Annotated in this window: 55 protein-coding genes (2 of these 55 cut by a window edge); 31 read left to right on the top strand and 24 right to left on the bottom strand. The window is 74.0% G+C overall.

The features are described 5' to 3' along the window. The 9 genes from ACZ3IG_RS25135 to ACZ3IG_RS25175 all read left to right on the top strand — a co-directional run. Nucleotides 1-347: the final stretch of an LLM class flavin-dependent oxidoreductase gene (locus ACZ3IG_RS25135; protein WP_467434813.1), read on the top strand. 796 nt of this gene lie to the left of the window's left edge; 347 of the gene's 1143 nt are visible here — the last part of the coding sequence; its start codon lies beyond the left edge, outside the window; its stop codon occupies nucleotides 345-347. Continuing rightward, the gene (locus ACZ3IG_RS25140) at nucleotides 344-919 is read left to right on the top strand and encodes a GNAT family N-acetyltransferase (RefSeq protein WP_467434814.1); all 576 of its coding nucleotides are present in this window, start codon (nucleotides 344-346) and stop codon (nucleotides 917-919) included. The genes ACZ3IG_RS25135 and ACZ3IG_RS25140 overlap by 4 nt, the downstream gene beginning before the upstream one ends. Continuing rightward, nucleotides 916-1869, top strand: coding sequence for an ABC transporter substrate-binding protein (locus tag ACZ3IG_RS25145; RefSeq protein WP_467434815.1), 954 nt, complete (start codon nucleotides 916-918; stop codon nucleotides 1867-1869). The genes ACZ3IG_RS25140 and ACZ3IG_RS25145 overlap by 4 nt, the downstream gene beginning before the upstream one ends. Nucleotides 1870-1889: 20 nt before the next feature. After that, entirely contained in the window at nucleotides 1890-2930 is a 1041-nt protein-coding gene (locus ACZ3IG_RS25150) for an amino acid ABC transporter permease (protein WP_467434816.1), read from the top strand. Then, the gene (locus ACZ3IG_RS25155; protein ID WP_467434817.1) at nucleotides 2927-3691 is read left to right on the top strand and encodes an amino acid ABC transporter ATP-binding protein; all 765 of its coding nucleotides are present in this window, start codon (nucleotides 2927-2929) and stop codon (nucleotides 3689-3691) included. The genes ACZ3IG_RS25150 and ACZ3IG_RS25155 overlap by 4 nt, the downstream gene beginning before the upstream one ends. Before the next feature lie 32 nt (nucleotides 3692-3723). Further along, complete coding sequence (locus ACZ3IG_RS25160; protein ID WP_467434818.1) at nucleotides 3724-4704, top strand: ABC transporter substrate-binding protein; 981 nt, start codon at nucleotides 3724-3726, stop codon at nucleotides 4702-4704. A 99-nt stretch (nucleotides 4705-4803) separates the two neighbouring features. After that, nucleotides 4804-4899, top strand: a complete 96-nt coding sequence (locus ACZ3IG_RS25165) for a putative leader peptide (RefSeq protein ID WP_374198357.1) — start codon at nucleotides 4804-4806, stop codon at nucleotides 4897-4899. A gap of 108 nt (nucleotides 4900-5007) precedes the next feature. Continuing rightward, nucleotides 5008-5574, top strand: coding sequence for a winged helix-turn-helix domain-containing protein (locus ACZ3IG_RS25170; RefSeq protein ID WP_467434819.1), 567 nt, complete (start codon nucleotides 5008-5010; stop codon nucleotides 5572-5574). 86 nt (nucleotides 5575-5660) lie between these two features. After that, nucleotides 5661-6956 carry an acyl-CoA dehydrogenase family protein gene (locus ACZ3IG_RS25175; protein WP_467434821.1) on the top strand — a complete coding sequence of 432 codons (1296 nt, stop codon included), beginning with the start codon at nucleotides 5661-5663 and terminating at the stop codon, nucleotides 6954-6956. 167 nt (nucleotides 6957-7123) lie between these two features. On the opposite strand, the gene ACZ3IG_RS25180 is transcribed toward ACZ3IG_RS25175, so the two are convergent. From ACZ3IG_RS25180 to ACZ3IG_RS25215, 8 genes are all read right to left on the bottom strand, one after another. Next, a complete protein-coding gene (locus ACZ3IG_RS25180) occupies nucleotides 7124-8026 on the bottom strand; it encodes an ABC transporter permease (RefSeq protein ID WP_467434822.1) in 903 nt (300 codons plus the stop codon). After that, complete coding sequence (locus ACZ3IG_RS25185) at nucleotides 8013-8810, bottom strand: ABC transporter ATP-binding protein (RefSeq protein ID WP_467434823.1); 798 nt, start codon at nucleotides 8808-8810, stop codon at nucleotides 8013-8015. The genes ACZ3IG_RS25180 and ACZ3IG_RS25185 overlap by 14 nt, the downstream gene beginning before the upstream one ends. Nucleotides 8811-8858: 48 nt before the next feature. After that, on the bottom strand, nucleotides 8859-9965 hold the full coding sequence (locus ACZ3IG_RS25190; protein WP_467434825.1) for an ABC transporter substrate-binding protein: 1107 nt from the start codon (nucleotides 9963-9965) through the stop codon (nucleotides 8859-8861). A gap of 142 nt (nucleotides 9966-10107) precedes the next feature. Then, complete coding sequence (locus ACZ3IG_RS25195) at nucleotides 10108-10293, bottom strand: putative leader peptide (RefSeq protein ID WP_467434826.1); 186 nt, start codon at nucleotides 10291-10293, stop codon at nucleotides 10108-10110. Between the two features lie 70 nt (nucleotides 10294-10363). Next, entirely contained in the window at nucleotides 10364-10822 is a 459-nt protein-coding gene (locus tag ACZ3IG_RS25200) for an RrF2 family transcriptional regulator (RefSeq protein ID WP_215165448.1), read from the bottom strand. A 513-nt stretch (nucleotides 10823-11335) separates the two neighbouring features. Beyond that, a complete protein-coding gene (locus ACZ3IG_RS25205; protein WP_467434827.1) occupies nucleotides 11336-11887 on the bottom strand; it encodes a DUF3618 domain-containing protein in 552 nt (183 codons plus the stop codon). Beyond that, nucleotides 11884-12324: a phage holin family protein gene (locus ACZ3IG_RS25210; RefSeq protein WP_467434828.1), complete on the bottom strand. Its 441-nt coding sequence runs from the start codon at nucleotides 12322-12324 to the stop codon at nucleotides 11884-11886. The genes ACZ3IG_RS25205 and ACZ3IG_RS25210 overlap by 4 nt, the downstream gene beginning before the upstream one ends. Before the next feature lie 115 nt (nucleotides 12325-12439). Next, on the bottom strand, nucleotides 12440-12670 hold the full coding sequence (locus ACZ3IG_RS25215) for a hypothetical protein (RefSeq protein WP_467434830.1): 231 nt from the start codon (nucleotides 12668-12670) through the stop codon (nucleotides 12440-12442). 262 nt (nucleotides 12671-12932) lie between these two features. On the opposite strand from ACZ3IG_RS25215, the gene ACZ3IG_RS25220 reads away from it, so the two are divergent. Then, nucleotides 12933-15062, top strand: a complete 2130-nt coding sequence (locus tag ACZ3IG_RS25220; protein WP_467434831.1) for a SpoIIE family protein phosphatase — start codon at nucleotides 12933-12935, stop codon at nucleotides 15060-15062. A gap of 9 nt (nucleotides 15063-15071) precedes the next feature. Here the strand turns inward: ACZ3IG_RS25220 and ACZ3IG_RS25225 are convergent, their stop codons facing one another. Then, entirely contained in the window at nucleotides 15072-15398 is a 327-nt protein-coding gene (locus ACZ3IG_RS25225; RefSeq protein WP_467434832.1) for a helix-turn-helix transcriptional regulator, read from the bottom strand. Between the two features lie 129 nt (nucleotides 15399-15527). On the opposite strand from ACZ3IG_RS25225, the gene ACZ3IG_RS25230 reads away from it, so the two are divergent. Beyond that, complete coding sequence (locus ACZ3IG_RS25230) at nucleotides 15528-15872, top strand: STAS domain-containing protein (RefSeq protein WP_467434834.1); 345 nt, start codon at nucleotides 15528-15530, stop codon at nucleotides 15870-15872. A 4-nt stretch (nucleotides 15873-15876) separates the two neighbouring features. Here ACZ3IG_RS25230 and ACZ3IG_RS25235 read toward each other — a convergent pair whose 3' ends face one another. Continuing rightward, nucleotides 15877-16533 (bottom strand): maleylpyruvate isomerase N-terminal domain-containing protein, encoded by a 657-nt coding sequence (locus tag ACZ3IG_RS25235; RefSeq protein ID WP_467434835.1) that lies wholly within the window; start codon nucleotides 16531-16533, stop codon nucleotides 15877-15879. 410 nt (nucleotides 16534-16943) lie between these two features. Between ACZ3IG_RS25235 and ACZ3IG_RS25240 the strand changes: the two genes are divergently transcribed. The 5 genes from ACZ3IG_RS25240 to ACZ3IG_RS25260 all read left to right on the top strand — a co-directional run bounded on the left by ACZ3IG_RS25240 (nucleotide 16944) and on the right by ACZ3IG_RS25260 (nucleotide 22439). Next, nucleotides 16944-17726, top strand: coding sequence for a class I SAM-dependent methyltransferase (locus ACZ3IG_RS25240; RefSeq protein WP_467434836.1), 783 nt, complete (start codon nucleotides 16944-16946; stop codon nucleotides 17724-17726). Between the two features lie 170 nt (nucleotides 17727-17896). Continuing rightward, a complete protein-coding gene (gene abc-f, locus ACZ3IG_RS25245; RefSeq protein WP_467434837.1) occupies nucleotides 17897-19519 on the top strand; it encodes a ribosomal protection-like ABC-F family protein in 1623 nt (540 codons plus the stop codon). Between the two features lie 45 nt (nucleotides 19520-19564). Continuing rightward, entirely contained in the window at nucleotides 19565-19813 is a 249-nt protein-coding gene (locus tag ACZ3IG_RS25250; RefSeq protein ID WP_467434838.1) for a DUF5302 domain-containing protein, read from the top strand. A 151-nt stretch (nucleotides 19814-19964) separates the two neighbouring features. After that, nucleotides 19965-20171 carry a hypothetical protein gene (locus tag ACZ3IG_RS25255; protein WP_467434839.1) on the top strand — a complete coding sequence of 69 codons (207 nt, stop codon included), beginning with the start codon at nucleotides 19965-19967 and terminating at the stop codon, nucleotides 20169-20171. Nucleotides 20172-20303: 132 nt separating this feature from the next. Continuing rightward, nucleotides 20304-22439 carry a S28 family serine protease gene (locus ACZ3IG_RS25260; protein WP_467434840.1) on the top strand — a complete coding sequence of 712 codons (2136 nt, stop codon included), beginning with the start codon at nucleotides 20304-20306 and terminating at the stop codon, nucleotides 22437-22439. Here ACZ3IG_RS25260 and ACZ3IG_RS25265 read toward each other — a convergent pair. Together ACZ3IG_RS25265 and ACZ3IG_RS25270 are read right to left on the bottom strand one after the other, a co-directional pair. Next, a complete protein-coding gene (locus tag ACZ3IG_RS25265; RefSeq protein WP_467434842.1) occupies nucleotides 22426-22953 on the bottom strand; it encodes a DinB family protein in 528 nt (175 codons plus the stop codon). The genes ACZ3IG_RS25260 and ACZ3IG_RS25265 overlap by 14 nt on opposite strands. A gap of 54 nt (nucleotides 22954-23007) precedes the next feature. After that, on the bottom strand, nucleotides 23008-23970 hold the full coding sequence (locus ACZ3IG_RS25270; protein WP_467434843.1) for a zinc-binding dehydrogenase: 963 nt from the start codon (nucleotides 23968-23970) through the stop codon (nucleotides 23008-23010). An 87-nt stretch (nucleotides 23971-24057) separates the two neighbouring features. Between ACZ3IG_RS25270 and ACZ3IG_RS25275 the strand changes: the two genes are divergently transcribed. The 4 genes from ACZ3IG_RS25275 to ACZ3IG_RS25290 all read left to right on the top strand — a co-directional run bounded on the left by ACZ3IG_RS25275 (nucleotide 24058) and on the right by ACZ3IG_RS25290 (nucleotide 27416). Then, entirely contained in the window at nucleotides 24058-24669 is a 612-nt protein-coding gene (locus ACZ3IG_RS25275) for a TetR/AcrR family transcriptional regulator (protein WP_467434844.1), read from the top strand. 285 nt (nucleotides 24670-24954) lie between these two features. Continuing rightward, entirely contained in the window at nucleotides 24955-25329 is a 375-nt protein-coding gene (locus tag ACZ3IG_RS25280) for a DUF485 domain-containing protein (RefSeq protein WP_467434845.1), read from the top strand. Beyond that, nucleotides 25326-26954, top strand: coding sequence for a sodium/solute symporter (locus tag ACZ3IG_RS25285; RefSeq protein ID WP_467434846.1), 1629 nt, complete (start codon nucleotides 25326-25328; stop codon nucleotides 26952-26954). The genes ACZ3IG_RS25280 and ACZ3IG_RS25285 overlap by 4 nt, the downstream gene beginning before the upstream one ends. Nucleotides 26955-27032: 78 nt before the next feature. Beyond that, nucleotides 27033-27416, top strand: a complete 384-nt coding sequence (locus ACZ3IG_RS25290; protein ID WP_467434848.1) for a VOC family protein — start codon at nucleotides 27033-27035, stop codon at nucleotides 27414-27416. Between the two features lie 15 nt (nucleotides 27417-27431). Here the strand turns inward: ACZ3IG_RS25290 and ACZ3IG_RS25295 are convergent, their stop codons facing one another. Then, nucleotides 27432-28172 carry an alpha/beta fold hydrolase gene (locus tag ACZ3IG_RS25295; RefSeq protein ID WP_467434849.1) on the bottom strand — a complete coding sequence of 247 codons (741 nt, stop codon included), beginning with the start codon at nucleotides 28170-28172 and terminating at the stop codon, nucleotides 27432-27434. Between the two features lie 149 nt (nucleotides 28173-28321). Between ACZ3IG_RS25295 and ACZ3IG_RS25300 the strand changes: the two genes are divergently transcribed. Continuing rightward, the gene (locus ACZ3IG_RS25300; protein ID WP_467434851.1) at nucleotides 28322-29218 is read left to right on the top strand and encodes a helix-turn-helix domain-containing protein; all 897 of its coding nucleotides are present in this window, start codon (nucleotides 28322-28324) and stop codon (nucleotides 29216-29218) included. On the opposite strand, the gene ACZ3IG_RS25305 is transcribed toward ACZ3IG_RS25300, so the two are convergent. Then, nucleotides 29154-30371 carry a wax ester/triacylglycerol synthase domain-containing protein gene (locus ACZ3IG_RS25305; RefSeq protein WP_467434853.1) on the bottom strand — a complete coding sequence of 406 codons (1218 nt, stop codon included), beginning with the start codon at nucleotides 30369-30371 and terminating at the stop codon, nucleotides 29154-29156. The genes ACZ3IG_RS25300 and ACZ3IG_RS25305 overlap by 65 nt on opposite strands. Before the next feature lie 689 nt (nucleotides 30372-31060). Further along, nucleotides 31061-31216, bottom strand: coding sequence for a tautomerase family protein (locus tag ACZ3IG_RS25310; RefSeq protein ID WP_467434933.1), 156 nt, complete (start codon nucleotides 31214-31216; stop codon nucleotides 31061-31063). 202 nt (nucleotides 31217-31418) lie between these two features. Between ACZ3IG_RS25310 and ACZ3IG_RS25315 the strand changes: the two genes are divergently transcribed. Next, nucleotides 31419-32306, top strand: coding sequence for a helix-turn-helix domain-containing protein (locus ACZ3IG_RS25315; RefSeq protein ID WP_467434855.1), 888 nt, complete (start codon nucleotides 31419-31421; stop codon nucleotides 32304-32306). A gap of 11 nt (nucleotides 32307-32317) precedes the next feature. Here ACZ3IG_RS25315 and ACZ3IG_RS25320 read toward each other — a convergent pair whose 3' ends face one another. Further along, nucleotides 32318-33925, bottom strand: coding sequence for an MFS transporter (locus ACZ3IG_RS25320; RefSeq protein WP_467434857.1), 1608 nt, complete (start codon nucleotides 33923-33925; stop codon nucleotides 32318-32320). 228 nt (nucleotides 33926-34153) lie between these two features. Here ACZ3IG_RS25320 and ACZ3IG_RS25325 point away from each other — a divergent pair, with 228 nt between their 5' ends. From ACZ3IG_RS25325 to ACZ3IG_RS25335, 3 genes are read left to right on the top strand one after another with little or no spacing between them, the layout of a single operon-like run. After that, a complete protein-coding gene (locus ACZ3IG_RS25325) occupies nucleotides 34154-35116 on the top strand; it encodes a helix-turn-helix domain-containing protein (RefSeq protein WP_467434859.1) in 963 nt (320 codons plus the stop codon). A gap of 10 nt (nucleotides 35117-35126) precedes the next feature. Beyond that, entirely contained in the window at nucleotides 35127-36671 is a 1545-nt protein-coding gene (locus ACZ3IG_RS25330; protein WP_467434861.1) for an FAD-dependent oxidoreductase, read from the top strand. Beyond that, on the top strand, nucleotides 36664-38106 hold the full coding sequence (locus ACZ3IG_RS25335) for a class I adenylate-forming enzyme family protein (RefSeq protein WP_467434863.1): 1443 nt from the start codon (nucleotides 36664-36666) through the stop codon (nucleotides 38104-38106). Before ACZ3IG_RS25330 ends, ACZ3IG_RS25335 begins: the two co-directional genes overlap by 8 nt. Nucleotides 38107-38157: 51 nt before the next feature. Here the strand turns inward: ACZ3IG_RS25335 and ACZ3IG_RS25340 are convergent, their stop codons facing one another. From ACZ3IG_RS25340 to ACZ3IG_RS25355, 4 genes are read right to left on the bottom strand one after another with little or no spacing between them, the layout of a single operon-like run. After that, nucleotides 38158-39447 carry a cation:proton antiporter gene (locus ACZ3IG_RS25340; RefSeq protein WP_467434865.1) on the bottom strand — a complete coding sequence of 430 codons (1290 nt, stop codon included), beginning with the start codon at nucleotides 39445-39447 and terminating at the stop codon, nucleotides 38158-38160. Then, nucleotides 39444-40820, bottom strand: a complete 1377-nt coding sequence (locus tag ACZ3IG_RS25345) for a cytochrome P450 (protein WP_467434866.1) — start codon at nucleotides 40818-40820, stop codon at nucleotides 39444-39446. Before ACZ3IG_RS25345 ends, ACZ3IG_RS25340 begins: the two co-directional genes overlap by 4 nt. After that, nucleotides 40814-41872: an alpha-hydroxy acid oxidase gene (locus ACZ3IG_RS25350; protein ID WP_467434867.1), complete on the bottom strand. Its 1059-nt coding sequence runs from the start codon at nucleotides 41870-41872 to the stop codon at nucleotides 40814-40816. The genes ACZ3IG_RS25345 and ACZ3IG_RS25350 overlap by 7 nt, the downstream gene beginning before the upstream one ends. Continuing rightward, nucleotides 41869-43443, bottom strand: coding sequence for an FAD-dependent oxidoreductase (locus tag ACZ3IG_RS25355; RefSeq protein ID WP_467434868.1), 1575 nt, complete (start codon nucleotides 43441-43443; stop codon nucleotides 41869-41871). Before ACZ3IG_RS25355 ends, ACZ3IG_RS25350 begins: the two co-directional genes overlap by 4 nt. Before the next feature lie 62 nt (nucleotides 43444-43505). On the opposite strand from ACZ3IG_RS25355, the gene ACZ3IG_RS25360 reads away from it, so the two are divergent. Next, on the top strand, nucleotides 43506-45026 hold the full coding sequence (locus ACZ3IG_RS25360; protein ID WP_467434869.1) for an HAL/PAL/TAL family ammonia-lyase: 1521 nt from the start codon (nucleotides 43506-43508) through the stop codon (nucleotides 45024-45026). Here ACZ3IG_RS25360 and ACZ3IG_RS25365 read toward each other — a convergent pair. The 3 genes from ACZ3IG_RS25365 to ACZ3IG_RS25375 all read right to left on the bottom strand — a co-directional run bounded on the left by ACZ3IG_RS25365 (nucleotide 45007) and on the right by ACZ3IG_RS25375 (nucleotide 49339). After that, nucleotides 45007-46263: a sensor histidine kinase gene (locus tag ACZ3IG_RS25365; RefSeq protein WP_467434871.1), complete on the bottom strand. Its 1257-nt coding sequence runs from the start codon at nucleotides 46261-46263 to the stop codon at nucleotides 45007-45009. The genes ACZ3IG_RS25360 and ACZ3IG_RS25365 overlap by 20 nt on opposite strands. Next, complete coding sequence (locus ACZ3IG_RS25370) at nucleotides 46260-46946, bottom strand: response regulator transcription factor (protein WP_467434872.1); 687 nt, start codon at nucleotides 46944-46946, stop codon at nucleotides 46260-46262. Before ACZ3IG_RS25370 ends, ACZ3IG_RS25365 begins: the two co-directional genes overlap by 4 nt. 296 nt (nucleotides 46947-47242) lie before the next feature. Further along, the gene (locus ACZ3IG_RS25375; protein ID WP_467434873.1) at nucleotides 47243-49339 is read right to left on the bottom strand and encodes an alpha-galactosidase; all 2097 of its coding nucleotides are present in this window, start codon (nucleotides 49337-49339) and stop codon (nucleotides 47243-47245) included. A gap of 143 nt (nucleotides 49340-49482) precedes the next feature. Between ACZ3IG_RS25375 and ACZ3IG_RS25380 the strand changes: the two genes are divergently transcribed. The 4 genes from ACZ3IG_RS25380 to ACZ3IG_RS25395 all read left to right on the top strand — a co-directional run bounded on the left by ACZ3IG_RS25380 (nucleotide 49483) and on the right by ACZ3IG_RS25395 (nucleotide 53203). After that, nucleotides 49483-50196 carry a restriction endonuclease gene (locus ACZ3IG_RS25380; RefSeq protein WP_467434875.1) on the top strand — a complete coding sequence of 238 codons (714 nt, stop codon included), beginning with the start codon at nucleotides 49483-49485 and terminating at the stop codon, nucleotides 50194-50196. Between the two features lie 204 nt (nucleotides 50197-50400). Further along, the gene (locus ACZ3IG_RS25385) at nucleotides 50401-50964 is read left to right on the top strand and encodes a hypothetical protein (protein ID WP_467434876.1); all 564 of its coding nucleotides are present in this window, start codon (nucleotides 50401-50403) and stop codon (nucleotides 50962-50964) included. Continuing rightward, nucleotides 50961-52181: an FAD-dependent monooxygenase gene (locus tag ACZ3IG_RS25390; protein ID WP_467434877.1), complete on the top strand. Its 1221-nt coding sequence runs from the start codon at nucleotides 50961-50963 to the stop codon at nucleotides 52179-52181. Before ACZ3IG_RS25385 ends, ACZ3IG_RS25390 begins: the two co-directional genes overlap by 4 nt. 269 nt (nucleotides 52182-52450) lie before the next feature. Next, on the top strand, nucleotides 52451-53203 hold the full coding sequence (locus ACZ3IG_RS25395) for a histidine phosphatase family protein (protein ID WP_467434878.1): 753 nt from the start codon (nucleotides 52451-52453) through the stop codon (nucleotides 53201-53203). A gap of 37 nt (nucleotides 53204-53240) precedes the next feature. Here the strand turns inward: ACZ3IG_RS25395 and ACZ3IG_RS25400 are convergent, their stop codons facing one another. Continuing rightward, nucleotides 53241-54125 (bottom strand): SGNH/GDSL hydrolase family protein, encoded by an 885-nt coding sequence (locus ACZ3IG_RS25400; protein WP_467434879.1) that lies wholly within the window; start codon nucleotides 54123-54125, stop codon nucleotides 53241-53243. A 212-nt stretch (nucleotides 54126-54337) separates the two neighbouring features. Here ACZ3IG_RS25400 and ACZ3IG_RS25405 point away from each other — a divergent pair, with 212 nt between their 5' ends. Next, nucleotides 54338-55822: the start of a phosphodiester glycosidase family protein gene (locus ACZ3IG_RS25405; RefSeq protein WP_467434880.1), read on the top strand. 1980 nt of this gene lie beyond the right edge of the window; the window shows 1485 of its 3465 coding nt (coding positions 1-1485); the start codon lies at nucleotides 54338-54340; the stop codon falls past the right edge of the window.

Consider the following 55822-nt stretch of genomic DNA (forward strand, 5'->3'; position numbering starts at 1 on the left):
ACACCCCGCAGGCCGCGGCACCTCAGAACACCGGCTCCCAGCGGCTGATCGCCATCGCCGAGGCGGGCGAGCGCTACGACCGCGCCCTGTGGACCCCCACCGCCGCCGCCACCGGTGGCGCGGGCAACTCCAACGCCCTGGTCGGCACCCCGGAGACGGTCGCCCAGGCCCTCCTCGACTACTACGACCTCGGCGTGGACATCCTCTCCGCCCGCGGCTACGACCTGCTCGGCGACGCGATCGACTTCGGCCGGTACGTCATCCCGATCGTCCGCGAAGAGGTCGCCAAGCGCGACGCCGAGCGGGCGGACCGCGCCCCCCAGTCCCTGGCGGCGGTGCGCGGATGACGTCCGTGGTCCGGCCCGTCACCGGACTGACGGTGACCCGGGCAGCGGTGTCCGACCCCAGGGTCCGCCCCCTGCTGCGCGAACTCGGCGACGAGTACTCCGCGCGCTACGGAAAGGACGCGCACGCCGAACTGGCCCGCTACCCCGACGAGGAGTTCACCGCGGCGTACGGAGGCGTCCTGCTGCTCCTGCTGGAGGACGGGACGTCCGTGGCGGGCGGTGCCTTCCGCCGGTACGACGACGACACCGCCGAACTGAAACGCATCTGGACCCACTCCGCGCACCGCCGGCGTGGGCTGGCCCGCCGGGTCGTCGCCGAACTGGAACGCGAGGCGCGGGCCCGCGGTTACCGGCGGATCTACCTGACCACCGGCCCGCGCCAGCCAGAGGCCCGCGCCCTGTACCTGGCCACCGGCTACACACCGCTGTTCGACACCGCGGCCGACCCGGAGACCATCGGGCCGCTGCCGTTCGAGAAGCACCTGGGCGGCAGACGGCCGGAGAACCACCTGAGCACGGCGCGGACGCGCTCCGCGCGGCCCGGGAACCACCCGAAGGAGACCGACCAGTGAACCCCACCGTGGCCAGGGCGCGCCCGCGCCACCTCGTCGCCGTCACCCTGCTGCCCCTGCTGGCGCTGACCGCCTGCGGCTCCGGCGACACCGGTGCCACCGCTCCGGCGGGCGCCCAGTCCCCCGCGCCGACCGACGACCCGGTCGCCGCCGTCCGCAAGGTGGAGTCGGCGGCCGCCCTGCTGCCCGCCGAGGTCCGCGAGGCGGGCACGCTACGGGTGGGCAGTTCGGTCGGAGCGCCGCCCTCCGCCTACTACCCGAACGGTTCCGACAAGGCACCCGAGGGCCAGGACATCGACCTCACCGACGCCGTCGCCAAGGTCCTCGGCATCGAGGTGCGGCGCCAGGACGCCTCGTTCGAAACGATCCTGCCCGCCCTCGAAAGCGGCAAGTACGACGTGGGCACCGGCAACTTCGGCGTCACCAGCGAGCGCCTGAAGACCATCGACTTCGTCACGTACATCGACGACGGCCAGGGCTTCGCGGTGAAGAAGGGCAGCACCGCCCTGAAGAAGAAGGTCACCGACCTCACCCAGCTGTGCGGCCTGACCATCGGCACCAACGCCGGCACCACGTTCGAGTCCACCCTCACCGCGCGCGAGAGCGTGTGCGCCGACGCCGGGAAGGAGCCCTACGACGTCAAGGTGTACTCGGAGAACGGCGCCACCCTCACCGCGCTCCAGCAGGGCCGGATCGACGTGGTCATGTCGACCATCAACGGCCTGCGCCACCAGGCCGCGCAGCCCGCCGCGCAGACCGTCTTCGTCGGGGAGTACCACCGCCTCGACGTCGGCTTCGCCTTCAAGAAGGGCTCCCCGCTCACCAAGGCGTTCCAGGCCGCCGTCGACGAACTGATCGACGACGGCACGTATGCCCGCATCCTCGAAAAGTGGGGCACCTCCGCCTCCGCGATCGACGCGTCGCGGATCAACCCGCCCGAGCACACCTGAAGCCGAGCAGGAACCCCGTCATGAGACTCACCACCGACTCCGCCACCGATCCCACCGCCGCCCCGCCCGGCGCGGCCGTCCCCGGCGGCGGTCCCGAGGCCCCGCCGGCCCCCGACGACCCGGCGTCCCTCAAGGTCGTCCCCGCCCGCCATTACGCCCGGTGGGCGGCGGCCGCCGTCGTGGCCGTGCTGGCGGCCCAGTTCGGGCACGGCCTGGCCACCAACCCCGTATGGGAATGGCAGGTCTTCGGCGACTACGTGCTGTCCGAGACCATCGTCCGGGCAGTGTGGGTCACCCTCCAGCTCACCGCGTACGCCACCGTGCTCGGCTTCCTGCTGGGCACCGTCCTGGCGTTCATGCGGCTGTCGCGCAGCCCGCTGCTGCAGACCGTCGCCTGGACCTACATCTGGGTCTTCCGGTCCATCCCGATGATCGTCCAGCTCGTGTTCTGGTTCAACCTCAGCGCTTTGTACGAGAGCCTGGGTATCGGGGTTCCCTTCGGACCGGTGTTCTGGTCGGTCGACAGCGACAGCCTCATCGGCACGATCGGGGCCGCGGTCATCGGACTCTCCCTGCACCAGGCCGCCTACGCCGCCGAGATCGTCCGCGGCGGCGTCATCTCGGTCGACCCGGGGCAGTCCGAGGCCGCCGCCGCCCTGGGCATCCCGCGGCTGCGGCAGATCCGCCGGATCGTCCTGCCCCAGGCCATGCGCGCCATCCTGCCCACGGCCGGCAACGAGATCATCGGACTGCTCAAGGGCACCTCGGTGGTCTACGTGATGGCCATCGGCGAGCTGTTCTACCAGGTCCAGGTCGTCTACGGCCGCAACGGCCGGGTGATCCCGCTGCTGCTGGTGGCCACCGCCTGGTACGTGGTGCTGACCTCCCTGCTGTCGGTCCTCCAGTACTACGTCGAACGCCGCTTCGCCCGCGGCGCCGACCGCACCCCGCCGCCCACACCGCTCCAGCGCCTGCGGCACACCGCCCGCTCCCTGCGCGCGGCGGCGGCCCGGCGCGAACTGCCCGTCGTACCGCTGAAGACCCCGGGAGGGAACCGATGAGCGACTTCATGGTGGACGTCCGCGGCGTCCACAAGAGTTTCGGCCCCCTTCACGTACTGCGCGGCGTCGACCTCCAGGTGCCCGCCGGGCAGGTCACCGTGATCCTGGGGCCCTCCGGCTCCGGCAAGTCCACGCTGCTGCGGACCATCAACCACCTGGAGAAGGTCGACCGCGGCTGGATCGGCATCGACGGCGAACTCATCGGCTACCGCCGCTCCGGCGGCACGCTGCACGAACTGAAGGAGAAGGACGTCCTCAAGCAGCGCACCCACATCGGGTTCGTCTTCCAGGACTTCAACCTCTTCCCGCACCTGACCGTCCTGGAGAACCTGGTCGAGGCCCCCGTCTCCGCGCTGCGCCGCCCGCGCGCGGTGGCGGAGGAGACGGCACACCGGCTGCTGGACCGCGTGGGACTCGCCGACAAGGCCGGCGCCTATCCACGCCAGCTCTCCGGCGGCCAGCAGCAGCGCGTCGCCATCGCCCGCGCGCTCGCCCTGGAGCCGAAGGTGCTGCTCTTCGACGAACCCACCTCCGCGCTCGACCCCGAACTGGTCGGTGAGGTCCTCGACGTCATCAAGGACCTGGCCGGCACCGGCACCACCATGATCGTCGTCACCCATGAGATCGGCTTCGCCCGCGAGGTCGCCGACACCGTGGTGTTCATGGACGGCGGTGTGGTCGTCGAACAGGGCCCGCCCGCGGCCGTCCTGGACGCCCCGCGTCACGAACGCACCCGTGCCTTCCTCGCCAAAGTCCTCTGACCGCCTTCCCCTTCCCCGCCAGGAGAACCACCGTGCCCGTCCTCGCCCGCACCACCGCCGCCGTCACGATCACACTCGCCTCGGCCCTCGTCCTCGCCGGCTGCTCCGACCCCTCCGACGGCTCCACGGCCGAGGTCGCCGGTACGTCGGGCGCCAAGACGAAGATCAATCTGAGTGCCGATCAGCAACGCGTCACCACGGCGAAGGTCGACTCCATAGCCGCCCGGCTCCCCGCCGAGGTGCGCGAGAGAGGCACCCTGGAGGCCGTCGCCTCCTCCACCTCCGCCGCCCCGCTGAACTTCTACGCCACCGACAACAAGACCGTCATCGGCGTCGAGACCGACCTCGTCCACCTGGTCGCCGACGTCCTCGGCCTGAAGGTCCGCATCACCCCGGTCTCCTGGGAGAACATCTTCGTCGGCCTCGACAGCGCCAAGTACGACGTGGGCTTCAGCAACATCACCGTCACCGAGGAACGCAAGGAGAAGTACGACTTCGCCACCTACCGCGAGGACAACCTCGGCTTCGAGGCGAAGAAGGGCAGCGGCCTGAAGGTCGACGGGCCCGAGGACGTGGCCGGGCTGACGGTCGCCGTGAGCAGCGGCACCAACCAGGAGAAGCTGCTCGTCGAGTGGTCGAAGGAGAACGAGAAGGCCGGCCGGAAGCCGGTCGACATCAAGTACTACCAGAGTGACAGCGACACCTACCTCGCGCTGCGCTCCGGCCGCATCGACCTCTACCTCGGCCCCAACCCGACCGCCGCCTACCACGCGGCCACCGGTGGGCAGACGGAGGTCGTCGGCACGTACTCCGGAGCCGGTGACACCTTGCAGGGCCTCATCGCGGCCACCACGAAGAAGGACAGCGGCCTCGTCGAACCGCTCGCCGACGCGCTGAACGAGGTCATCCGCAACGGCACCTACGGCAAGGTGCTCGCCCGCTGGGGCCTGTCCGACGAGGCCGTCGAGAAGTCGGAGATCAACCCGCCCGGCCTGCCGAAGACCGGCGAGTAGCCCGCGGCACGGCACCGCCGGCGTCATTTCTCTATTATCCCTACCGGATTTATAGGAAACTGTTGACCGGGGGTGGTCGGGGTGCGCAGGATGGAACACATGTGCAGCACGCAGCAGCCGCTCGTTCGCCGTCGGCATGTCGACTTCTGTCGCGTCGCCAGCGCGGTCTGCCGCCTTCCGCAGGACGACCTCTGACGCGCCGACACCCGCCGTCACGCCACCCCGCTTGCCCCCCCCTGTTCTCGACTCGCCTCCTCCCGGCCGCCTGCCCGGCCGCCCGGCGCCCCTGTCAAGGAGCCCGTCATGACCACCCCCCTGCCGTCCGACACCCCGCCACCCGGACCCGCCGACCCCGGCCCGCGCCATCTGCGGCTCGTGCCCGGGCAACCGCCCGGCGACCCGGGGGCGGGGACCGCCGGGCCGCTCGTCGGCTACGTCGTGTTCGTCCCGGAGGGCACCGACCCGGCCCGCCTGTTCGTCCCGGACGGGCCGCGGCCGGTCATCCACGCCCTCGCCCCCGCGCCGGCGGCCTCCGCCGAGCGGAGCACGGCCGAGGAGGAGAACGGCATCCGGATCGACGCCGTACGACGTGTCGCGCGGATCGGCGGACGCGTACTGGACCTGACCTACCTGGAGTTCGAACTGCTCGCCCACCTCGTCGCCCACCCCGACCAGGTGCTTTCCCGCGAGTCGCTCATCGGCAGCGTATGGGGGTACGGCCACATCGGCGACGGCCGCACCGTCGACGTGCACATCGCCCGGGTGCGGGCCAAGCTCGGCCGCGCCCACCGGCACCGGATCGTCACCGTCAGGCGGGTGGGCTACAAGTACACCCCCGCCCGGCCGCGGTGTTCCGGCTCCGCGTCGTGAGGACAGCCCCGAGGAGGAACGGCAGTGGCACCGCCCCAGCCCGGCCCGACGTCCGACCGCCGGTCACCGAGGGGCCGGGAGCGGACATGACGACGACCACCCCCGCCCCGGAACCGACCGCCTCCGCCCCGGAACCGACCGCCCCCGCCCCGGCCGGGGCGCCGGGCCGTGCCCACTGGCTGCGTGTCGCCCGCGAGGTGGCCGAGGACCTGGCCACGGACGCCATCACCCGCGACCAGGCCTGCAAGCCCCCGTTCGACGAGGTCGCCCGGCTCCGTGAGGCCGGACTGCTGACCCTGCTGATCGCCGGCGAGCACGGCGGGGGAGGCGCGGACTGGGGCACGGCCCACGCCGTCGTCCGGGAGGTCGCCGCGGCCGACGGAGCCATCGGCCAGCTCCTCGGCGGGCACTACGTCCTGTCCTGGACGGCCCGCTTCTTCGCCGGTCCCGACCTGGCCGAACGGGTCGCCCGCCGGTCCGCGGCGGGCCAGTGGTGCTGGGGCGGCGGCTTCGCCGCCCACGAGCCCCCGCTGCGGCTCACCCCGGACTCCTCCGACGGCTACCTTCTGAACGGCCGTCAGGGCACCGTCGGCGGCGCCCGCGTCGCCGACCGGCTGGCCGTCCGCGCCGCCCGGGCCGACACCGGCGAACCACTGGCCGTCCTCGTCGACCCCGCCCATCCCGGCGTGACGAGCGGGGACGACGGTGACGCGTTCGGACAGCGGCTGTCGGGCGGCGGCAGCGTGGAGTTCGACGCCGTACCCGTCGCGGGTGACGCGGTGCTGGGGTCGCTCTCCGCCGACGAGGGCGCGCTGCCGCCGTTCGCCGGCCTGGCCGCCGCCACCGGCCGCCTGGTCTCCGCCCAGCTCTGCCTGGGCATCGCCGAAGGTGTGCTCGCGGAGGCCCGTGAGTACACCAGGACCCGCGAGTACACCCGGGCCGGCGACCGCTCCCTGCTCGGCGACCACCCCGGGGCCGGCCTCCCGTCCTGGCAGGACGGCCTGGCACGGGACCCGTACGTGCTGGTCACCTACGGTGAACTCACCGTCGACGCGCGCGCGGCGTCCGCCCTCGCCGACCAGGCGGTGGCCGCACTCGACGGCGGGCTGGCCCGCGGCGAGGAGCTCACCGACGACGAGTGCGCCGAGATCTCCGTACTCGCCGCCGCCGCCGAAGCCGCCGCCGCGCGCGCCGTCCACGACATCACCACCCGCACCCTGGACGTCATCGGCCCGGGTGCCGCCTCCTCACGTCACGGGTTCGACCGCTTCTGGCGCAACGCCCGCACCCACACCCTCTACCACCCCGTGGCCCACGGACTGCGCGAGGTGGGGGACTACTTCCTCAGCGGGGCGCACCCCCCGTTCGCCCTCCCCGCCTGACGGGCACGGCGCGCCCCGCCCCGGAGCGGCGGCCGGTGGCGGGGGAGAGGGCCGCCTTCGTGCATCGCCGCGGACCGTAGGCGGCCGAAGCCGGGCACACGTGGAAGCACCGGCCGTACGGAGGCGGTGGCGCCCCGCACGGCCGGTGCCCGGCGTGCCGTGCCCGGTCAGCGGGCGACCAGCAGCCCCCGGCCGCGCAGCACCCGGCGCTCCAGCGGACTGAAGACCAGCAGGTCGACGGCGATGCCCACCACCAGGATCAGCAGGATGGCGAGGAACACCTGCGCCATGCTGGAGTTGTTGCGGCCGTTCTCCAGCAACTGGCCCAGCCCGATGCCCAGATCCGGCGAGGACGCGATGATCTCGGCCGCCATCAGCGACCGCCAGGAGAACGCCCAGCCCTGCTTGAGCCCCGCGAGATAGCCCGGCAGCGCGGCCGGCATCACGATGTGCCACGCGCCGCGCAGCCCCGTGGCGCCCAGCGTGCGGCCGGCCCGCAGGTACAGCGGCGGGATCTGGTCCACCCCCGCCACCAGACCGTTGGCGATCGACGGCACGGCACCGAGCAGGATCACCGCGTACATCATCTTGTCGTTGAGCCCCAGCCAGATCACGGCGGGCGGCACCCACGCCACGGACGGCAGGGACTGCAGCCCGGACAGGATCGGCCCGATCGCGGCCCGGACGAACCTCACCCTGGAGACCAGCAGACCGAGCGGTGTGCCGATGACCAGCGCCAGCAGGAAGCCCAGCAGACCACGGGAGACGGAGGTCCAGATGTAGTCCAGCAAGGTGCCCTGGAGCCACGCGTCGGACACCTCGCCCCACACCGCGGACGGCGAGGGCAGCTTGTACGCGGGCGCGACCCGTGCCCACACCAGTACCTGCCAGACGACCAGGACGAGGGCGACGGCGGTGACGGGTGGCAGAACCTTGCGCAGCAGGACCTCGCGCAGCGGCGGACGGTCCACCTGCACGGTGTCCAGCGCGTCCAGCCCGGCCTCCAGGCCCGCCAGATCCTGCGTCGCCGTGTCGTGCCGGTGCCCAGGATCGGTGTCAGTGCCGGCCATGGCGGCGGATCTCCCCTCGCAGTTCCTCGGTGATCTCGGCGGACAGCTCGGCGACCGCGCCGTCCTCCAGGCGGCGCGGCTGCGGGATGCCGACCGTCCAGGACCGGGCGATCCGCCCCGGCCGCGACGACAGCAGCACCACCCGCTGGGCCAGCCGCACCGCCTCGCGCACGTTGTGCGTGACGAACAGCACGGAGAGGCCGGTCTCCCGCCAGATCCGGGTCAGTTCGTCGTGCAGGACGTCCCGGGTGATGGCGTCGAGCGCGGCGAACGGCTCGTCCATCAGCAACAGCCGGCTGTCCTGGGCCAGCGCCCGGGCCAGCGCCACGCGCTGCCGCATCCCGCCGGACAGCTCGTGCACCCGCTTGCCGTACGCCCCGTGCAGCCGGACCAGTTCGAGCAGCCGCTCCGCCTCAGGCCGGCGCTCGGGTTTGGCCACGCCCCGCATCTTCAGGGCCAGTTCGATGTTCTTGCCCGCCGTCAGCCACGGGAACAGCGCGTGTTCCTGGAACATCAGGGCGGGCCTGCCGTCCGTGCTGATCGCACCCGCGGACGGCCGGTCCAGGCCGGCCACGAGGTTCAGCAGCGTCGACTTCCCGCACCCGGAGGCCCCGAGGAGGGTGACGAACTCACCGGGTGCGACATCGAGCGTGATGTCGTCCAGGACGAGCTGCTGTCCGCCGGGCGACCCCGGCGCGGGAAAGGACTTCGAGACGTGCTCGACACGGGCGGCGTGCGTCGCGGCCCCGGTGCCCTCAGCGGCCTTGGCTGTCGCGGTGGCCATGGTCGTCACCTCCAGGGATCTTCATGGGATCGGTGCGTCCGGTCGCCGTCACCGGGTGCCGAGACCGGCGTCGTCGACCTCGGCCTCGCCCTCGGCCTTGAGGACCTTGTTCAGGGGCGCGAGGTCGTAGATGCCCTTGAGGTCCGGCTGCTCCAGCAGTCCCGCCTTCACCGCGTGCTCGGCCTCGGTGTCCAGCGTCGAGGCCAGCGGGTCGTCCAGGAAGGTGATGGACTTCCACGCCGGGTCGATGACCTCGGCCGGCAGCGCCTTGCCGGAGAGCTTCTCCAGCGCCTTGTTGGCGGACGCCTTCGCCTCGTCGGGGTTGGCGTTGATCCATTTGTTGGTCTCGACCGAGCCGCGCAGCACCGCCTCGACGACGTCCGGGTGCTCCTTGAGGAACTTCTGCGACACGATGATGTTGGTGATCACGAACTTCTTGTCAGGCCACAGGTCGGACTCGTCCAGCAGCACCTTCGCACCGTCGGCGACCAGCTTGGACGCGGTCGGCTCCGGTACCCAGGCGCCGTCGATCGAGCCGGACTTGTAGGCGTCCGGCGTCACCTTGTTGTCCGAGCGGACGACCGACACGTCGCCCTTGCCGCTCTGCGCGTCGACCTTCCAGCCCTGTTCCGCGATCCAGTTGAGGAAGGCGACGTCCTGGGTGTTGCCGAGCTGCGGGGTGGCTATCTTCTTGCCCTTCAGGTCGTCCTCGGACTTGATCGTGTCCGGGTTGACGACGAGCTTCACCCCGCCGGAGGCCGAACCGCCGATGATGCGCAGGTTCTTGCCGTCCGCCTTGGTGTAGCCGTTGATGGCGGGGGAGGGGCCGATCCAGCCGATGTCTATGGAGCCGGAGTTGAGGGCTTCGATCTCGGACGGGCCGGCGTTGAAGGTCGACGCCTTGATCGTGGTGCCGCCCAATTCCTCCTGGAACAGGCCCTCCTGGACGCCGACGAGTGCGGTGGCGTGGGTGAGGTTCGGGAAGTAGCCGATCCTGACCTCGTCCGCGGAGAGCTTCTTCGCGTCCGCGGCGACGCCCGTGCGCTGGTCGTCGTCGGTGGACTCGGAGCCGTAGCCGCAGGCCGTCAGCAGGAGGGGGAGCGCCGCCAGGGCGGCGAGGGTGCGCAGGGGGGTGAACGGTCTGGCGGCAGACACGGAAGTGTCCTTTCGGAGGGTGCGTGGGCACGGAGCTGCGGGGGCACGCGCGCGAGGCCGCGTGTGCCCGGGGAACGTCCAGGGACGGGACGGCGATGCGGGCGCCGTCCTGTTCCTCGGTGGGCCGGTCTTGTCGTGGGTCTCAGAGGCTGGGACAGACGGCGCTGGACGTGCGGAGGAGGTCGATGTGCCGACGGGAGGTGAGGAAACGGGAGGTGAGAAGGGGCAGCGATCGGCCTGCGCGGCTGAGCGTCCTCATGGTCATCACCCCTTGATCCCTAGTTTTCCCACCGGGTTGATAGGGATCGTGGCAGAAGGTGGCGCCCATCCCAAGGGGGAGTTCATATTATGGTCAGCCGGGTCTCGTCATGTGAGACGCGTAGGGGGTGGCCGACCTGTCAGGGGTTGGTCCAGGCCCCCGGGGTGTCGGTCAACGCGGCAACGTCGGCGGGCAGTTCGGCCGAGGCGACGTCGGCGAGCGTCACCCCGTCGAGAATCTCGCGGACGTTGGACCGCAGGGCGATCCAGAGCGGCAGCAGCGACTCGGCGGGCCCCCGGTAGGACAGCTCCGGCGGGCGGACTCCGCGGACGGACACCAGGGGGCCGTCCACGACGCGGATGACATCGGCGATGGAGATGGACGCGGCCGGCTTGGCCAGCCGGTAACCGCCGTTGCCGCCGCGCTGGCTGACCACGAGCCCGCCGCGGCGCATGTCGCTGAGGATGCCCTCGAGGAACTTGTGCGGGATGTCCTGGGCGTCGGCGATGGCCTCGGCCTTCACCGGCCCGTCATCCCCCGACGCGACGAGTTGCAGCGCGGCTCGTACCGCGTAGTCCGCCCTGGCTGAGATCCGCATACGTGCATTATTCCGCACGGCGGCGTGGCCTTCCGCCGGGCGTCAGCGCCGAGGTCGTGCGGGTGCCGGGGGCCTTCGCGCGGTACGTGCGGGTGGGGCGGTCCGTCGCGCGCGGAGCCACGTCGGCCGGGTACGCCGGTGGACGGCCGTCCCCTCCTGTACGTCCGAGGTGGCGTGGGACATCCTGCGGGAGGCGTCCCAGCTCTCCAACACCAAGCTCCGCACGGTCGCCGAGGCCGTCACCGCCAGCGCGGGCAACGACGGCCCGCCCCGCCACCGGAGATCCGCACGGCCCTGCGGACAACGGTGGCCCGGCACGGACGGTGAGGGAGCACGCCCCGCGCCTGGTCGATCACCGGACGGGAGACAGGTACGGTCCGGCGGGCCGGGTCCCGGCCGGCGGGGCGGTCCCCGGCGGCGGGCGCCCTGCCGGCCGGAGCCCCTCCCGCCGCCGGGGTGCTCCCGTGACACGCGGGGACGGGCGGACGTCGGGCCGGTGGCGCGTGGCGCGGCTCAGCCCGCCCGGCGCCGCAGCGCCAGCCAGAGCAGCAGGACGCCCGCTCCCGCACCGGTCAGCAGCAGGACGCGGTTGTCCCGCGTCGCCCGGGCCGACCGGGCGGCCGTCTCCCGCACCGGCTCCGGTGCCTTCTCGTACCACGTCCGGCCGGCTCGGGACGCGGCGGCACGGGCCTGCCCGGTGGCGCGGACAGCCTTGTCCCGGACCGGCTCGGGCACCCTGCCCCGCACCCGGTGCGCCACCTCACCGGCCCTGGCCTTCGCCTGCCCGGCGACCGAGGCGGCCTGTGTCCGTGCCTGCCCGGCGACCGAGGCGGCCTGTTCCTTGGCCTGCCCGACGGCCGAGGCCGCCTGTTCCTTGGCCTGCCCGGCCACCGCCGCGGCCTGGGTCCTGGCCTGGCTCGCCTTCTCCTGGGCGCGGGCCTTGACGTCCGTCCTGGCCGCCAGGGCTTCCACCGTCTCGCCCAGTTCCCTGCGGGTGCGTTCGACCTGCCGCCGCAGTTCCTCGGGGCTCTGCGCGGTCGGTCCGTCGTGCGGCGGCTGGGTCATCGGTGTGCGCTCCCCTTGATCTCGGCCACGTCGGCCTTGATGTTCTCGATGGTCCGCTGCGGCGTGGGCGGCGCCGCCCGGTCGACCTGCTTCTTGCCGGTCAGGGCCAGCACCGCGGCGATCACGCCGAGCACCGCGGTCACGATCAGCGCCGCGGCCCACACCGGCAGGGGGACCGCCAGGCCCGCGATCGCGGTGGCCACCAGGGACTGGAGCATCAGGAACCCCACCAGGCCGGCACCCCCGAACATGCCCCCGCCCTTGCCGTACCGCTTCCCCTTCTCCTTCATCTCCGCCTGTGCCAGCCTCAGTTCGCCGCGCACCAGCTCGGTCAGCTGCTGCGAGGCCCGCTGCACCAGCTCGCTCACCGGCTCCTGCCCCGGCCCGTTCCCCGGTCCGTGTCCGTCCGCACCGGCGGAGTGCGGCCGCGTGCTCATGGTCGCCACGGTGATCATCTCCGTTCCGTTCGCCGCTTGCCGGGTCCCGCGCCGCGGTCCCCGGCGTCCCTGAAGCGCGCGAGTACCCCCGACGACGGCCACCAGACGGCCGTCGTCAGGCCGCGTCCGAGTGCCGGGCCCGGCCCTCGGCACGGCGACGGCGGTGTTCCGCCGCCGCGCCGACGATCAACCGCAGATGCCCGTGCCGCCCGTGCTGCCGGTGCCGCCCGTGCCGTGCCGCCGACGTCCGTTCGGGCGGGCCGAACAACCGGTCCTCCAGCCGGTCCATCCCGTAGAGCAGAAGGCCCAGGACGGGCAGCAGCAGAACGGCGACGACGATCACCACGGGCCCCCTTCGCACCGGCACGCCGTACCGGGTGCCCGCTGTGCGCCCCGGGAGCGGTGACCGGAGGTGAAGGTTCCATGACCGTGGGACACCTGCCGGGCGCGCCCCGGCCCGCCACATGCCGACCGGCCCCCGCGCGGGTAGCGTCCCTGAGTGGGAGCCGTACCGGGTGCCGGGCCCGCGGTGCGGCCCGGCGGGAGCGGGACGGACGAAGGCCGTTCCGGTCCGGATCGATTGTCCCCGGTGCCGCTGGAGGTGCTCGGTGACCAGCACACGTGGACCGGCCGTCGGCCTCGACGCGCTGGACGCCGCCCTCACGGAGACCGTGCGCCGGATCGGCGCGTCCCTGGGCGCGCTGTACCTGCTGGCACCGCGCGAGCCGCTGCTGCGGCTGGACGTGCTGTACGGCGCGCCCGCCGAGTTCGCCGCGCCCTGGGCCAGGGTCCCGCTGGCCGCTCCCACCCCGGTGGCCGACGCGGCCCGCGAGAACCGGCTGGTGTGGGCCGGCGGCCACGAGCAGCTGGCCAGGGCCTACCCCCGTACCGCGGTGGCCCTGCCCTACCCGATGGCGCTGGCCGCCGCGCCCGTCACCGGCGTCCGGCCCTGGGGCGCGCTGCTGCTGATGTGGCCGGTCCCGCGCCCGCCGCACATGTCCGGACGGGAACACGGGCACATCACCGCCAGTTGCCGCCGCCTGGCCCGGCTGATCGAGGAGGCCGCCGGACACGGGGTCCCGTCGGACCGCGACGGCCCGCCACGCGTCGTGCCGGCCGGGCGTGCCCGCCCGGGAGCGAGCCCCGGCCTGGCCGCCGCCGATTTCGCCGAGCGTCTGCCCGGCGGCAGCTGCGCCGTGGACCTGGCGGGACGTTTCACCTACCTCAGCTCCGGAGCCTGCGAGCTGCTGGGCCGGGACGCCGGCCAGTTGCTGGGCACTCTGCCGTGGCAGTCCCTGCGCTGGCTCGACGACCCCGTCTACGAGGACCGCTACCGCACGGCCGTCCTCAGCCGGCGGCCGGTCGCCTTCACCGTGTGCCGCCCGCCGGACCGGTGGCTGGACTTCCACCTCTACCCGGACGCCAGCGGCATCAGCGTCCGCATCGTGCCCGGCGGCGCCGAGCCGGCTGCGGCCGAGGTGCCGGGCCGGGCCGCGCGCCTCGCCGCACCGGCCAGGGCGGGCCGGCTCCACCAGCTCACCCACCTGGCCGCCGCGCTGGCCGAGGCCGTCGGCGTACAGGACGTCATGGACCTGGTCGCCGACCAGGTCCTGCCCGCGTTCGGCGCCCAGGGCCTGATCCTGGCCGCCGCCGACGCGGGCCGGCTCACGACCACCGGGTCCCGCGGATACGCCCCCGACGTCGTCGAGCGGCTGGACGGCATGCCCGAGGACAGCGACCTGACGCCCGCCGGACGCACCCTCAGCACCGGCCTCCCGCTGTTCTTCTCCGCCCCCGAGGAACTGCGGCGCGACTACCCCGACGCCCCGGTGGTCAGCGGCAAACAGGCCTGGGCCTTCCTGCCCCTGGTCATCTCGGGCCGCCCGGTCGGCTGTTGCATCCTGTCCTACGAGCACAGGCACCGTTTCCCGGCCGAGGAACGCGCCGTCCTGACCGCCCTCGCCGGCCTCATCGCCCAGGCCCTCGACCGGGCCCGCCTCTACGACACCAAGCTCGACCTCGCCCACAGCCTCCAGCAGGCCCTGCTCCCGCGGACCCTGCCGGCCGTCGCGGGCCTGAGGGTGGCCGCCCGCTATCTGCCGGCCACCCGGGGCATGGACATCGGCGGGGACTTCTACGACCTGATCGGACTCGGCGACGGCGCCGCCGCGGCCGTCATCGGCGACGTCCAGGGGCACAACGCGGCGGCCGCGGCGCTCATGGGGCAGGTCCGGACCGCCGTCCACGCCAACGCGGCCCGCGGCACGCCGCCGGAACAGATCCTCTCCAGCACCAACCGGCTCCTGACCGACCTCGCCCCCGACCTGTTCACCAGCTGCCTCTACGCGCACCTGGACTTCACCCGCGGCCGGGTCACCCTGGCCAGCGCCGGTCACCCGCCGCCCCTGGTCCGGCTGCCCGGTGGCGTCACCCGGCCCGCCGACGTGCCGCCCGGCCCGCTGCTGGGCATCGACCCCGACGCCGGGTACCCGCACAGCGGCCTCCCGCTCGTGCCGGGGCTGACGCTGCTCTTCTACACCGACGGTCTCATCGAGACGCCGGGAGTCGACCTCGACGACGCCATCGCCCACCTCGCGCGGCACTTCGCCCAGGCCGACGACCGGGACCTCGACCTGCTGATCGACGACCTGCTGAAGGAGGCCGGCCCGTCCGGCCGGCGCACCGACGACGTCGCGCTCCTGGTGCTGCGGCGGGAGGCGGCGGACGGGAGGCACTGAGGCCCGCGCTCAGGTCCGGGGGTCGCGCTGCGCGTCGTGGCGGGCCAGGACGGACAGGACGGCGGCCACGGTCAGGCCGGCCTCCGCCTCGGCGGGATGCCGCAGGGGGACGCCCGCTTCGATCCGGTAGACGTTCGACCTTCCCTGACGGGTGTGGGAGAGGTAGCCGGCCTCTTCCAAGTCAGAAATGATCTTGTGCACCGCGCGTTCGGTGAGCCGGCAGTGCGCGGCGATGTCCCGCACGCGCGTGCTCGGATCGTCGGCGATCACCGCCAGGACGCGGGCGTGGTTGGTCAGGAACGTCCAGCCGGCGTGTGGTTCAGGTACTCCACCCATGATCCCTGAGTATGACGTGTGTTTCATGCATCAGTAAATAGGAACTCTGTTTCAGGTATCTGTTGACAGGTGACGTCGTCGGGGCCGATCCTGGTCCGAGACACAGCGCTGGAAAGGACGACGTGTGCCATGACCCCGCAACCGTTCTCCGCGGTGCGCTCCCTCACCCCCGGCGGTGTCACCGTGGTGACGCTGCGCGGTGACATCGACCAGGATGTCGGTGCCGAGGTGCGCCAGGCGCTGCTGCCGTCCGGCGTCCCGGCCCCGTTCACGGTCGTCGACCTGGCCTCGGTGTCCTTCATGGACTCGGCCGGCGTCAACGCGCTGATCCAGGCCCACCACGCCGCGCGCTCCCGTGACGGCTGGATACGGCTGGCGGCGTGTTCGCCGATGCTCCTGCGCGTGTTCGGCATCCTCGGCATCGACGGGCTCCTCCGCTGCTACCCCACCGTGCGGGAGGCCCTCGGCGACTGACGCGTCATCCGATGACGAACGGGAGCCGCGCGGCCGGCGGGCCGAGCCGGGCCCGTTCCGCGTCGGTCGGCACCCGCCGCCCGGTGCCGAGCAGCAGGGCGTCCGTGTCGGAGAACGAGGCGGGGAACGCCGTACCGGCGATCCGCTCCAGCAGTTCCCGCGACCGCGCCAGTCCCTCCGCGGGCGGCCTCGGGGCGTGGGGAAGGCGGGCGACGAGGTCGAGGTGGTGCAGCGTCCACTCCAGTACGTACGCGAGGAGGTAGTCGCCCGCGGTGAGTACCTGGCCGCGGGTGCCGACCGTCAGCCCCGGACCGGCGCGCTCCGCGGCGCGGCCGGCGGCGGAACCCACGTCGTCCAGGTGGAACTTGAGGAGCCCGGGGTCCTGGTACGCGGCGGCCAGCCGGACGGTCAGCGCGTCGAGGGGGTCGTCACCGGACGGGGGTGTCCCGGTGACCTCCCAGTACGTCACCGCGTCACGGGTGGGCTCGGCGGCGACCGGGGTCGCGAGGGTGATCAGGACGTCCTGGGCGTCGATGACCAGATGGCACACGAGGTCCCGGACCAGCCAGCCCGTACAGCCGGACGGCCGGGCGAAGTCGTCGTCCGCCAGCCCGGCGACCGCCGCGCGCAGGGCCGCCCAGGAGCGCGAGAAGAGGTCCACGGCGGCACGGTAGTGCGGCCCGTACGGGCGGACAACCGGGCCTGGGGCAGGGGGCCACCACGAGCGGCGCGCGGGCGGTCCGCCGTACGGGCGGCGCCGGCCGGTCACCGCGCGGGGGCCGGCGTCGTGCGTCAGGTTCCGGCGGCCGAGTCATCGAGCGTGCCCGGCGCAATCGCCGGGCAGGTGCGGCAACGGCGCGTCGGTCGCCCGAACGGGGGCGGCTGAAGCGCCCCCGCACCACGTGGTGCCCGCGGGGGCGCGAAAGCGCCGCCCGTGCCTCCGCGCGCTCCGTCCGGGCGGCGTTCACCGCGCGTCACGCGGCGGCCCGGCGGACCACGGTGTCAGAGTCCAGTCGTCGGGATCCATGGACGGCGCGGTCCGCCCCGCCGCCCGCGAGAAGGGACACAGGTATGGAGCCGCCGAAGACCGTGACGACCGGCGGTCTGCGAACCGACGAGGACGCCTACCGCGACGCGTTCACCCGGTTCCTGGCCAACAGCGACGAGAAGGTCACCACCCACGCCTACCTCGACGAGGTGGTGCGCCGGCTGCCGGCCCGGCGCGTGTTCCTCGACATCGGTCCCGCCGACGGTGCGACCACCCGCCATGTGGGCCGGTCCTTCGACCGCACCGTGTGCGTCGAACCCAGCGAACCCATGCGCCGGGCCCTCGCCCGCACCTGCCCCGACGCGGTGGTCCTGGCCGAACCGGTGCACCGCGCCGATCCCGGTGTCGGCGTCGACCTGGCGCTCCTCTCCCACGTCCTGTACTACATCCCCCGCGAGGAGTGGGCGGCGACGCTCCGCCGCGTCCTGGGATGGGTCGAGCCGGGCGGCACCCTGCTCGTGATCCAGCAGGACCCGGACAACGCGTGCATGCGGATGGTGCGCCACTTCACCGGCGTCGGCTTCGGCCTGCGGGAGCTCGCGGACGAACTCGCCGCGACACCGGACGGCCTGACCGGTGACCTGCGGCTGGAGTCCGTCCCCGCCCACTACCGCAGCGACGACCTGGCGGAGACGGTCACCGTCGCCGGGTTCCTCCTCAGCTTCCCCGGCAGTACCCGGCCCACGCGCGAGGCCGTGGAGAAGTACGTGCAGCGACACTTCTGGACCGAGGACGGCACCTACCGGATCGCGCACCACCAGGAGGTACTGCGCGTCGAACGGTCCGGCGCGCGCACGGACGACTGACCGGCCGGCCCGGCCGTCCGGGAAAACTCGGTTGCCCCGCCGCCGGATGCGTGCCAGCGTGTGGGTGCACTGTCGTCGAGGCAACGGAGCGGACATGCTCATCCAGAACGTTCTCCCGACCCCGCGGCCCACCCGGGCCGCCTCGCTCGCGAACGTTCCGGAGTACTCGCATGCCCACGCAGCTCAGCGCCCGCGCCGTCACGAAGTCGTACCACGGCCGACTCGTCCTTGACTCCGTCACCTGCACCCTGGGCGCCGGTGAACGCACCGGAGTGGTGGGGGAGAACGGCTCGGGGAAGAGCACCCTGCTGCGCCTGCTCGCCGGTGCCGAGCGGCCCGACAGCGGCGACATCGTCGTCCGGACCGACGGCGGCCTCGGCTACCTCCCGCAGGACGGACAGCTCCCGCCCCACCACAGCGTCCAGCAAGCCGTCGACCAGGCCCTGAGCGACCTGCGCGCCATCGAGAGCCGGATGCGCGCGCTGGAGACCGCCATGGCGGCGGGGGGCCGCGCCGCGCTCACCGAGTACGGCGAGCTGATGACCGCCTTCGAACTGCGCGGCGGCTACGAGGCGGACGCCCGCGTCGAGCGCGCCCTGCACGGACTCGGTCTGGCCGGGCTGCCCCGCGACCGGCCCGTCGGCGCCCTCTCCGGCGGCGAACAGGTCCGGCTGCGCCTGGCCGCCGTCCTCGCGTCGGCCCCCGAGGCGCTGCTCCTCGACGAGCCCACCAACCACCTCGACACGGCCGCCCTGACCTGGCTGGAGGACCACCTGCGCAGCCGCCGCGGCACCACCGTGGTGGTCTCCCACGACCGCGCCTTCCTCGAACGCGTCGCCACCACCCTCCTGGAGGTCGACGCCGACCGCCGCACCGTCACCCGCTACGGCAACGGCTACGCCGGCTACCTCGCCGAGAAGGCCGCCGCCCGCGCCCGCCAGGCCGAGGAGCACGCCCGCTGGCGGGCCGAGGTCGACGCCCTGCGCGAGAGCGCCGCCACCACCGCCCGCCGGGTGGCCCCCGGCCGGGGCATCACGGACAAGAACAAGATGGCCTACGGCATGGCCGCCGGCCGCGTCCAGCAGGCCCTCGCCGGGCGCGTGCGCAGCGCCGGGCAACGCCTGAGCCGCCTGCTCGCCGACCCCGTTCCGGCGCCCCCGGAGCCGCTCCGCTTCGCCCCCGCGTTCCGGCCCAGCCCGCTGACCGGCACCGGCCTCACCGCCACCGGCCTCACCGTGCACGGCCGGCTGGCCCCCGTCGACCTCACCGTCGAGGCCGGCGGGCGACTGCTGATCACCGGGGACAACGGCACCGGCAAGAGCACCCTGCTGCGCGTGCTGGCCGGCCGCCTCACCCCCGACGCCGGCCGGCTGACCCGGCGCGGCCGCGCCGGCCACCTGCCCCAGGAGCCCGTCTCCGGCCGCCCCGGCACGACCCTGCTGGAGACCTACGCCCGCGGTCTGCCCGGCACCCCCGAGGAACACACCGAACGACTCCTCGCCCTCGGCCTGTTCAGCCCCGACCGGCTCACCGCCCGCGTCACCGACCTCTCCACCGGCCAGCGCCAGCGTCTCGCCCTCGCCCGCCTGCTCAGCCGCCCCTGCGACATCCTGCTCCTCGACGAGCCCACCAACCACCTCTCGCCGGCCCTCGCCGAGGAACTCGAAGAGGCCCTGCACACCTACCCCGGCACCCTCGTCCTCGTCTCCCACGACCGCCGACTGCGCGAGCGCTGGCGGGGCGGCCACCTCACCCTCCCGGCCCGGCACCGGAGCCCCGCTCCGCCCGCCTGAGGCCCCCACCGACCACCGTCCGACCACCGAACGAAGGAGACCCACATGACCGCCGGCCGGCAGAAGAAGACCGAGCAGCCCGAGGAGACGACGGCGAAGACCCAGGAGACGGAGAAGACAGAGGAAACGGAACAGACCGAGGAGGCCGAGGCCAAGCGCAAGTTCCAGGAGGCCCTGCAGCGCAAGGCCCGCGCCAGCAGGTCCCAGCAGGCCCACCAGGACGGACGCCAGAAGATCAAGGGCTTGAACGGGCCCAAGGGCCAGAACCGCAACTTCCGCCGCAAGTCCGGCTGACACCCCTCCGCTCCACCCGGCCGCCGCGCTCCGCACCACCGGACCGCGGCGGCCTCCGGACTCCCCGGACTACCCGGCCCGCCCGGTTCACCGGGTTCACCCGGCGAAACGCCGTTGACCTTCGAGCCGGTCGAGACTCCATGAAGACGGCGTGCCCCCTTCCGACTCGATGCCGATCGGCGTCTTCGCCCGGCGCAGCGGTCTGACCCCGCACATCGCCGCGGCGCGGAAACACGTCCCCGGCCTTCCGCAGGGCCCCCACGGCGACCTGCTGCGCACCGCCGTCGACGAGGTGGCCGAGGCCGTCGCCCGACGCAGCACCGCACGGCGGGCGTCCGTGCCGGGACCCTCCGCGTGAACGCGCCGGTGCGTCCGGCGGCGAAGTCTCAAGCGCCGACCAGGTCTCGCCCGAGGGCTCTGGCTGCCGCCGCGGCGGCCGGTCAAGCTGCTGCGACCTGCGCGGGCCCCCGCGCCGAGCCCCTGGAAGGCGATGTTCTTCCCCGAGGGCGACGCCACCTCCCAACTCCTGCACACCGCCGGCATCTTCGCGGTCGGCTTCTTCGTGCGGCCCGTGGGCGGCTGGCTGCTCGGCCGGCCCGGCGACCGCAAGGGCCGCAAGGCCGCGCTGACCGTGACCGTGCTCATGATGTCGCTCAGCGCCCTCCTCATCGCCGTCGCCCCCAGCCACTCCCAGGCCGGCTACCGGGGCGCGGCCGTGCTGCTGCTCGCCCGGGTGATCCGGGCCGGCGCCGACATTGGGCTCGACCGGGAGAACCCGCCGGTGCCCTCGAAGGCGTCCGCGGCACTGTCCCCGAGCACCAGAACGAGGTCGGCGTCGCCGGAGCCGGGCAGCCGGAGGCCGCGGATGCTCGCCGAGGTGTTGACGACATCGACGCGCAGGGCGCCCACCCGCCGGTCGATCTTCCGGGCCAGGCGGCTGCCGAAGGTGCCGTACGGCGCGCCCGACAGCCCGGTCGCCAGTACCAGCGACCGCACCCGGGTCCGGCCGGGGCCGTCGCGGGACTGGACGCGCCCACCGCACCGGCCAGGGCGAGCAGCGTGCGGCGGGCCGTCTGCGGGCGGGGACGGGGGGGACACGAGACGTTGGTATTCCGGCCGCGAAGCGGCCCGTCTTCGCCCCGTCGTCCCTGTCCCGCGCCCGCCGTGCCCGGCCGTCTCTCCCCCGCCCGGGGGAGCCCCGTCCCCCACGGGCGGGATCTCCCCGCCGCGCCGGACCGCTGTACTGGAGCGGTCGGCCACAGACGCCGTCACCCCCTACGGAACGAAACCGAACGGAAGGACCACGATGCGCGACTGGACCAGACGACGCCTGCTGCTCACGGCGGCCTCCGCCACCGGGCTCGCCGCCACGGGGACGGCACCCGCGCACGGCTCGGTCCACGACGGCCTGGTGGCACGGCTGAGGGCCCTGCCGGGACTCAGGATCGTGGCGGAGCAGCCGGCCGGTCACCCCGGGTACCGGTTCTTCGTCCTCGGGCTGCGCCAGCCGGTCGACCACACCGACCCGGCCGCCGGCACCTTCGAACAGCGGCTGGCGCTCCTGCACACCTCCGCCGGCCGGCCCACCGTCGTGTACACCGGCGGGTACGCGGCCGGGCTGACCCCCGAGAGGACCGAACCGACCGAGCTGCTGGGCGGCAACCAGGTCGAGGTGGAGCACCGCTTCTTCGGCGCCTCGGCCCCCGGCACGCCGGACTGGCGGCACCTGACGATCAGGCAGGCCGCCGACGACCACCACCGGGTGATCCGCACCCTCCGCCGTATCCTCCCCGGCGCGTGGATCTCCGTCGGCGGCAGCAAGGGCGGCATGGCGAGCGTCTACCACCGCAGGTTCCATCCGCACGACGTGGACGGCACCGTGGCCTACTCCGCGCCGAACAACGTGGACGACCAGGACGACAGCGCCTACCTCCGCTTCCTGGAGACGGTGGGCACCGCCGCCGAACGCGGCGCCCTCCAGGAGGCGCAACGCCAATGCCTCCTGCGCCGCGCCGACATGGTCGCCCGCTACACGGCCTGGGCCGGCTCCGAGGGCACCGGCTTCAGCGTCATCGGCAGCGCCGACCGGGCGTTCGAGACCGCGGTGCTGCGCGCGTCCTTCATGTTCTGGCAGAACAGCGGCCCCGCGATCCCCGGCCCCGACGCCACCACCGACGAGCTGTACACATGGCTCTGGTCCACCGCCGCCCTCCCTGTCTACGCCGACGCCACGGTCCGGGAGTACATCCCGTACTTCTACCAACTCGGCACCCAGCTGGGGTACATGGACGTACCCGTCGCACACCTGGCCGGCCTGCTGCGCCATCCGGACGCGCTCGCGCCGCGCTCCTTCGTGCCGCGTGACATCCCGATGCGCTTCGATCCGGACGCCATGCCCGACATCGACCGCTGGGTGCGCCGGCACGGGCACCGGATGCTGTTCGTCAACGGCGAGCGGGACCCGGCCGTCGCCGAGCACTTCCGTCCCGGCGGACGGGACTCCCGCGCCCTGTGGGTGCCCGGCGGCGACCATCACGTCGCCATCGCGCGCCTTCCCGCAGCCGACCGCGCCGCGGCGCTGTCCGCCCTCGCCCGCTGGACGGGAACACCTCTCACGCCCCGGTGACTCCGTCGACGCGCTCCCTGATGAGGTCGGCGTGACCGTTGTGACGCGCGTACTCCTCGATCAGATGCACCAGGATCCAGCGCAACGAGACCCCGTCGCCACCGACGTGGCCGGCGTCCCGCGCGGACAGCCGGCCCCGTTCGTCCAGCGACGCGCCCGCGACGAGTTCCCGGCCCCGGGCGACCTCCGCCCGCCACACGGCCAGCGCCTCGTCCAGCCCCCGGCCGGGCACCAGGCCGAAGCCGTCGGCGTTGGCCGCCCCGTACACCGGGGGCACGTCCTCGCCCGCGAACACGCCCTGGAACCAGTGCCGTTCCACCTCGGCCAGGTGCTGGACGAGACCCAGCAGCGTCAGCGGCGACGGTGGCACCGCGGCCAGCCGTACCTGGTCGTCCCGCAGCCCCGCGCACTTGAGGGCGAGGGTCGCACGGTGGAAGTCCAGCCAGGCCTCCAGCATGGGACGCTCGTCCGCGTACATCGGCGGGACGGGCCGGCCGTCCGGTGTCGTCTGCATGGAACCACCATGGCAGGAGCGGCCCCGGCGCACGACCGTCCAGCGCAGATCGTCCTACGGCGTCAGCACGATCCTGCCGAACACCTCACCGGCGTCCATCTTCCGGTGCGCCCGCACCGCCTGCTCCAGTGGCAGCACCTCGTGCACCACCGTGCGCAGCTCGCCGCGCGCCGCGGCGGCGAAGTGCTCGTTCCGCACGGTCTGCCGGTCCGCCACGGGCACCGTCGCGCTGCTGAACGTCGCGAACGACAGCGACCTCTGGAACGCCGCCATCAACGTCGTGCCGAAGTCCGCCGGCGGCTGCCCGCCGACCGCGCCGACGACGACCAGCCGGCCGTTCGGGAGGAGCCGGTCGAAGAAGGACGGCATGTCCGCACCGGCCACCACGTCGATGACGACGTCATATCCGGCGGGAGCGTCTTCGCCCCCCTCGCCCGAGCGGTCCAGCACATGGGTCGCGCCCAGCCCACGCAGGAGCGCGCCGCGCTCGGCGGACGACGTCGTGACCGCCACCGCGCCGGCCCCGCCCTGGGCGGCGAACTGGACCGCCGCGATCCCGATGCTGCCCGCCGCACCCCGCACCAGCACCGACTCGCCGGTGGCGAACCGGGCGTGCGCGAGACCGAAGTGCGCCACCACCGAGGAACTGCCGATCGTCACCGCCGCCACGGCGGACAGGCCCGCGGGAAGGGGAAGGACCTCCGCCACCGGTGCGGTCACCTGCTCGGCACAGCCGCCGCCCGTACCGGTCGACGCCCAGACCCGCCGGCCGGTCCAGGCCGGGTCCACCCCGTCGCCGACGGCGGTCACGGTGCCCGCCACCTCCCCGCCGGGGACATGACCTTCCCGGAACCCGTACGCGGCGAGCGCACCGCTGCGGATCACCGCGTCGACGCCACCGACGCCGATCGCCTCGGTGGTGATCAATACCTGTCCGGCGGCGGGGACCGGGTCCGGCAGATCGACCACCGCCAGCCCCTCCGGACCCCCGAACGCCTTGATCGCCACTGCCTTCAACGCCGTCTCCTCACTGCCTCGGACGTGGTGTTTCCCCGCCGTCGGACGGTAACGGACGCCCCCGTCCACTTCGCTAAAGTGAGAGCGGTGACCGACCGTTTGCCTCACACCCTGCGTGCCGACGCCCTGGACAACCGTGACCGCATCCTCGACGCGGCCCGCGCGCTGTTCGCCTCCCGGGGGCTCGGCGTACCGATGCGGGAGGTGGCCCGGCACGCCGGGGTCGGACCCGCGACCCTGTACCGGCGCTTCCCCACCAAGCGGGACCTGGTCACCGAGGCCTTCGCGGACCAGGTGCGCGCCTGCCAGGACATCGCCGAGGAAGGTCTCGCCGACCCGGACCCGTGGCACGGCTTCTGCCGCGTGATCGAGAGGATCTGCGCGCTGCACGCCCACGACCGGGGCTTCACCGACGCGTTCATGTCGGCCTATCCCGACGCCATGGACTTCGCCGCCGGCCGGGAACGGACCGTGCGGGCGGTCGCCGCGCTGGCCCGGCGCGCCAAGGACGCCGGCCGGCTGCGGCCCGACTTCGCGCTGGACGACCTGATCCTCGTCCTCATGGCCAACCGGGGCATCCAGGCCCCGTCGACGGCCGCCAGGGCCGCCGCCTCCCGCCGCTTCGCCGCCTTGGTCATCCAGGCGTTCCAGGCATCCCCGGACCACGCGCCGCTGCCGCCGGCGGCCAGGCCGGTCTGAGCGGCACCGCCCCACGGGAGCGGGCCCGGCCGCACCGATGGACGCTCCGGCACTGCCGCACCGGACGTACGGACGGCTACGGCCGATGGGGGAGAGAGGCCACGCGCGTCGAGGCGGAGGACGCCACTCGGGTCTCCTCCCGGCCCAGCGGCACCACGGGCAACGGAGGAGCCCGGCCACGGGCGGAACCCCGCCGGACAGTTCGACGGAAAACCCTTCGTGTCCCGTGGCACCCGCATAGCGTGCGATGCGTGCCGGACCCCCTGCCGTGCTAGGAGACTTGAGATGTCCTGCGACAACTCGGAGTCGTACCCGGTCCGACAGCGGGACGGGGCCGGCCCGGCCTCGTGGTCCGGTCACCACCGGGCGCTGCGGGGCCTGCGGCGCGCCTGCCGCCGGCAGCGGCGGGTGGCCACCTTCGCCGCCCTCGGCTACTTCGCCGTCTTCCTCACGCTCACCGTCGAGGCACCCGCCCTCATGGCCCGTCCCGCGCCCGGCGGTCTGCCCACGGGACTGCTGCTGGCCCTGGTACAGGTCCCGGTCACCTGGCTGGCCGTCGTCCTCTTCGCGTACACGGCACGCCGGTACGTCGATCCGCGGGCCCGCAGAGTCAGCGGGTACGGACGTCCGGCCGACGGCGACGGGACGCCGCCGCGATGACGGAACTCGGCGGCGCCGCCCAGTCCTGGTCCCTCGTCGCGTTCTGCAGTGTCGTCACCCTCACGCTGCTGCTGTGCGTGCTGACCGGCCCCGACCGCGACGACCTGGAGGAGTTCTACACCGGCTACCGCTCGCTGTCGCCGCTGCGCAACGGCCTGGCCGTGGCCGGCGACTACATCTCCGCCGCCACGGTCCTGACCATCGGCGGGGTCATCGCGCTGTGCGGCTACGACGGTGTCGTCCTGGCCCTGAGCACCCTGCTGTCCCTGTTGCTGCTGATGGTGCTGCTCGCCGAACCCCTGCACAACACGGGCCGGTTCACCATGGGTGACGTGCTGGGCCGGCGTATGCCGGGGCGGTCCGTGCGCATCGCGGCGTGCGCGGTGACGCTGCTGTCGCTGGTGCCGATGATGATCGTGCAACTGGCGGGCGTGGGGGAGCTGCTGGCGTTCATCCTGGGCTTCTCCGACAGCACCATGAAGACCGGGTGCGTCGTCGGCGCGGGACTGCTGATGATCAGCTACGCGGCGCTGGGCGGGATGAAGGGCACCGCGCTGATCCAGATCCTCAAGACGGTCATCCTGCTGGGCTCGGGACTGGTCGTCGCCGCCCTCATCCTGTACACGTTCGACTGGCACCCGGGGACCATGGTCGACACGGCCGCGCGGCGCAGCGGGGCCGGTGACGCGTTCCTGCGGTACGGACTGCAGTTCGCGGACGGGCCCCACCCGGGCGCGGACATGATCAGCACACAGGTCGCCATCGTGCTCGGCGGCGCCTGCCTGCCGCACGTCACGATGCGCATGTACACCGCCGGCAGCGCCCCGCAGGTGCGGCGCACCATGTCCTGGGCGGTGTCGTCGGTGGCCCTGTTCATGCTGGTGATCACCGTCATCGGCATCGGCGCCACGGCGCTCGTCGGCCGCGCGGGGATCACCGCGGCGGACCCGCGCGGCAGCACGGCCTATCTGCTGGGCGCGCGGGCCGCGTTCGGCCCCGAGGTGTCCCGCGCCGAGAGCCTGCTGTTCAGCACGGTCACCACGGCGGTGTTCCTCACCCTGCTCGCCTCCGTCGCCGGGATGACGCTCGCCTGCGCCAACTCGCTGGCGCACGACGTCGCCGCCTCCCGCCGCGAGGGCCTCGGGCCGGTGCGGGAGACGACCCTGGCCCGGGTCAGCGCGCTGGTCGTCGGAGTACCGGTGGCGGTACTGGCCGCCCTGGCCCAGCACCGCGGCCTGCAGCCGCTGGCGACGCTCTCCTTCTGCCTGGGCGCCTCGGCCATCGCCCCCGCCCTGGTCTTCACCCTGTTCTGGCGCCGCTTCAGCCGCACCGGCCTGCTCTGCACCCTGATCGGCGGCTCGGCCGTCACCCTGGTTCTGATGTCCGGCACCCGGCTGGTCTCCGGTTCCCCGGCCGCCGCCTTCCCCGAGGCCGACTTCAACTGGTTCCCGTTCTCGACGACCGCCCTGGTGTCGGTGCCGCTGGGCTTCGCGTTCGGCTGGCTGGGGACCCTGTGCGGCGGACGCCGCGGCGCACGGCGCGAACGCGAACGGTACGCGGCCCTCGAACACCTGGTCCTGGCCGGCCCGCCGCGGGGCCGCCCGGGGTGGACCCCGGACGACTGACCGCCGTACGCCCCCTGGCGCCGGCGCGGCCCGCGTCGCGGGCGGAAGCCGGACACGGCCCTTGCCTGTCCTTGTGCCATGCTGCGACTCGGAATGCCCGTCATCGGTGTCACGGACCTGCCCCGCGCGGTGGCCTTCTGGACACAGGCGCTGGACCTGGTCACCGCCGACGAGTGGAGCAGCGAGACCTGGCGCACGCTCCACCACGCCGACGGTTCCGGCCGGGCGCTCGGCCTGCTGCTCAGCGCGTCACCGGCGGAGCCGCGCCCCCGGCTGCACCTCGACCTCTTCACGGACAGCGCCGAGGAGCAGCGGGCGGAGGTCCAGCGGCTGGTGGGGCTCGGGGCCCGGGCCGTCGACTGGGACCTGTACCCGCCCGAGCCCGACTTCGTCGTCCTCGCCGACCCCGACGGCAACATCTTCTGCGTCGTGGACCTCAGCCACGCGCCGAGCGGGTCCTGAGGAGGAGGCCGGCGGTTACGCGGTCTCCACCGCTGCCAGCCGCAGCAACAACTCGGTCAGCTCGCCCGGCATGGTGACCATGCAGTCGTGACCGGTCGGCAGCTCCCACACGCGCGCGGGGGCGCCGTTCGGCTGCACCGCGGGGACGGGCCGCCGGGCGAACCCCTCAGGCACACCGGCGACGCAGTGGATGTGGGCCCGCGGGATCGCGTCCGCGGCCGGGTTGACCAGCCGGACGGGCTGCTGGAGGCAGCGCACCGGATGGTCCGACGCCATCGTGCGCAGCCAGGCGATGTCCGCAGGGTCGGTGACTCCGAACAGGCCCGCCGGGGGCGGCAGTTCGGGCATGGGCGGAATCCGCCAGCCGCTCTCCGACTTCAGCGCCTGGTCGATCAGTTGCTGGGCCACGGGCATGACATCGACCGCGCTCTCGCCGTCCAGCGGAACCATCGCGTCGAGGTACACCAGGTGTCCCACTCGCTCAGGGACCCGGTCGGCGACCGCCGAGATGACCAGCCCGGCGTAGCTGTGCCCCACGAGCACCACGTCGGTGAGGTCCTCCTCGACGAGCAGCCCGACGATGTCGTCGACGTGGGTGTCGAGTCCCACCTCGGGGCCGAGCAGGTGCGCCTTGTCGCCGTACCCGGTCAAGGACGGCGCGAGCGCCCGGTGGCCGGCCGAGGCCAGCAACGGGACCACCCGGTCCCAGACCCGGCCGCTGTGCCAGGCGCCGTGTATGAGCAGATACGTCGACATGGGAGTACTCCTTGCTGTGCTGGTCCGTACGTACGGCGTGGAAGCCACCGACCACTATGCGCTCCGGTTCCCGGCCGGGCCAGAGTCCCCGCGACCCTGGGGGTGACAGGGCCAGGAAGGGGACCCGGCCCGCGCACTACAGTGGGCGGATGAGCGACGGACCGAACCCGCTGGGTGACTACTTGCGCGCTCGCCGCCGGCTCGTCACCCCCGAACAGGTCGGTATCCCCGCGGCGGGGACACGGCGCGTGCCGGGACTGCGCCGGGAAGAGGTCGCGATGCTCGCCGGTATCAGCGCCGACTACTACCTCCGCCTGGAGCAGGGCCGGGACCGCAACCCGTCCGTGCAGGTCCTGGAGTCGCTCGCCCGCGTGCTGCGGCTCGACGACGACGCGACGGCCTACCTGCTGCGCCTCGCCGCCGCCCGGCCGCGCCGGCGGTCCCGAGGCCCCCGCGAGGAAACCGTCCCCGCGGGCATCGCCCAGCTCGTCGCCACGCTTCCGCTGCCGGCGGTGGTCGAGGACCGGTACTTCGACATCCTCGCCGCCAACCCCCTGGCGACGGCCCTGTCGCCGCGGCTGGCGGTGGGGGCCAACCGCCTGTGGGACCTGTTCCTCGACCCCGCCGAACAGGCCCTCCACCCGGACTGGGAGGAGACCACCGAGGGCGCGGTCGCCGTCTTCCGCGAGACGGCCGGCACCTACACCGACGACCCCCGGTTCGTCGAGCTGGTCGGCGGACTCTCCCTGGCCAGCCCCCGCTTCAGCCGGCTCTGGGCCCGCCACGACATCAAGGTGTGCGAGGGCGCTCCGACGCGTTTCACCCACCCCAGGGCCGGAGACCTCCGACTGAACCGGGAGAAACTGGATATCGGCGGTACGGCGGGCCAGATGCTGGTCGTGCTCCACCCGGACCCCGGCACCGACAGCGCCGACAAGCTGGCCCTGCTCGCCTCCGCGGCCGGGACACCGGCGGACGCCGTCAGCCCAGGGCCCGGACCCAGTGGCGGGGGAGCGCGGTGGCGTGCGCCCGGGGGACGTCGGTGACCACGGCGCACCGCACGGTGTCCGGGGTGCGGGTGAAGGACAGGTACACGGGCCGCTGCTCGTCGTCCCCGATGTGCAGGAACAGCGACGCCGCGCTCAGCCGTGCGCCGAAGCAGGTGAAGCTCTGCGGGAAGGAGACGCTGCTCACGGCGAAGGGATAGAGGCGGGTGTTGACCAGGGCACGCAGCGCGCGGCTCCCCGAGGCCGGCGGGCAGGGCAGGGTCAGCAGCGCGCGCAGGGCGTCGCGGCGGTGCGAGCGCCGCACGGCGTCCGTCTGCCGGCGCACCTCGGCCGCCGAGATCCGCAGCGTGGCGGCGGTGACGGGGAGGTGCAGCCGGTGGAAGGCGATGTGGTTGCCCGGTGCGAGCCGTTGCCGCGGCGTGCGGGTGGACATCGGCACCAGCGTCCGGGCGGGCGACGGAGGGTCGGGCAGTGCCAGTTCCGTGCTCCACGACCGCAGGGCGAGGGCCAGCGCGGCCAGCGCGATGTCGTTCACACTGGCCCGGTGGGTGTCCGCCAGGGCACGCAGCCGGGCGAGCGGCACATCGCCGTACGCCCACCGCGCTCCACCGCCCGGCCCGGTGACGCGGCGCAGCGCGTGCCAGGGCTTGCCGGGGCGGAGTGCGGGCGCGGCCGTCTCCCGTAGGGCGCGCAGGCCCGCGCGGATGCCGCCGCCGGCGTCGGGGTACAGCGGCGGCCCGGCCACCGGGGCGTCCGCGAGGAGGGCCAGGGCACTGTGAGCGATTCCGACCCCGTCACTCAGGGCGTGGTGCGCGCGGAAGCAGATCCGGAACCGTCCGGCGGCGGAGGACTGGGTGAGCAGCCGGCAGTCCCACGGCGGACGCGCCCGGCCGGGCAGTTCCCGTGTCAGCAGGGCCGCGCAGGCGTCGTGGAGGGCCCGTTCCCCGTCCGGGACGGGCCAGTGGCGGACGTGCGCGTCCGGGTCGACGGCGGCGGCGTGCGGCGACCAGTACCGGGCCCGGCCCGCGGGCAGGAGACAGGTCGGCGCGGGCAGCGAGCCGGACCGGGCCGCGACGCGCCGCGCCAACTCGGCCACGGACGGCGCCCGGCCGTCGAAGTCCAGGAAGAACCCGGCGACGGGTGGCCGCCGCATCGTGAGGAAGGTGCGGTCGGTCGCACTGATGGAGTACACGCCACGGCAACGAGGCCGCGGGCCGGCCGGTCACGACACGACGTCGTCAGGGTGCGCCCAGCGCGCACCGGGTGGTGCGGTGCGGTGCGTCGGCGGCCGGTGGTGAGGAAGGCGCGCGGCAGCGCGAGGGCGAGCCGGCCCGGGACGTCGGTGTGATGCCCCGTCAGAGCGGCCACCGGGACCGGCCCGTGGGCCTCGACGTCCACGGAGAGACTCGTCGAGCGCTCCGTGGACGGTCGGTGTGCGTTCGTACACCGACCGTGCCTGATCGACACGACACGGGAGGCGATCTCCTGCCCATGACCCGCACGCCCGGCCCCGACGGGGTACGGAGGCACTGCCCCGCGGAGCACGTGCCCTCGCACGCCACCCTCGGGGTACATGCCCCCGCGCGCCGCGTGCTCGCCGGGTGACCGGTGCCCGGCGTTCCGTTCGCCGGAGTCGTCCGGCTCGCGGTCCGGCCGTTGCCCGACCGCCCGCGTGACGCCGCTCGGCCCGGCCCCACGCCTGCCGACCGGCGCAGCCGGACACCGTCCGGCCCCGGTCCGCGGCGTGCCCGGGTGAACGTCTGCCGTGGCACCAGCTCGGTCACCTGGGAGACCCGTTCCACCCCGGCGCACACCAGAACGACACAGTGACGTCGCAGTGCGTACAGGGCGGTTCGGCTCCCGAGGACCCTAGCGGGAAGGTCAGTCCTCGGCCGACCCCTGGAGCATGGCGAGGGTGAGGACGTTACCGCCGATGCCCCAGCCACCGTCGGTGACTTCCTCGACCAGGACCATGGTGGTGGCGCGGGCCCGTTCCCCGTAGATGTCGACGAACAGCTGGGTGGCGCGGGTGACGATCTCCTTCTTCTCCTACTCGTCGAGGGTACCGGCGGGGACCTTGAAGTTCGCGAACGGCATGGTGGTGGCTCTCCTTGTGAGGGCGCGAGCGGTCGATACGGGTCTCAGCCTGAGCCACGGCTCCCGGGCGGGCCAGGGCTTTTCCCACCCTGGGGTCGCCGTCCCCTGGCTGGCGGAGCCCGTACGCGCGACGATGGACGACGTGAACCACTTGGAACTGGGCGCCTTCCTGAAGTCCCGGCGCGGTCGCGTCCGCCCCCGCGACGTCGGTCTGACCGCCGGGCCCCGGCGCCGGGTGCCCGGGCTGCGGCGCGAGGAGGTCGCCCAGCTGGCCGGCCTGTCGGCCGACTACTACACCGAGCTGGAACGCGGACGCGGCGCCCAGCCCTCGGCCCAGGTACTGGCCGCTCTGGCCCGGGCCCTGCGGCTGAACGGCGACGCCCGCGACCACCTCTTCCACCTCGCCGACCGGCCGGTGCCCCCGGCGGCCCACGGACCGGACGCGCACGTCCAGCCGGCCATGCTCGGCCTGCTGGACCGGCTGGCCGGTACGCCCGCCCAGATCATCACCGACCTGCACGAGACCCTGGTCCAGAACCCGCTGGCCGTCGCGCTCGTCGGCCCGGCCCCGGCGGTGCGCGGCCCGCAGGCGAGCTTCGTCCACCGCTGGTTCACCGACCCGGACGCCCGCACCCTCTACCCCGTGGAGGACCACCCCCACCACTCCCGGGTCTTCGCCGCCGACCTCCAGGCGGTCGCCGCCCGGCGCGGCGACGACCCCACGGTGCGGCGGATGGTGGCCGGACTGCGGCGGCGCAGCCCGGAGTTCGCCGCCCTCTGGGACACCCACGACGTCGGCCTGCGGCGGACCGACCACAAACGCATCGTCCACCCCGCCGTGGGCGTCATCGAACTGGACTGCCACAGCCTGTTCAGCGAGGACGGCTGCCAGCGCCTGCTGTGGTTCACCGCGCCGCCCGGCAGCGAGGGCGCGGGACAGCTGGAGCTGCTTTCCGTGCTCGGCGTCCAGGACATCGGGACGGACGGGGTCCCGACCCGGCAGGCCGCCGACCGGACCGCGGATTCCTGAGCGGGGCGGGGTCAGTCCCGGGGCAGCGCGACCCGGGCCAGCGCGGCGGTGGCCAGCAGGAGGACGGCGACGACGAGCAGGCCCACGCGCATGCCCGGCAGGGAGAAGCCGCCGTCCGGGGCGGCGAGCAGGCTGCCGAACAGGGCCACGGCGAGCGCTCCGCCGGTCTGCCGCAGGGAGTTGAGCAGCCCCGACGCCGTTCCCGCGCGTTCCCCCGGCACGGCGTCGATCAGCAGCGCCGTCAGCGCGGGCACCACCACCGCCCCTCCGACGCTCAGCGGCACCAGCAGCACCAGCACCAGCCACACCGGCGTGCGCGCCGCCAGCGGCAGGAGGGCCAGCATCGCGCCGACGAACACCAGTTGCCCGGCCACGATCACCGACCGCCGCCCGATCCGCTCCGCCAGCCGCGGCGAGACCAGGTTGACCGCCGTCACCAGCACCGACATCGGGACGAACATCAGCCCGGCCACGGTCCCCGACATGCCGCGCACCTGCTGGTAGTACAGCCCGAGAAGGAATATCCCGCCGTAGAAGGCGGCGTTGATGGAGAAGCCGACCGCCAGCGGCACGGCGACCCGGCGGTCGGTCAGCATGTCCAGCGGCACCATCGGCCGCCGCTGCCGGCGTTCCACCGTGCAGAACGCGTACCCGGAGACGACGGCGAGCGCGGCGGACGCCAGTACGGGACCGCTGGTCCAGCCCCGGTGCCCGCCCTCGATCACCGCGAACGCCAGCCCCGCCAGGGCCAGTACGGCCGTCAGCTGCCCGGCCCCGTCGAGCGCGGCGGGCCGGCGCGGGGAGACCGGCACCCGCAGCAGCAGCCCCAGGATCACCGCGCCGACCGGCAGGTTCAGCAGGAACACGGCCCGCCAGCCGGCCGAGTCGGTGAGCAGCCCGCCCAGCACCGGACCCGCGGCCATCGCCACCGAGCCGCCGACGGCCCACAGGGCGATGGCGCGGGCCCGGGACCGCGCGTCGTCGTAGGCGTGCCGGATCAGCGCCAGCGAGGCCGGCATCACGATCGCCGCCGCGCCGCCCTGCGCCACGCGCGCCCCGATCAGAACGGCCATGTCCGGAGCGAGCGCGCAGGCCAGGGAGGCGGCGGTGAACAGGGCCACGCCCCAGGCGTAGGCGCGGCGGGCACCCACGCGGTCGGCCAGGGCACCGGCGGACAGCATCAGGGCGGCGAAGGTGAGGGTGTACGCGTCGACCACCCATTGCAGTCCCGCCATCCCGCCGCTGAGGGAGTCCTGGACGGCGGGCAGCGCGATGTTCACGGCGGAGACCTCGATGGTGATGACGCTGAAGCCGAGCAGCGCGGCGACCAGGGCGAGGCCGCCGCCCGGTGCGGGCCGCCCCGGCCCCGGCGGGCCGCCGCGCCCGTCGGGGCCCGACGACGGCCCGGGGGCACCACTGGAAACCGGGACCGGGTCCGGGACCGGGTCCGAGGCCGGGGACGAGGGCGAGACCGGGGACGAGGGCGAGGGCGAGACCGGGGACGAGGGCGAGACCGGGCCCGGGACCGGTACCGGGCCCGGGGACAGACCCGGGGACGAGGGCGAGAGCGGAACCGGGGACGGGAACGGGGACGAGGACGAGGAAGGAAGGGCAGGCACGGCGGGGCTCCCGGGCGGACGACGGACACGGATCGACGGCGGACGGCACCGGCCGCCGGGCCGCGGTCCGGTGCCACGCACCCCCTGGGCCCCGGCAGCCGGGCCGCCCGCTCCCCACCACCATCCGCCTTCCGGACGCCGCCCGGCAGACCGCGTCGTACCGGGGTGCCGTGTGCCAGGCAGTGACACGGCCCCTCACGCTCCCCGACCGGCTGCCACAATGGGCGGATGGTGACAGCAGGGGACGCACGGGGCACCGAACTCGGCCGCTACCTCAAGGCCCGCAGGGCCCAGGTGCGCCCGCAGGACGTCGGCCTCCCGGCCGGGGCGGGCCTGCGCCGCACCCCCGGTCTGCGCCGGGAGGAACTGGCCGCGCTGGCCGGCGTGAGCGTCGACTACTACATCCGCCTGGAGCGCGGCCGGGAGACCAACCCGTCCCCCGCGGTCGTGGACGCCCTCGGCCGCGCCCTGCGACTGCGCGGCGACGCCTACGAACGCCTCCACGAACTCGCGGAACTGGCCTCCGGACGCATCTCCGACCTGCCCGCCTGCTCCGACCACACCGTCCGCGACTCGGTCCTGCGGATGCTGGAGTCGGTACGACCGATGCCCGCCTACGTGGTCAACCGCTTCAACCGCGTCCTCGCCGCCAACCCGCCCGGCCGGCGGCTGCTGCCCGGCCTGTGGGACTGGCCCGAGGAGCGGCGCAACCTGACCCGCTACCTCTTCCTCCACCCGGTCGGCCGGACCCTCTACGACCCGTGGGAGGCGACCGTAGCCTCCTCGGTGGCGCACCTGCGCGCGGTGGCCGGCGCCGACCCGGACTCCGCGGAACTGGCCACCCTCGTCGGCGAACTGGCCGTGAAGTCACCGGAGTTCGCCCGCCTGTGGGAACGCTACGACGTCTGTGAGCGCGGCGGCGGACAGAAGACCTTCCGGCACCCGAAGGCCGGAACGATGACCCTGACCTACGAGATCATGAGCCTGGCCCGGACCGGCGGCCAGCGCATGGTGGTCTACCAGGCGGCGCCCGGCACCCCCGACGAAGAGGCCGTGCTCCGTCTGGAGGCCGCCGACGCCCGCCCGGAGCGCACCCCCGCCGGCCACCCCGAGCCGGCCGGCGAGTCCCGGCCCGCCGCCCGCGCCCGCCCCGGCCGGCAATCTCAGAACGTTCTGATTTCCCGCCGCTAGCGTCCCCTGCATGGTGCGCGATTACCTGATCATCGGGGCCGGACCGGCCGGACTTCAGCTCGCCGCTTCCCTGGAACGCGACGGACGCGACTACGTCGTCCTGGAGCGGGGAAGCGGCCCGGGGACGTTCTTCACCCGCTTCCCCCGGCATCGGCAGTTGATATCCATCAACAAGGTCAACACCGGATACAGCGACCCGGAGCTGCGCCTCCGCATGGACTGGAACTCGCTGCTCAGCGACGATCCGGAACTGCTGTTCACCCGGTACAGCGACGACTACTTCCCCCGCGCCGACGACTTCGTGCGCTATCTCGCCGACTACGCCGAGAAGACCGGCGTCCACGTCGAGTACGGCACCGAAGTCGTCCGCGTCTCCCGCGCCGACGGCGTCTTCACCGTCCTCGACGGTTCCGGACGGACCTGGCAGGCCCGCCGGATCGTCGTGGCGACCGGCGTCTCCCGCCTCAACGTACCGCCCATCCCCGGCATCGAACTCGCCGAGCGCTACGACGACTTCGACACCGACCCGGCTTCCTTCACCAACCAGCGGGTCCTGGTCGTCGGCAAGGGCAACTCGGCGTTCGAGACCGCCGAGTCCCTGATGGCCAAGGCGGCCGTCATCCACGTGGCCGGCCCGCACTCGCTGAAGATGGCCTGGCAGACCCACTTCGTGGGCCATCTGCGCGCGGTGAACAACAACTTCCTGGACAGCTACCAGCTCAAGTCGCAGAACGCCGTCCTGGACGGCACCGTGGAGAGCGTCGAGAAGAGCCCCGAGGGCGGGTTCCGCGTGGTGTTCCGCTACGCCCGTACGACGGAACGGCTGCGCGAACTGCGCTACGACCGGATCATCGTGGCCGCCGGCTTCCGTTTCGACGCGAGCGTCTTCGACGAGACCTGCCGGCCCGCCCTCGTCATCGACGACCGGTTCCCCGAACAGACCTCCGCCTACGAGTCGGTGAACGTACCGGACCTCTACTTCGCCGGCACCCTCACCCAGCAGCGGGACTTCAAGAAGTTCACCAACGGCTTCATCCACGGCTTCCGCTACGGCGTCCGGGCCCTCGGCCGCATCCTCGACGCCCGCTACCACGACACCCCCTGGCCCGCCGCCGGACTGCCCGCGACCCCGGAGGCGATCGCCGACGCCCTCATCGCCCGCGTCAACCGCTCCTCCGGGCTCTGGCAGCAGTTCGGGTTCCTCGGCGACGTGGTCACCGTCGACGGGGACCGGGCCCGCTACCAGGCGGAGGTCCCGCTCGACCACGTCACCGACGGCGGTCTCGGCCCCGCCGCGCACCGGTTCGTCGTCGACCTGGAGTACGGGGCCGGACACGACGGCGTCGACCCGTTCGACGTCAGCGTCCCGCGCGTCGTCGAGAACGACGTCGAGCACGCCGCGGACTCCGTCTACCTGCACCCCGTCGTCCGCCACTACCGCGACGGCGTCCTCGCCGGCACCCACCACCTCGCGGAGAACCTGGAGAACGACTGGGACATCCCGGCCGTCCACCAGCAGCCGCTCGTCGCGTTCGTGAAGGCCTGCCTTGACTGAGCAGTTCCCCGGCGGTGTGCTCGACCTCCTCGACGCGGCGGGCGACCGCGTGGTCTTCGAGCACCTGGACCGGGCCGTCACCGGGAGCCGGCTCCTCGCGGACGTACGGCGCGTGACCAACGGCCTGCGCAAGCACGGCGTCGGCCCCGGTGACGGCGTCGCGCTGCTGCTGGGCGTCAGCCCCGAGGCGTTCGCCGCCGTCATCGGCGCCCATGTCGTCGGCGCCCGTGTCGTCGGCGTACGGCCGGGACTGACCGACCGCCAGCGGGAACACCTCCTCACGGACGTCGCGTACCGGGTCTGCGACGACCCGGACACGGTCCCGTCCGGTGCCGTCCTCGCCCTCGACGACCTGCTGTCGGCACCGGACGACGGCCTCCGGCCGCGGGTCACGGCGCGGCCCAGGGACGTCGCCCGGCTCATCCACACCAGCGGCAGCACCGGCCTGCCCAAGGCCTGCGCCCAGACCTACGCGGCGATGACCGCGGCCTGGGCGCTGCGGCCGGACGCCTGGCCGCCCGCCGTCCGCGAACTCGCCGCCCGCCTCGACCGGTTCCTGGTCTTCGGCACCCTGGCGAGCCAGGTGATGATGGAGTACGGCCTGCTCACCCTCGCCGCCGGCGGCACCCTCGTCACCGCCGACCCGCCCGCCTTCCCCGACGCCTTCGTACGCCACCGGGCCACCGCGAGCGTCATCACCGTGGCCCGCCTGACCAAGCTCGTCGCCAGCCAGCGGGCCGCGCCCGTGGACCTCGGCTCGCTGCGCGCGCTGATGGTCTCCGGGTCCCCGCTGTCACCGGGGCGGCTGCGCGAGGCCGCCGAGGTGCTCGGTCCGGTCGTCTTCCACGGCTACGGCCAGACCGAGACCGGCATGATCTCCATGGCCACCCCGGACGACGAACCCGGCTCGCTCGGCGTCCCGCCCGTCGACCTGGAGGTCCGGGACACCGATGGCCGCCCCGTCCCGCCCGGCACCGACGGCGAACTGTTCGTGCGCACCCCGTCGCAGGCCCGCGGCTACTGGCGCGAACCCGGCCTGACCGCCGAGGTGTTCACCCCGGACGGCTGGGTCCGCACCCGTGACCTCGGCCGGCTCGACGGTCAGGGCCGGCTCTGGCTCACCGGACGGGCCCGCGACGTGATCATCGTCAACGCCAACCTGTACTACGCCGGTCCCGTGGAACGCCTGCTGGCCACCCACCCGGCGGTGGCCGAGGCGTACGTCACCGCTGTCCCCGACGACAGCACCGGGGAGGCCGTGCACGCCTTCGTCGTACCCGCCGAGGGGCGCGTCCCCGGCCTCGGTGAACTGCGGGACCTGGTGGCCGCTCGGCTGGGCGAGGCGTGCGCGCCGACCCGGCTCACCCTCATCGAGGAGGTGCCGCTCACGCCCGCCGGCAAGCCCGACAAACGGCGGCTGGCGAGCGGGGGTTAGCCGCCCGGCACAGCGAGGGCCCGGCCCGTCGGGGCCGGGCCCTTCCTGTGCTCAGTGGGACTCGGCCACGACCGCCGGCCGCGGCCGCTCGTCCCGCCCCTGCCCCTCGTCCCGCCCGTCCCGGGTCCGCTCCCGCCGGTCGATCAGCGCCAGCAGCGGCGTCGCCATCACGGTGGTGACGATGGCGACCACCACCAGCGCGCTGAACATCGCCTGGGTCACGATGCCCGCCGCCAGCCCCAGGTTGAGCGCGATCAGCTGCATCAGGCCCCGCGCGTTCATCAGCGCCCCGACCCGCAGCGCCACCCGGTTCGGCTCCCCGGAGAGGCGGGCGGCGAGCCAGCAGGCGCCGAACTTCCCGATGACCGCGACCACCACGCACCCCGCGGTGAACAGCAGCACCGGCCCGGAGCCCAGCAGGGTGAAGTCGGTGTTCAGCCCCGAGTAGGTGAAGAACAGCGGCAGGAACACCCGGCCCACCGGTTCGATGGTCTCCACCGAGCGGTCCAGCTGCGGCGAGCGCGGGAAGACGAGGCCGAGGCTGAACGCCCCGAACACCGCGTACAGGCCGATCTCGTCCGCGTACCAGGCCACCAGGAACAGCACGCCGACCAGCACGAGGAGCAGGTTCTCCGGCGCCGCCCGCTCGGCGAGCAGCACGGTGCGTCCCCGCAGCCGTACCACCACCGCCAGGACCACCATGAGCCCGAACCCGCCGGCGACGGCCAGCGACACCAGCCCGGCGCTGCCGCCGGCGATGCTGAAGACCCCCGCGAGCAGGATCCAGGCCACCGCGTCGTCGACCGCGCCCGCGCCCAGCGAGAGCGAGCCGTGCCGGGTGCCCGCCAGCTTCTGCTCGGCGATGATCCGGGCCAGCATCGGGAAGGCCGTCACGGCCAGCGCGACCCCGACGAACAGGGCCGACACCGTCAACGACACGTCCGGGGCCATGGCACCGGTCCGCTCACCGGCGACGACGATCAGCAGCACACCGAGCAGCACCGGCACCACCACCCCGGCCGCCGAGACCAGCCCGGCGGGCCGGGCCACGCCCCGCAGCCGGTCCACCCGGAAGTCCCAGCCGACGTGGAACATGAACGCGACGAGGCCGATCTGCCCCACCACGTAGAGGACCGGGCGCAGTTCCTGCGGGAAGAGACCCGACTCGACGCCGGGCAGCAGGGCGCCGAGCACCGACGGGCCCAGCACCACCCCCGCCAGCATCTCGCCGACGACCGGGGGCTGGCCGACCAGTTGCAGCAGCCGGCTCACGATCCGGCAGACGATCAGGATGACCACGACGGCGAGGAAGAACGCGGGTGCGAGGTCCGTGGCGCTCATCTGCTGTTTCCTTCCGGGTGGGCGACCGGGCAGCGCCCGGCCGGATGTTCCTCGAAATAGCGGCTGGCCAGCCGCAGCCTGCGGGCGTGCAGCACCATGACCGTGCCGAGTACGAGCTGCCGCACGGCCCGGGTGACGTCCTCGACCCCGTCCCGCGCGCGCACGAACCTCCGCAGCACCGCGAGACGGGGCCCGGGGGACAGGCCGCGTGGGATCAGCAGACAGGGTGCGCGGTGCGGGTTGGACCGGGTGTGCGAGGCCGTGGAGTCCAGCCGGTAGCGGCGCAGCACCTCGCGGACCGCGGCGCGCAGCACCAGCGGCGACAGCCGCCACGCCGGACAGGGCCGGTTCGCCGCCACCCCGAACGGGATGTGGTGGGCGTCCTTGGCGGACAGGGACTCCCAGCGGTCCGGATCGAACTCCCCGGGACGGTCGTAGCCCGTGGCGTGGTAGTCGGGATAGCTGAAGCACACCACCGAGCCGGCCGGCAGCACCGTCTCCGCGTCGAGCGGGATCTCCCCGGTGGTGATGCGGTGCGCGATGCCGAACAGCGGGTACAGCCGCATCGTCTCGTCGAGTACCCGGGTCAGGTACCGGTCGTCGCCGGGGTCCGCCCACAGGCGCTGCTGCACCCGCGGATGGCGGGCCAGGGCCAGCAGCACGTGCGCGGTCGCCTCGGAGAGCTGCACCACGGCCGTGTTGAAGAACGTCCCCTGCAGGTAGTGCGCCTGCTCGGGCAGCGACAGCGAGGACGGCAGCCGGTGCGGCACATCACCGGCCGCGATCCGTTCGCGCAGATACGCCGTCAGCCGCGCCCGGCGCCGCGGATGACGCAGCCCGGTGCACTTCAGGGCGCTGATCACATCGTCGGCGTGCGCGGTGATCAGGTCCCGGGCAGGCGCCGGGCACGGCTCCTGGAAGACCAGTCCGTAGCAGAACTCGGCCCACGCGGGCATCACCAGGTCCCGCAGCCGGACCAGGCTGATCCGGTCGTCCGGCAGGGAGTCCAGTACGCCGGCGACGGCCCGGCCGGCCGCCGCCGCGAGGGCCTCCGAGCCGCCGGCCAGGATGCGCCGCGTCGTCGCGGCGACCTCCTCGTAGCGCTCGCCGGGCTCCAGGTGCTCCTGGTGCACCTCCGGGCCCGGCGCCAGCCAGTACCAGAACAGGTCGGACAGCCCGGCCCCGGCGCTGCGCCCGTTCGCCGCGGGATGGGCGTAGACCCGCTCGAACACCTCCGGTCCGTGCGTGGCGTCGGGCAGGGTCACCGCACGGTCGCCGTTGACCTTCTCGAAGATCCGTACCCGCAGCGCCACCACGCTCCGCGGCAGCCACCACGTCGTCGCGGGGGCCCGCTTCGGCCCGCTGCTCACCACGTCCCGCCCTTCCGGACGACCATGTCCTTCGTCAGATCGCTGTTCCGGCGCCCCCCGCACAGCGCGAGGGTGTGGTCGTACTCGTCGCGCAGCGCCGCCAGGACCCGCCGCACCCCCGCCTCGCCCTCGGCGGCCAGGCCCCACACCACCGGGCGTCCCACGCCGACGGCGGTCGCGCCCAGCGCCAGCGCCACGGCGATGTCGCTGCCCCGGCGGATCCCGCCGTCCAGCAGGACCGGCACCCGGCCCGCCACGGCCGCCACGACCGCGGGCAGACAGTCCACGGCAGCCGGTACGGCGTCCGACTGGCGGCCCCCGTGGTTGGAGACGACCACCCCGGCCGCGCCGTGCTCCACGGCCAGCCGGGCGTCCGCCGGGTGCAGGACTCCCTTGAGCAGCACGGGCAGTGAGGCCAGCCCGACGATGTCGTCGATGTCCCGCCAGGACACCGCGGGGGACATCGGGATGTCGGTGAGCGCCCCCGGAGGGGCGCCGGGCAGGCCGCGCATGTTCTCCGCCGCGTAGCCGGGCGGCAGATCGGTGAAGCCGTTGCGCAGGTCCCGGGTGTGCCGGCCGAACACCGGGGAGTCGACGGTCACCACCAGCGCCGTGCAGCCCGCCTCCTCGGCCCGCCGCACGAGCGCCCCGGTGACCTCGCGCCGGGGATGCGGATACAGCTGGAACCACACGGGCGCGCCCCCGGCCGCCGCGACCACGCCGGCGACCGCGGTGGTCGAGGCGGTCCCGGTCACCAGGACGGAGCCCTCGGCCGCGGCGGCCCGCGCCGTGGCCCGCTCGCCGTCGGGATGCGCCAGCCGGTGGAAGGCGGTCGGCGCCACGACCACCGGCGCCGTCCGCGGGGCGCCCGGCAGATCGACGGTGGTGTCGCGCGTCTCGCGGCCGGACAGCACCCGGGGCAGCAGCGCGTACCGGTCGAAGGCCCGCTCGTTGTCGGCGAGGACCCGTTCCTCGCCCGCCCCGCCCGCCACGTAGTCGTAGCGGACGGGGTCCAGCGACTGCCGCGCCCTGTCGTGCAGGTCGCGGAGGATCACGGTGCCACCGGGGCGGCCGGGCCGCGCCTGGCCTCCAGGAAGGCGCGCAGCGGGGCGCGGTGGAACTTCTCGCTGTCCCACTCGTTCTCCAGGTTCTCCGCGAGGTGGTACGCGTCGACGAACACGCCGTCCCGGTACCAGCGGACGACGGGATGGAGATAGCGGCCGTCCAGCCCCGCCACGTCCTGCTGCGACTTGCGGCCCGCCGTGACGTCGAAGGGGTCGACCCGGTCGTGGCCCTCCCCGTACTCCAGGGTGATCACCGCGTGCGCGGCCACCTCCCCGAAGTCGCCCGCGCGCACGGCGTCCGGCACCTGGCCGACGGGGACCTCCTCGGCGTAGCGCAGCGTGCCGTCCGGGGCGAGCAGCAGGAGGTCGCCGAGGACGCCGAACTGCTGCCACAGCGCGGAGGACCGGTTGACGCGGGTGATGACCTCCTCGACGGCCCGTTCGGTGTCCGCGCCCAGCTCGGTCACCGGCCACGGCTCCCCGTCGTACCGCTGGCGCAGCGCCCGGTGCAGGGCGCGGACCGTGTAGCGGAAGCCGTGGATGAAGCCGGTGGTGGCCTTCTTGAAGTCCCGGCCCTGCATCAGCGTCCCGGCGAAGTACAGGTCCGGCACGTTGACCGACTCGCCGACCGCCGTCAGGTCCGGGAACCGGTCGTTCACCGTCAGGTCCGGGGCGCAGGTCTCGTCGAAGATCGAGGTGTCGAGCCGGAAACCGGTGGCGACGATCACCCGGTCGTAACGGATCTCCTTGACCACGTCGTCGGCCCGCTCGAACGCGACCGGCACATGGAAGCCGTCCGCCGCCCGCCGGATCGAGAGCACCCGGCCGTCCAGGAGCGCGTTCTGCGACTTCAGCTGGTAGCTGTCGAGGAAGTTGTTGTTGACGGCCCGCAGATGACCGACGTAGTGCGTCCGCCACGCCATCGGCAGCGAACCCGAGCCGACGACGTGGATGACCGCCGCGTTCTCCATCAGGCTGTCGGCCGTCTCGAAGGCGGAGTTGCCGCGCCCGATGATCAGTACCCGTTGGTCGGTGAAGGTCTCGGGGTCGGGGTCGAACGAGTCGTACCGCTCGGCCAGTTCGATGCCGGGGATGTCCGGCACGTTCGGCAGCGACACCCCGGTGGCGACCACCACCCGCCGCGCCCGCCAGGTCCGGCCGTCCCGGCCGGTGACGGTGAAGCCGTCGGCGTCCCGGGAGATCCGCGCCACCTCGGTGCCGTACCGCACCCGCACCCCGGTGCGTTCGGCGAAGTCCGCCAGATAGCGGACCATCTCGTCGGCCGGCGGGAAGTAGCGTGCGCTGTACTTGGTGAACAGCAGCTCCGGATCGTCGCTCAGCAACGAGTTCCAGTCCATCCGCAGCCGCAGCTCCGGATCGTCGTATCCGGTGTGCACCTTGTTGGTCGAGATGAGGGTGCGGTGCCGGGGAAACCGCTCGAAGAACGCGCCGGGAACGCTGCCGCGCTCCAGGACCACGTAGTCCGCACCGTCACGTTCCAGGGAGGCGGCGAGTTGCAGTCCCGCGGGCCCCGCTCCGATGATCAGGTAGTCGTGCGCCATGGCCCGGAAGCTATCCACCGGATTTCAGAGGGCTCTGAGATTCCCCGCCTAGGTTCTGGTCCGTGCTCACCACCACGGATCCCGTCACGCTCACCGGCCCCCTGGACGCCACCGCCCTGCGCCGCGCGGCGACGCCGCTCACCGTCACCGTGGACGACGTGGCCCGCGCCCGGATCGAGCGCGGCCGGCGCCTCTTCCGCGCCCTGCGGCAGGACGGCCCGGTCTACGGCGCCACCACCGGCTTCGGCGCCCTCGTCGGCTACGCGGGCCGCGCCGACGAGGCCGACCAGTGCGACAACACCCTGGCCCACCTCGGCGCGGGCCAGGGCCCGGACCTGCCGCACGACATCACCCGCGCCGCCCTGCTGCTGCGCACCTGGTCACTGGCGCAGGGGCACTCCGGGGTGTCCGCCGAGACCGTCGACCGGCTCGCCGCGATGTTCGCCACGACCTTCGCACCCGCCGTCCCCCGTTACGGCTCCGTCGGCGCCAGCGGCGACCTCATCCCGCTCGCCTACGCCACCCAGGCCCTGCGCGGCCGGGGCCACGCCTACCTGGACGGCCGCCGGCTGCCCGCCGCCGACGCGCTCACCGCCGCCGGGCTGGCCCCGCTCGCCCTCGACGGCCGCGACGCCCTCGCCCTCGTCAACGGCACCTCCGTCACCACCGCCGCCCTCGCCCTGGCCCGCGACACCGTCCGCGCCGCGCACCGCGCGCTCACCGACCTCACCTGCCTGCTCACCGACCTCCTCGGCTGCGACCCGGGCTTCCTCGACGCCGGCCTGCTGCGCGCCTACGGCCACCCCGGCGCGGCCGGCGTCGGCACCCGCATGCGGCACACCCTGACCGGCACCGACCCCTCCGGCACCCGGCCGCTCCAGGAGCCGTACAGCATCCGCTGCGCCCCGCAGCTGCTGGGCGCGGCCGAGGACGCCCTCGGCTACGTCGACGGCGTGGTCGCCGCCGACCTCGGCGGGGTCAGCGACAACCCCCTGTTCTTCGCCGACGCCGACGCCGACGCCGACGCCGACGGCGAGGGCGAGGGCAGGGTCGTGCACGGCGGGAACTTCTTCGGGCAGCCCGCCGCGTTCGCCGCCGACCTGCTCGCCTCCGTCACCGCCCAGCTCGGCAACCTCGCCGAACGCCAGCTCGACCTGCTGGTCGACCCGGCGCGCAACGGGGGCCTGCCGCCCATGCTCGCCACCGCCCCCGGTGTCCAGCACGGCCTGCAGGGCGTGCAGCTGGCCACCACCGCGTTCGTCGCCGAGATCCGGCGGTGCGCCGCCCCGGCCGCCATGCAGAGCCTGCCGACCAACCTGCACAACCAGGACGTCGTCCCGTTCGGCACCCAGGCCGCCCTGCGCTCCTACGACATGGCCGGGCTGCTGGGCCTGCTGTGCGGGTCGCTCGCGGTCGGCCTGCGCCAGGCCGTCCACGTCGGCGCCCGCCGGCCCACCGCCCCCCGGTGCGCCGCGCTCCTGGACGCCCTCGCCGAGACCGTCCCGCCGGTCGACCCGGACCGCCCGCTGGACGCGGACGTGCGCGCCGCGGCCCGGCTGCTGCTCACACGTGACCTGCCGTGACCGGGGCCGCCGGGACCCGCTCGGACGGGGGAGCGCACTCCGGCAGCCGGATGGTGAACCGGGCGCCCCGCCCGGGCCGGCCCGCCGCGGTCACCGTACCGCCGTGTCCCGTGACCACCTCCCGCAGCAGTGCCAGCCCCAGCCCGTACCGCCCGCCGTCACCGGCCCGGTGGAACCGCTCGAACAGCCGCTCCGCCTCGGCCGGGTCGAAACCCGGCCCGGTGTCCGAGACCGTCAGCTCCACGGCCGAACCCGAGCGGGTGAGCGTCACCTCGACCCGTCCGCCCGCCGGGGTGTGGCTGATCGCGTTGGACAGCAGCTCCCCGACGGCCCGGCGCAGCGCCGACTCGACACCGCCGACGAACAAGGACCGGCGCGCGCCGCCCACGGTCACGGTGAGCCCGCCGTCCCGGATCCGCTCCGCCTCCTCGGCGACCACCGACCGGGCCAGCGCCGTCAGATCGACCGGCACCCGCTCGGCGGGCCGCGCCGGGTCCGCCGCGAGGCTCGCGGAGAGCAGCAGATCGTCCAGGACCGCGCCGAGCCGTCCCACCGAACCGACCAGCCGGGCCAGGCCGTCGCGGTGCTCGGCGGGCAGCCGCGCGGCCCGCGCCTGCCGGGACAGCACCTGGGCCCGGGTGTACACCTGGGTGACGGGGGTGCGCAGCTCGTGACTGGCGTCCGTGACGAACCGGCGCTGCCGGGCCAGCGCCTCGGCCAGCGGCGCCACGGACAGCCGGCCGAGGACCGCGCCCGTGACGGCCGCCGAGATCAGTCCCACCAGCTCCGCGACGCCCAGCGCGTACCAGAGATGCCTGCGGTCGGCGAGCTGGAACCGCAGGTCGAACACCGCCTGCACCACGTCCCCGTCCGCCCGCACCTCGGTGCGCACCAGATAGACCGTGCCGTTGCGGTGCACCGCCCGCTCCACCGCCTCGTCGGTCCGGCGCACCCGGTCCAGATCGGCCCGGACCGGGAACCCGTCCGGCGCGTTGGCGAGCGGGGTGACGCCGGCCGCGTACAGCCAGGTGCACACCGGCGGGCTCGACAGGTCGCCGCGCGAGGCGCCGTAGCGCAGCTCCCGCCGCACCTGGTCGTTCTGCGCCCGGGTCATCACCGTGTCCGCGACCAGGCCGACCACCACCATGAGCAGCGTGATGATCGCCGCGGTGATCACGGCGATCCGCAGCCGGGCCAGGCGCACCTCCGTGCGCTCCGCGACCTGTGAGGACCTCACAGCGCCCCCAGCCGGTAGCCGAGGCCGCGGACCGTGCGCACGGCCTGCCGGCCGAGTTTGCGGCGCAGGTAGTAGACGTAGGTGTCGACGATGGACGACGCGGGCGCCTCCTGGAACACCATCCGGCGCAGCTCCGCCCGCGAGTACACGGCGTCGGGGCGGGAGGCGAGCGCCCACAGCAGCGCGAACTCCCGGGCCGCCAGGGCGATCCGCCGCCCGTCGGGCAGTTCGACCTCGCGCGGGCCGACGTGCAGCAGGCCGGAACCGATGCGCAGGGTGTCGGTGACGTCGAGCGCCCGCCTGCACAGGGCTCTCAGCCGGGCGCCGAGTTCGTCCAGGTCGAAGGGTTTGACCAGATAGTCGTCGGCGCCGGCGTCCAGCCCGTCGACCCGGTCGTGCACGGTGCCCATCGCGGTCAGCATGAGCACCGGAGTGCGCACGGCGCGCGAGCGCAGCCGGCCCAGCAGGTCGATGCCGTCCAGCACCGGCAGCCGCCGGTCGACGACCAGGACGTCGTACTGCCGGGTGAGGCCCAGGTGCAGGCCCCGCTGCCCGTCGGTCGCGGCGTCGACCTCGTAGCCGTCGTCGCGCAGTATCCCGGAGAGCATGCCGACCAGTTCCCGGTCGTCCTCGACCAGCAGCAGCCGCCAAGGGTCCCGTGGCCGTACCCGCCCCTGTGTCACCGTTCGGCTCCTCTCGCCCCCCGTCTGGCCCGTCAACACCCGCGCGTGACACGGGAGTTCCGCACACGCGACCCGGTGGCCGAACGGGAATTCGATCGGCAAGATCAAGCTAGCGCTTACCCGCCGGGGGAGGGAGGGGCAGGGAAGTCCTGTCCGTATTCCGCGCCTCGGCCCGCGCCGCACCCCGGCCGGCGGCCGGTCACGCCCTGCGGACGCGAGCGGCGGAGGGCCGGCGGGTGGCGGACGGGTGGCTGAAAACAGCCGGGGCGGCGCTCGCGCCGGAGGAACGGCCCGGGTCAGCCCTCGCGCCGGAAGCGGAACACCGCGGCGTCGAGATCGCCGCGCAACCCCGTGCGCAGGCCGTGGTGGAGCAGGACCGGGGCGCGGTGGGGTCGGCCGGTGTCCTGGCAGACGTACACGGCGCCGGCGTCCAGGCCGCGCAGCCGCACCGGGGCCGGTTCCTGGCCGAAGGACTGGGCCCGCAGCCAGGCGAGGACCACGACCTCGTCGCCCAGGCTGTACTGGACGGCGCTCAGGCCGTCACCGTCCGGCGGCAGCAGCCGGTGCAGGCGCCCGCGCTGGACGACCGGCCGGATCTCCTTGTAGAGCCCGATCCACTCGCTCGCCTCGTCGAGTTCGGCCTCGCTCCAGCGGGTGAGGTCGCCGCCGACGCCGAGCACCCCGGCCATCGCGCTGACGAACCGGAACTGCAGGGAACTGACCCGCCCGTTCATCTGCTCGTTGGGGCTGTCCGTCACCCAGGCCGCCATCACCCGCGCCGGATGCACCTGCCCGAAGCCGTGCTGGATGGCCAGCCGGTCCGCCGGGTCGGTGTTGTCGGAGGTCCACACCTGGTCGGTGCGGGAGAGGATGCCCAGGTCGATCCGGCCGCCGCCGCCCGAGCAGGACTCGAAGGCGACGCCCGGGTGGGCGGCCCGCAGTCGGTCCAGGATGCCGTACAGCGCCTCCACGTGCTCGGTCCACAGCCGTTCCGGGAACGCCTCGCCGGGCCAGCCGGGGTCGGTGAAGGAGCGGTTGAAGTCCCACTTGACGTAGTCGATCGGCGCCGACTCCAGCAACCGGTGCATCCGTTCCTCGACGAAGGCGGCCACGTCGGAGCGGGCGAGGTTGAGGACGAGCTGGTTGCGGAACTCGGTGGGCGCGCGGCCGGGGACGTGCTGGGTCCACTCGGGGTGCGCCCGGTACAGGTCGCTGTCGGGGTTGACCATCTCCGGCTCCACCCAGATGCCGAACCGCATGCCCAGGGCGTGCACTTCCTCGGCGAGCGGGGCGAGCCCGCGCGGGAACCGGTCCGGGTTCGGACTCCAGTCGCCGAGCCCGGCCCGGTCACTGGTGCGCCGCCCGAACCAGCCGTCGTCGACGACGAACAGCTCCGTGCCGATGGCGGCGGCCCGGCGGGCCAGCGCCAGCTGCTGCTCCTCGGACACCTCGAACCAGGTCGCCTCCCACGAGTTGTAGAGCACCGGCCGGTCCTCGGCGGCCGACGGGATCACCCGCGCCAGCTGCCAGGCGTGCCAGGCGGCACTGGCCCCGCCGAAGCCCTCGGCGGACCGCACGCCGGCCAGCACGGGTGTACTGCGCGACTCACCGGGCGCCAGGACCAGCAGCCCCGCGTCGTCGTGCCCCCAGCCGCCGGTCACCTGGACGGTGCCGTCGAGCAGCCGGCGGGTGGCCAGCCGCCAGCTGCCCGACCAGGCCAGGGCACAGCTGTAGACCTCGCCGTGCTCCTCGGTGGCACTGCCGTCGGCGTCCAGCGCCACCCAGGGCAGGTGCTGGTGCCCGGTGTGCCCGCGCCGGCTGCCGATCGTGTGGGCGCCGTGACCGACCGGGACCCGCACCAGCCGGCTCTCCGCACCCCAGCGGCCGTGCAGATGGGACAGCCGCCAGGAGGCGCGGACGGGCAGCGTCCAGGTCGCCGAGTCGGCCCGCGGCACCTCCAGGGGCGTGTCGGCCGAGGTGTTGGCGACGGTGACCCAGCGTTCGATGACGTCGTGTCCGCCCCGGAGGCGGTAGTGGAGGGTGAGCGACAGCGAGGTCACGGGGTCGCGGAAGGCGAGGCGCAGTTCGTCCCCCGCCGTCTCGGCGGAGACGAACGTCCAGGCGGTGCCGCGGGCGCCGGGGGACCGCACGATCAGGGCCGGTTCGGCGAACCGCCGGCCGCCCTCGACGGGATACTCCTCGTGGCCGTCGAGCGGCGACTCGAACGACCACTGCGGCAAGGGGAGTCCGGCGAGCGCGGCGACGTCGGCGAGACCGATCCGCGGCCCCCAGTGCAGGTGCAGCAAGTGGTCCTCGTCGTCCAGGCGCAGGGCGTAGGAACTCGTCGGGCCGGACAGCAGCCAGCTGCGGCCGTCCTCGCCGGTCTCGATCATCGGGCGTCCCTTCGGAGAGCGGTGGGGCCTGCGGTCCCGGATGCCGCCGGATCGCGCGTCATCTTAAGGCCGGCGATCTTGGGCAGGCGGAGTGCAGTGATCTTCGTCGTGATCTTCGGCCAGGACCTGTGGAAGGGAGCGCAATGACCGTGCCCACACGCCCCGTTCGCCGCGCGGACCGCGAGCGGCGCTTCGACCTGCGCGCCACCGCCCTGTTCTTCCTCCTCCTCGCGATCCTCCTCTGCCTCGCGGGCTTCGTGGTCCGTACCGCGGCCCGGACCGCCGGGCAACGCCCCGCGTGGGCCGTCGCCCTCGTCCTGACGGGCGTCGCGGTGGCGTGGCTGCGCCGCTCCGGGCGGCGCCGCCGGCCGGCCGCGCGCTACGCCCGGCGCGCCGCGCTGGCCCTGGAGGAGGCGGCCGAGCAGGCGGCGTCCGCCCCCGTACCGGAGGTCGCGGCTCCGGGAACCGAGTACGTCGAACTCGAACCCGACGGCTTCGAGCACGCCGTGGCCGGCCTCTGCGCCCGGGACGGCTGCCCCGAGACGGAAGTGGTCGGCGGCTCCCAGGACCTGGGCGCCGACGTCCTGGCACGCACCCCGGACGGACGGCGGATGGTCGTCCAGTGCAAGCGGTACGGCGACGGTCACAAGGTCGGCTCACAGGACATGCAGCGCTTCGGCGGCACGTGCTTCACCGTCCACGAGGCCGAGGTCGCGGTACTCGTCACGACCAGCGACTTCACCGCCCCCGCCCTCTCCTACGCGCAGCAGTGCGGCATAGTCTGCGTGAACGGCGAGGAGTTGGACGCCTGGAGCGACGGGACCGGACCCGCCCCCTGGACCCGCGCCGCCGACTGAGCGGAGACCGTCCTCCACCGTCTCGGAGTCCGCCCGCAGATGTCCCGTTTTCGCGGCGCAATCGCCCGATGGAGTGAACGGCCCGCCCAGGCGTGCCCCGTGAGCACGGCTCGTCCGGTTGAGTGAAGCGCGCGCCACGCACGAGTGACGACGGTCGCAACGAAGCTCCGCAGTCTCTGCGGCGGACGGAACGGTACGGTGACAGTGACCACGACAGAGCGGACGGCCGGCTTCGCGAGCCAGGAGCGCACGGACGCGATCGCCCGGTTCGCCTCCCCGGCCACGCGCCTGCTGCTCGCCGGCGACGGCCTCACCACCACCTCCCTGCAAGCCTGGGCGCGGGCCCCGCTGAGCGTGGGAACGCTGGAGTGGCAGGTGCGCGGCGACCGGGACACGCCCATCGCCCTGGCACCGGCCGTACTCGGCGGACCGGACCGCGTGGTGGTCCGCAGCAGCACGCTGGTGGACCCGGCCGGGACGGTGTGGTCGGCCAACGTGGTCGTCGGACGCCTCGACGTGGACCCGCGCACCACCGCCTGTCTGCAGGGCGCCGGCCCGCTGGGGCCCGAGCTGCACCGGGCGGGCGTGAGCGGGCACCGCTCCCTGCTCGACATCGGCCGGATGCCGTGGCCGCTCGTGCGGGGCACCGCGCCCGCGGCCTACCGGATCTGTCTGCTGCGGCACGGGGCCGAACCCCTGGGCGTGGTCCGGGAGATCTTCAATCCCGCGCTGGTCGACCCCCGCCTGCTGCCGGAGCGCGGACGGTGACCCTCCGGCTGTCGGCGCAGGTCGGCATCGTGGGCGCGGGCCCGGCGGGACTGGTGGCCGCCTGTGTGCTCGGCGCCGCGGGAGTGGACGTCTGCCTGCTGGAGAAGGACTCCCGGCGGGACGTCGAGGAGCGGGCGAGGGCCGGCCTGGTCGAGCACCGCGTCGCCGAGTACCTGGAGGGCCGAGGGCTGGCCGACGGCATGCTGGCGGACGGCGTGCGCCACGCCTGGTGCGACATGGTCTGCGAGGGCCGCCGGGTGCGGATCGACTACGGCGCGCTGTCCGGCGGCGCCGCCCACTGGGTCTATCCCCAGCAGTCGCTGGTGCGCGACCTCGTCGCGCGGGCACAGGCCGCGGGCTGCCCGCCCCGGTTCGGCCGCAGGGTGCGCGCGGTCACGGACGTCGACGACCGCCCGCGGCTGCTCGGCGACGGGCTGGAGGTCGTCTGCGACTACGTGCTGTGCTGCGACGGCCCGCACAGCCTCGCCGAGAGCCTGTCACCCGGTACGGCACGGTCCTTCCGCTACCCCTACGACTGGCTCACCGCCCTGGTGGCCGTCGACCGGCCCGTCGAGGGAGTGACGTACGCCGTCCACGCGGACGGGTTCGCCGGGCTGATGCCGCGCACCGGCCACCGCGCCCGCCTCTATCTCCAGGTGCCGTGCGAGGACCGGGCCGCACGCTGGACGCCGGACGGCATCCGGGCGGCGTTCCGCTCCCGGGCGGGCGCCGCGGCCGACGGCCTCCCGGCCGTGGGGGAGATCCTGGACGTCGGCATGCTCCGGATGCGCGGGATGGTCCGCGACCGGGCACGGCTGGGCCGGGTCCTCCTCGCCGGCGACGCCGCCCACGTACTGACCCCCAGCGGGGCCAAGGGGCTCAACCTGGCCGTCGCCGACGCGGCCGACGCCACCCGCGGCCTGCTCTCCTGGTTCCGCGACGGCACCGGCACCGACCTGGCGGGCTACGCGCGGCGACGGGCCACCGAGGCCTGGCAGGTGCAGGAGTTCGCCGACCGGCTGCTCACCCTGCTCCACCTGCCCGAGGGGGCCGGATCCGATCCGCGGTTCCTGCTCCGGCTGCGACGCGAGCGGATGCGCCACCTCGGCCGGCCGGGCCCGCAGGGGGCGGAGTTCGCCCACTGGTACGCCGGTTCGGGCCGCGGCCCCGACCCCCGCGGCCCGGTCGGCGTCCCCGCGCCCGCGGGGAACGGATGACGGGCCGGGCGGAGCTTTCCGGCCACGGCGGGGGGAACGGACCACTCGCGCCCCCGTTCGTGCCACACTGATCGCAGGCCCGCCGCGCATCCCCCGTCGCGGCGGGCCGTTTCCGTACCGCGGCCGGGCGTCATCGGCCCAGCCGTCCGGCAACAGCTCCGGGACCGTCGGCTTTGTGGGGGCCCCGTCCCGTCCTCGGATGTCGTCGGGACCCGCCCCGCACTACCCGGTCTGGCAGGATGCGCCTCCGGAAACCGACAGGAGGCCGTATGGTCCAGCGACACTCCGCGCCGGCCGGCTCGCACGCCGTCGACCTCACGCCCCCGTGCGCCCTGGGCGCGCTGTGGGCGGTGCGCCACGGGGAGAGCACCGCGAACGTGGCCTTCGCCGAGGCCGAACGCTCCGGCCGTCGTGCCCGGCCGGTACCCGGCCGCGACCGTGACGTGCCGCTGTCCGTCGCGGGCGCCGCCCAGGCCGGCGAGCTGGGCCGCTGGCTGGCCGGCCGGCAGCCCGGCACGGAACCGGAGTTGGTGGTGGTCTCCCCCTACGTCCGCGCGCGGCAGACCTGGCAGGGCATGGCCGAGGGCGCCGCGGGGACGTACGGCGCGGCACTGCCGGTGGTGGCCGACGAACGGCTGCGGGACAGGGAGACGGGCGTCCACGAACTCTGGCCCCCGGCGGTGCTGCGGGAGCGGGCCCCGCGGGAGGCCGAGCGCCGGGCGACGGCGGGGGAGTGGTGGTACCGGCCGCCCGGCGGTGAGGCCCTGACCGATGTCGTCCTGCGGGTGCGGCAGTTCGTCACCGACCTGAGCGCGACCGCCCCCGGCCGCAGGGTGCTCCTGGTGGCGCACGACGCCGTGATCGTCGCCCTGCGCCACGTACTGGCCGGGATCGGTGCCGAGGCACCCGAGCCGGTGCCGCCCGTTCCGAACGCCTCCGTCTCGTACTGGCGCGGTGACGGCGGTCGCCTGCGGCCCGTCCTGTGGGGCGACACGGCCCACCTGACGGGGCCGGACGGCTGAGGGACCTTCCCCGTACGAGGGCGTCCGGGACCGGGGATCAGCCGAGCTCCAGGACGCTCATGGCGTGCTCGGCCATGCGCCGCTCCCCGAGCGCGTTGGGGTGGACGGGGACGAGGTTCGTGGAGAGGAGCAGCGGTTCGATCCACCGCGTACCGAGGGCGGCGCAGGCGTCGTGCCCCTCGGAGACCCGCGCGAAGTCCACGAAGACGGCGCCGGTCTCCGCCGCGGCGCGCTGGACGGCCGCGTTGAGCCGCGCCTGGATGCCGCGCAGGTACGGCACGTCGCCCTCGGCGATGGGCAGCTTGGCGAAACAGGACGGGTCGGCGGCGGCGGGCACGATCCAGGGGTAGCCCAGCGCCGCCACGCGCGCGTCGGGCGCCTTGGCGCGGACGCCGCTCAGCGCCGCCTTCAGCGCGGGATAGGTGTTGGTCTCGATCTGGTCCACGAACGAGGTGCCGTACCGGTCCTTGCAGGGACTGCCCTTGCCGCCGCTGAGCACCCCCGCGGTGCCGCAGGAGGTCACCGCGTTGATGAACGTGTTGTTGTCGTTGCCGCCGATCGTCAGCGTCACGAGGTCGGTGCCGGTGTCCAGGGCGTCCAGTTGCGGGGGGACGCCCGGGTACTGGGACTGCGTGAAGTGGCTGGTCCGGGCCGCGCCGCAGGTCACGTCGGTGAGCCGGGCGCCCGTGGTGGAGGCGATGACCCGCGGGTAGTTGGCGGTGGAGCGCAGGCACAGCAGGTTGGTGACGTCCACGGGCAGGACGCCGGAGCCGGCGCTGTAGCTGTCGCCGAGGGCGACGTAGTCCAGGGGCTCGGCGGCGTGCGCGGTGGCACCCGTGACACTCAGGGCCAGGGCACCCGCCGTAGCCATTGTCGCGGCCATGACACGTCGCACGGGGCGTCTGGAGGTGCGCTTCGGCATGGGCTGTCCTCTTCTCGGGTGTGCGGGTTCTCGGGTGTGCGGGCGGATGGTCGCGGCGGCGCCGGCCCAGGCGTTACCTGCAAGTAACACTGCTAAGTAATGTGCGGCCGGTGAGACGGGGAGTCAACAGGCGTGACTCGACTTGCCGTCAGGGCCGTTTCCTCAACGCGCCGTTCACGCGTCCGCCGCCGTGGCTCCATAGCGTCATGTCCATGAATGAACTCCCCGACAGCTTCAGGGCCCTGAGCCGACGCGGTCTGCTCACCGGCGCGGTGGCCGCGGCCCTCACCGCGGCCACGGCCGGCGGTGCCGCCGGCGCCGCACCCGCCCGGCCCGCCGGCGGCCCGGCGACCGGTACCGGTACGCGCCACGGCACCGACGGCGGCGCCCCGCGCCCGTCGGTCCCCGACTACCGCACGACGGTTCCCGGCGAGTCGGTGGAGGTGGACCGGGTGGACCGCCCGGTGGCCCCCGGCATCGTCCTGACCAGTTTCGACACCTACGGGCGCACCGGCTGGACCCGGGTCCACGTCCTCAACGCCGATCTGCGCCACGCCACCGCCGACCTGGTCGCCGGGAAGGTGAGCGAGAAGCGCACGCCGTCGGCGCTGGCCGGGGAGCGGGGCGCGGTCGCCGCCGTCAACGGCGACTTCTTCGACATCACGGAGACCGACGCCGCCATCGGCCCCGAGATACAGGACGGCCGGCTGCGCAAGGGCAGCGCCACGGCCACCACCGTGGCGACGGTGGGCGCGGACCGGGTCGCGCGGCTGGCCGACCTGATGATCGAGGGCACGGTCACGGTGGCCGGCACCGCGCACCCGCTGGCCGCGCTCAACTCGCCCTCCCCGCCCATGGACGGCCTCACCGCCTACACCCCGCTGTGGGGCCCGGGCCCGCGCACCACCATCGGCGGCAGCGGCCCGTACACCGAACTCGTCGTCACCGACGGCAGGGTGACCCGGATCAACGGTGAACTCACCGACACCGCGGTGCCGGACGGCGGGCTGATCGTCGTCGGCCAGGGCACGGCCGCCCCCCGGCTCGCCGCCGCCCGCCCGGACGACCCGGTCACCGTCACCTTCGCGCCGCGCTCCGACTCGCCCGCCGCGCCGCACATGGCGCTGGGCAGCAACGCCGTCCTGGTCCGCGGCGGCGAGGCCGTCGACTTCCCGCCCGGCGAGGGCAACGACGCGGACAAGCCGCGCACGGTCATCGGCTGGCCGGCCGGCGGACACCGGCTGCTGCTGGTCGCCGTCGACGGCTCGGCCGGCTTCTCGGCGGGCCTCACCTACGACGCCACCGCCGAACTGCTGGTCCGCCTCGGCGCGAGCGAGGCGTTCATGCTGGACGGCGGCGGCTCCACCGGCATGGTCGCCCGGCGGCCCGGCGACACCGAGGTCAGCGTGGTCAACACGCCCTCCGACGGCGCCGAACGGCCCGTACCCAACGGGGTCGGCCTGTTCGGCGCGAAGGGCTCGGGAAAGCCGCGCGGCCTCGACGTCCGTGCCGCGGCCGACCGCGTGGTCCCCGGCCTCACCATGACCGTCACCGCCGCCGGCTACGACGAGACCTGGTCCCCGGCCGACGTCGACGCCCACCGGATCGGCTGGACCGCCCGGCCGGGCTCCCTGGGCCGCGCCGACGACGGCGTCTTCCGCGCCGGGCGGCCCGGCGCCGGCACACTGACGGCACGC

This window comes from Streptomyces sp. NPDC016677 (assembly GCF_055562815.1).

What these genes read in the sequence shown, in the direction of transcription:
- ACZ3IG_RS25140 (WP_467434814.1), top strand. Translation starts at nt 344, where the DNA reads ATGACGTCCGTGGTCCGGCCCGTCACCGGACTGACGGTGACCCGGGCA.
- ACZ3IG_RS25150 (WP_467434816.1), top strand. Translation starts at nt 1,890, where the DNA reads ATGAGACTCACCACCGACTCCGCCACCGATCCCACCGCCGCCCCGCCC.
- ACZ3IG_RS25155 (WP_467434817.1), top strand. Translation starts at nt 2,927, where the DNA reads ATGAGCGACTTCATGGTGGACGTCCGCGGCGTCCACAAGAGTTTCGGC.
- ACZ3IG_RS25165 (WP_374198357.1), top strand. Translation starts at nt 4,804, where the DNA reads ATGTGCAGCACGCAGCAGCCGCTCGTTCGCCGTCGGCATGTCGACTTC.
- ACZ3IG_RS25170 (WP_467434819.1), top strand. Translation starts at nt 5,008, where the DNA reads ATGACCACCCCCCTGCCGTCCGACACCCCGCCACCCGGACCCGCCGAC.
- ACZ3IG_RS25175 (WP_467434821.1), top strand. Translation starts at nt 5,661, where the DNA reads ATGACGACGACCACCCCCGCCCCGGAACCGACCGCCTCCGCCCCGGAA.
- ACZ3IG_RS25180 (WP_467434822.1), bottom strand. Translation starts at nt 8,026, where the DNA reads ATGGCCGGCACTGACACCGATCCTGGGCACCGGCACGACACGGCGACG.
- ACZ3IG_RS25185 (WP_467434823.1), bottom strand. Translation starts at nt 8,810, where the DNA reads ATGGCCACCGCGACAGCCAAGGCCGCTGAGGGCACCGGGGCCGCGACG.
- ACZ3IG_RS25195 (WP_467434826.1), bottom strand. Translation starts at nt 10,293, where the DNA reads ATGGGCGCCACCTTCTGCCACGATCCCTATCAACCCGGTGGGAAAACT.
- ACZ3IG_RS25200 (WP_215165448.1), bottom strand. Translation starts at nt 10,822, where the DNA reads ATGCGGATCTCAGCCAGGGCGGACTACGCGGTACGAGCCGCGCTGCAA.
- ACZ3IG_RS25205 (WP_467434827.1), bottom strand. Translation starts at nt 11,887, where the DNA reads ATGACCCAGCCGCCGCACGACGGACCGACCGCGCAGAGCCCCGAGGAA.
- ACZ3IG_RS25210 (WP_467434828.1), bottom strand. Translation starts at nt 12,324, where the DNA reads ATGAGCACGCGGCCGCACTCCGCCGGTGCGGACGGACACGGACCGGGG.
- ACZ3IG_RS25225 (WP_467434832.1), bottom strand. Translation starts at nt 15,398, where the DNA reads ATGGGTGGAGTACCTGAACCACACGCCGGCTGGACGTTCCTGACCAAC.
- ACZ3IG_RS25230 (WP_467434834.1), top strand. Translation starts at nt 15,528, where the DNA reads ATGACCCCGCAACCGTTCTCCGCGGTGCGCTCCCTCACCCCCGGCGGT.
- ACZ3IG_RS25240 (WP_467434836.1), top strand. Translation starts at nt 16,944, where the DNA reads ATGGAGCCGCCGAAGACCGTGACGACCGGCGGTCTGCGAACCGACGAG.
- abc-f (WP_467434837.1), top strand. Translation starts at nt 17,897, where the DNA reads ATGCCCACGCAGCTCAGCGCCCGCGCCGTCACGAAGTCGTACCACGGC.
- ACZ3IG_RS25250 (WP_467434838.1), top strand. Translation starts at nt 19,565, where the DNA reads ATGACCGCCGGCCGGCAGAAGAAGACCGAGCAGCCCGAGGAGACGACG.
- ACZ3IG_RS25260 (WP_467434840.1), top strand. Translation starts at nt 20,304, where the DNA reads ATGTTCTTCCCCGAGGGCGACGCCACCTCCCAACTCCTGCACACCGCC.
- ACZ3IG_RS25265 (WP_467434842.1), bottom strand. Translation starts at nt 22,953, where the DNA reads ATGCAGACGACACCGGACGGCCGGCCCGTCCCGCCGATGTACGCGGAC.
- ACZ3IG_RS25280 (WP_467434845.1), top strand. Translation starts at nt 24,955, where the DNA reads ATGTCCTGCGACAACTCGGAGTCGTACCCGGTCCGACAGCGGGACGGG.
- ACZ3IG_RS25285 (WP_467434846.1), top strand. Translation starts at nt 25,326, where the DNA reads ATGACGGAACTCGGCGGCGCCGCCCAGTCCTGGTCCCTCGTCGCGTTC.
- ACZ3IG_RS25290 (WP_467434848.1), top strand. Translation starts at nt 27,033, where the DNA reads ATGCTGCGACTCGGAATGCCCGTCATCGGTGTCACGGACCTGCCCCGC.
- ACZ3IG_RS25295 (WP_467434849.1), bottom strand. Translation starts at nt 28,172, where the DNA reads ATGTCGACGTATCTGCTCATACACGGCGCCTGGCACAGCGGCCGGGTC.
- ACZ3IG_RS25300 (WP_467434851.1), top strand. Translation starts at nt 28,322, where the DNA reads ATGAGCGACGGACCGAACCCGCTGGGTGACTACTTGCGCGCTCGCCGC.
- ACZ3IG_RS25325 (WP_467434859.1), top strand. Translation starts at nt 34,154, where the DNA reads ATGGTGACAGCAGGGGACGCACGGGGCACCGAACTCGGCCGCTACCTC.
- ACZ3IG_RS25330 (WP_467434861.1), top strand. Translation starts at nt 35,127, where the DNA reads ATGGTGCGCGATTACCTGATCATCGGGGCCGGACCGGCCGGACTTCAG.
- ACZ3IG_RS25340 (WP_467434865.1), bottom strand. Translation starts at nt 39,447, where the DNA reads ATGAGCGCCACGGACCTCGCACCCGCGTTCTTCCTCGCCGTCGTGGTC.
- ACZ3IG_RS25355 (WP_467434868.1), bottom strand. Translation starts at nt 43,443, where the DNA reads ATGGCGCACGACTACCTGATCATCGGAGCGGGGCCCGCGGGACTGCAA.
- ACZ3IG_RS25375 (WP_467434873.1), bottom strand. Translation starts at nt 49,339, where the DNA reads ATGATCGAGACCGGCGAGGACGGCCGCAGCTGGCTGCTGTCCGGCCCG.
- ACZ3IG_RS25380 (WP_467434875.1), top strand. Translation starts at nt 49,483, where the DNA reads ATGACCGTGCCCACACGCCCCGTTCGCCGCGCGGACCGCGAGCGGCGC.
- ACZ3IG_RS25395 (WP_467434878.1), top strand. Translation starts at nt 52,451, where the DNA reads ATGGTCCAGCGACACTCCGCGCCGGCCGGCTCGCACGCCGTCGACCTC.
- ACZ3IG_RS25400 (WP_467434879.1), bottom strand. Translation starts at nt 54,125, where the DNA reads ATGCCGAAGCGCACCTCCAGACGCCCCGTGCGACGTGTCATGGCCGCG.